Annotated in this window: 56 protein-coding genes (1 of these 56 only partly in view); 40 read left to right on the forward strand and 16 right to left on the reverse strand. The window is 69.1% G+C overall.

Features of this window, described 5'->3' with window-relative positions; genetic code table 11:
- Positions 1–159 precede the first annotated feature (159 nt).
- Positions 160–1017, forward strand: a complete 858-nt coding sequence (locus QZV84_RS08505; RefSeq protein WP_292828249.1) for an NAD(P)H-binding protein — start codon at positions 160–162, stop codon at positions 1015–1017.
- A gap of 98 nt (positions 1018–1115) precedes the next feature.
- Here QZV84_RS08505 and QZV84_RS08510 read toward each other — a convergent pair whose 3' ends face one another.
- Entirely contained in the window at positions 1116–1583 is a 468-nt protein-coding gene (locus QZV84_RS08510) for a DUF3515 family protein (RefSeq protein ID WP_292828252.1), read from the reverse strand.
- Between the two features lie 50 nt (positions 1584–1633).
- Between QZV84_RS08510 and thiL the strand changes: the two genes are divergently transcribed.
- Entirely contained in the window at positions 1634–2623 is a 990-nt protein-coding gene (gene thiL / locus QZV84_RS08515) for a thiamine-phosphate kinase (protein ID WP_292828507.1), read from the forward strand.
- A gap of 9 nt (positions 2624–2632) precedes the next feature.
- On the opposite strand, the gene rsmD is transcribed toward thiL, so the two are convergent.
- Positions 2633–3196 carry a 16S rRNA (guanine(966)-N(2))-methyltransferase RsmD gene (gene rsmD, locus QZV84_RS08520; RefSeq protein ID WP_292828254.1) on the reverse strand — a complete coding sequence of 188 codons (564 nt, stop codon included), beginning with the start codon at positions 3194–3196 and terminating at the stop codon, positions 2633–2635.
- Between the two features lie 50 nt (positions 3197–3246).
- Between rsmD and QZV84_RS08525 the strand changes: the two genes are divergently transcribed.
- From QZV84_RS08525 to mutM, 7 genes are all read left to right on the forward strand, one after another.
- On the forward strand, positions 3247–3843 hold the full coding sequence (locus QZV84_RS08525) for a hypothetical protein (RefSeq protein ID WP_292828256.1): 597 nt from the start codon (positions 3247–3249) through the stop codon (positions 3841–3843).
- Between the two features lie 46 nt (positions 3844–3889).
- Positions 3890–6052: an ATP-dependent DNA helicase RecG gene (locus QZV84_RS08530; RefSeq protein WP_292828258.1), complete on the forward strand. Its 2163-nt coding sequence runs from the start codon at positions 3890–3892 to the stop codon at positions 6050–6052.
- An 18-nt stretch (positions 6053–6070) separates the two neighbouring features.
- A complete protein-coding gene (coaD, locus tag QZV84_RS08535) occupies positions 6071–6568 on the forward strand; it encodes a pantetheine-phosphate adenylyltransferase (protein WP_292828260.1) in 498 nt (165 codons plus the stop codon).
- A 119-nt stretch (positions 6569–6687) separates the two neighbouring features.
- A complete protein-coding gene (locus tag QZV84_RS08540; RefSeq protein WP_292828510.1) occupies positions 6688–7173 on the forward strand; it encodes a DUF177 domain-containing protein in 486 nt (161 codons plus the stop codon).
- A gap of 28 nt (positions 7174–7201) precedes the next feature.
- Complete coding sequence (gene rpmF, locus QZV84_RS08545) at positions 7202–7411, forward strand: 50S ribosomal protein L32 (RefSeq protein WP_091706827.1); 210 nt, start codon at positions 7202–7204, stop codon at positions 7409–7411.
- Between the two features lie 18 nt (positions 7412–7429).
- The gene (gene rnc / locus QZV84_RS08550; RefSeq protein ID WP_292828267.1) at positions 7430–8122 is read left to right on the forward strand and encodes a ribonuclease III; all 693 of its coding nucleotides are present in this window, start codon (positions 7430–7432) and stop codon (positions 8120–8122) included.
- Positions 8123–8130: 8 nt separating this feature from the next.
- Positions 8131–9045, forward strand: a complete 915-nt coding sequence (gene mutM / locus QZV84_RS08555) for a bifunctional DNA-formamidopyrimidine glycosylase/DNA-(apurinic or apyrimidinic site) lyase (protein WP_292828270.1) — start codon at positions 8131–8133, stop codon at positions 9043–9045.
- Between the two features lie 31 nt (positions 9046–9076).
- On the opposite strand, the gene QZV84_RS08560 is transcribed toward mutM, so the two are convergent.
- Positions 9077–10162, reverse strand: coding sequence for a GNAT family N-acetyltransferase (locus QZV84_RS08560; RefSeq protein WP_292828273.1), 1086 nt, complete (start codon positions 10160–10162; stop codon positions 9077–9079).
- Between the two features lie 477 nt (positions 10163–10639).
- Between QZV84_RS08560 and smc the strand changes: the two genes are divergently transcribed.
- From smc to QZV84_RS08575, 3 genes are all read left to right on the forward strand, one after another.
- Positions 10640–14152, forward strand: a complete 3513-nt coding sequence (gene smc / locus QZV84_RS08565) for a chromosome segregation protein SMC (protein ID WP_292828275.1) — start codon at positions 10640–10642, stop codon at positions 14150–14152.
- A 48-nt stretch (positions 14153–14200) separates the two neighbouring features.
- Complete coding sequence (ftsY, locus tag QZV84_RS08570; RefSeq protein ID WP_292828278.1) at positions 14201–15070, forward strand: signal recognition particle-docking protein FtsY; 870 nt, start codon at positions 14201–14203, stop codon at positions 15068–15070.
- 77 nt (positions 15071–15147) lie between these two features.
- Positions 15148–15648, forward strand: a complete 501-nt coding sequence (locus QZV84_RS08575) for a DUF2004 domain-containing protein (protein WP_292828281.1) — start codon at positions 15148–15150, stop codon at positions 15646–15648.
- Between the two features lie 90 nt (positions 15649–15738).
- Here the strand turns inward: QZV84_RS08575 and lipA are convergent, their stop codons facing one another.
- Positions 15739–16776, reverse strand: coding sequence for a lipoyl synthase (gene lipA, locus QZV84_RS08580; protein ID WP_292828284.1), 1038 nt, complete (start codon positions 16774–16776; stop codon positions 15739–15741).
- A complete protein-coding gene (gene lipB / locus QZV84_RS08585; RefSeq protein WP_292828287.1) occupies positions 16773–17411 on the reverse strand; it encodes a lipoyl(octanoyl) transferase LipB in 639 nt (212 codons plus the stop codon). Before lipB ends, lipA begins: the two co-directional genes overlap by 4 nt.
- Positions 17412–17426: 15 nt before the next feature.
- Here lipB and QZV84_RS08590 point away from each other — a divergent pair, with 15 nt between their 5' ends.
- The 10 genes from QZV84_RS08590 (at position 17427) to treZ (ending at position 28471) form a co-directional block, all read left to right on the forward strand.
- Positions 17427–17684 carry a hypothetical protein gene (locus QZV84_RS08590; protein ID WP_292828290.1) on the forward strand — a complete coding sequence of 86 codons (258 nt, stop codon included), beginning with the start codon at positions 17427–17429 and terminating at the stop codon, positions 17682–17684.
- Between the two features lie 37 nt (positions 17685–17721).
- Entirely contained in the window at positions 17722–19296 is a 1575-nt protein-coding gene (ffh, locus tag QZV84_RS08595) for a signal recognition particle protein (RefSeq protein WP_292828293.1), read from the forward strand.
- 129 nt (positions 19297–19425) lie between these two features.
- Positions 19426–19830: a DUF559 domain-containing protein gene (locus QZV84_RS08600; RefSeq protein WP_292828296.1), complete on the forward strand. Its 405-nt coding sequence runs from the start codon at positions 19426–19428 to the stop codon at positions 19828–19830.
- A gap of 255 nt (positions 19831–20085) precedes the next feature.
- Positions 20086–20508 carry a 30S ribosomal protein S16 gene (gene rpsP, locus QZV84_RS08605; protein ID WP_292828299.1) on the forward strand — a complete coding sequence of 141 codons (423 nt, stop codon included), beginning with the start codon at positions 20086–20088 and terminating at the stop codon, positions 20506–20508.
- A gap of 5 nt (positions 20509–20513) precedes the next feature.
- A complete protein-coding gene (locus QZV84_RS08610; RefSeq protein ID WP_292828302.1) occupies positions 20514–20744 on the forward strand; it encodes an RNA-binding protein in 231 nt (76 codons plus the stop codon).
- Between the two features lie 73 nt (positions 20745–20817).
- Complete coding sequence (gene rimM, locus QZV84_RS08615; protein ID WP_292828513.1) at positions 20818–21408, forward strand: ribosome maturation factor RimM; 591 nt, start codon at positions 20818–20820, stop codon at positions 21406–21408.
- A gap of 1 nt (position 21409) precedes the next feature.
- Positions 21410–22108 carry a tRNA (guanosine(37)-N1)-methyltransferase TrmD gene (gene trmD, locus QZV84_RS08620; protein WP_292828516.1) on the forward strand — a complete coding sequence of 233 codons (699 nt, stop codon included), beginning with the start codon at positions 21410–21412 and terminating at the stop codon, positions 22106–22108.
- 23 nt (positions 22109–22131) lie between these two features.
- Positions 22132–24336, forward strand: a complete 2205-nt coding sequence (gene glgX / locus QZV84_RS08625; RefSeq protein ID WP_292828304.1) for a glycogen debranching protein GlgX — start codon at positions 22132–22134, stop codon at positions 24334–24336.
- 2 nt (positions 24337–24338) lie between these two features.
- Positions 24339–26753 (forward strand): malto-oligosyltrehalose synthase, encoded by a 2415-nt coding sequence (treY, locus tag QZV84_RS08630; RefSeq protein WP_292828308.1) that lies wholly within the window; start codon positions 24339–24341, stop codon positions 26751–26753.
- The gene (gene treZ, locus QZV84_RS08635) at positions 26750–28471 is read left to right on the forward strand and encodes a malto-oligosyltrehalose trehalohydrolase (protein ID WP_292828311.1); all 1722 of its coding nucleotides are present in this window, start codon (positions 26750–26752) and stop codon (positions 28469–28471) included. Before treY ends, treZ begins: the two co-directional genes overlap by 4 nt.
- A gap of 14 nt (positions 28472–28485) precedes the next feature.
- Here treZ and QZV84_RS08640 read toward each other — a convergent pair whose 3' ends face one another.
- From QZV84_RS08640 to map, 8 genes are all read right to left on the reverse strand, one after another.
- Positions 28486–29658 (reverse strand): uroporphyrinogen-III synthase, encoded by a 1173-nt coding sequence (locus QZV84_RS08640; protein ID WP_292828314.1) that lies wholly within the window; start codon positions 29656–29658, stop codon positions 28486–28488.
- The gene (cobA, locus tag QZV84_RS08645) at positions 29655–30893 is read right to left on the reverse strand and encodes a uroporphyrinogen-III C-methyltransferase (RefSeq protein ID WP_292828317.1); all 1239 of its coding nucleotides are present in this window, start codon (positions 30891–30893) and stop codon (positions 29655–29657) included. The genes QZV84_RS08640 and cobA overlap by 4 nt, the downstream gene beginning before the upstream one ends.
- A complete protein-coding gene (gene nirD / locus QZV84_RS08650) occupies positions 30893–31237 on the reverse strand; it encodes a nitrite reductase small subunit NirD (protein WP_363331897.1) in 345 nt (114 codons plus the stop codon). Before nirD ends, cobA begins: the two co-directional genes overlap by 1 nt.
- 71 nt (positions 31238–31308) lie before the next feature.
- Positions 31309–33921, reverse strand: a complete 2613-nt coding sequence (gene nirB / locus QZV84_RS08655; protein ID WP_292828323.1) for a nitrite reductase large subunit NirB — start codon at positions 33919–33921, stop codon at positions 31309–31311.
- Positions 33922–34096: 175 nt separating this feature from the next.
- Entirely contained in the window at positions 34097–35650 is a 1554-nt protein-coding gene (locus tag QZV84_RS08660) for an FAD-dependent oxidoreductase (protein WP_292828326.1), read from the reverse strand.
- On the reverse strand, positions 35647–37776 hold the full coding sequence (locus QZV84_RS08665) for a molybdopterin oxidoreductase family protein (protein WP_292828328.1): 2130 nt from the start codon (positions 37774–37776) through the stop codon (positions 35647–35649). Before QZV84_RS08665 ends, QZV84_RS08660 begins: the two co-directional genes overlap by 4 nt.
- A gap of 5 nt (positions 37777–37781) precedes the next feature.
- Entirely contained in the window at positions 37782–39206 is a 1425-nt protein-coding gene (locus QZV84_RS08670) for an MFS transporter (RefSeq protein WP_292828331.1), read from the reverse strand.
- Between the two features lie 180 nt (positions 39207–39386).
- Entirely contained in the window at positions 39387–40169 is a 783-nt protein-coding gene (gene map / locus QZV84_RS08675; RefSeq protein ID WP_292828334.1) for a type I methionyl aminopeptidase, read from the reverse strand.
- A 109-nt stretch (positions 40170–40278) separates the two neighbouring features.
- On the opposite strand from map, the gene QZV84_RS08680 reads away from it, so the two are divergent.
- From QZV84_RS08680 to QZV84_RS08695, 4 genes are all read left to right on the forward strand, one after another.
- Positions 40279–40767, forward strand: a complete 489-nt coding sequence (locus tag QZV84_RS08680) for an MFS transporter permease (protein WP_292828337.1) — start codon at positions 40279–40281, stop codon at positions 40765–40767.
- Positions 40768–40937: 170 nt separating this feature from the next.
- Positions 40938–41285 carry a 50S ribosomal protein L19 gene (rplS, locus tag QZV84_RS08685; RefSeq protein WP_292828340.1) on the forward strand — a complete coding sequence of 116 codons (348 nt, stop codon included), beginning with the start codon at positions 40938–40940 and terminating at the stop codon, positions 41283–41285.
- Positions 41286–41406: 121 nt separating this feature from the next.
- A complete protein-coding gene (lepB, locus tag QZV84_RS08690; protein ID WP_292828343.1) occupies positions 41407–42186 on the forward strand; it encodes a signal peptidase I in 780 nt (259 codons plus the stop codon).
- A complete protein-coding gene (locus tag QZV84_RS08695; protein WP_292828346.1) occupies positions 42183–42842 on the forward strand; it encodes a ribonuclease HII in 660 nt (219 codons plus the stop codon). The genes lepB and QZV84_RS08695 overlap by 4 nt, the downstream gene beginning before the upstream one ends.
- A 17-nt stretch (positions 42843–42859) precedes the next feature.
- On the opposite strand, the gene QZV84_RS08700 is transcribed toward QZV84_RS08695, so the two are convergent.
- Positions 42860–43183: a DUF2469 family protein gene (locus QZV84_RS08700; RefSeq protein ID WP_292828348.1), complete on the reverse strand. Its 324-nt coding sequence runs from the start codon at positions 43181–43183 to the stop codon at positions 42860–42862.
- Positions 43184–43313: 130 nt separating this feature from the next.
- Here QZV84_RS08700 and QZV84_RS08705 point away from each other — a divergent pair, with 130 nt between their 5' ends.
- From QZV84_RS08705 to QZV84_RS08720, 4 genes are read left to right on the forward strand one after another with little or no spacing between them, the layout of a single operon-like run.
- Complete coding sequence (locus QZV84_RS08705; RefSeq protein ID WP_292828351.1) at positions 43314–43676, forward strand: YraN family protein; 363 nt, start codon at positions 43314–43316, stop codon at positions 43674–43676.
- The gene (locus QZV84_RS08710) at positions 43673–45202 is read left to right on the forward strand and encodes a YifB family Mg chelatase-like AAA ATPase (RefSeq protein WP_292828354.1); all 1530 of its coding nucleotides are present in this window, start codon (positions 43673–43675) and stop codon (positions 45200–45202) included. Before QZV84_RS08705 ends, QZV84_RS08710 begins: the two co-directional genes overlap by 4 nt.
- Complete coding sequence (gene dprA / locus QZV84_RS08715) at positions 45199–46425, forward strand: DNA-processing protein DprA (RefSeq protein ID WP_292828357.1); 1227 nt, start codon at positions 45199–45201, stop codon at positions 46423–46425. Before QZV84_RS08710 ends, dprA begins: the two co-directional genes overlap by 4 nt.
- A 51-nt stretch (positions 46426–46476) precedes the next feature.
- Positions 46477–47385 carry a tyrosine recombinase XerC gene (locus QZV84_RS08720; protein WP_292828360.1) on the forward strand — a complete coding sequence of 303 codons (909 nt, stop codon included), beginning with the start codon at positions 46477–46479 and terminating at the stop codon, positions 47383–47385.
- A 6-nt stretch (positions 47386–47391) separates the two neighbouring features.
- Here the strand turns inward: QZV84_RS08720 and QZV84_RS08725 are convergent, their stop codons facing one another.
- Positions 47392–47955, reverse strand: coding sequence for a M23 family metallopeptidase (locus tag QZV84_RS08725; protein WP_292828363.1), 564 nt, complete (start codon positions 47953–47955; stop codon positions 47392–47394).
- Positions 47956–48271: 316 nt separating this feature from the next.
- Between QZV84_RS08725 and rpsB the strand changes: the two genes are divergently transcribed.
- The 9 genes from rpsB to QZV84_RS08770 all read left to right on the forward strand — a co-directional run bounded on the left by rpsB (position 48272) and on the right by QZV84_RS08770 (position 55188).
- Positions 48272–49261 (forward strand): 30S ribosomal protein S2, encoded by a 990-nt coding sequence (gene rpsB, locus QZV84_RS08730; protein WP_292828365.1) that lies wholly within the window; start codon positions 48272–48274, stop codon positions 49259–49261.
- 93 nt (positions 49262–49354) lie between these two features.
- Positions 49355–50182 carry a translation elongation factor Ts gene (gene tsf, locus QZV84_RS08735; protein WP_292828368.1) on the forward strand — a complete coding sequence of 276 codons (828 nt, stop codon included), beginning with the start codon at positions 49355–49357 and terminating at the stop codon, positions 50180–50182.
- Positions 50183–50280: 98 nt separating this feature from the next.
- On the forward strand, positions 50281–51000 hold the full coding sequence (gene pyrH, locus QZV84_RS08740; protein WP_292828371.1) for a UMP kinase: 720 nt from the start codon (positions 50281–50283) through the stop codon (positions 50998–51000).
- A gap of 74 nt (positions 51001–51074) precedes the next feature.
- The gene (gene frr / locus QZV84_RS08745) at positions 51075–51629 is read left to right on the forward strand and encodes a ribosome recycling factor (RefSeq protein WP_292828519.1); all 555 of its coding nucleotides are present in this window, start codon (positions 51075–51077) and stop codon (positions 51627–51629) included.
- A gap of 9 nt (positions 51630–51638) precedes the next feature.
- Complete coding sequence (locus tag QZV84_RS08750; RefSeq protein ID WP_292828374.1) at positions 51639–52682, forward strand: phosphatidate cytidylyltransferase; 1044 nt, start codon at positions 51639–51641, stop codon at positions 52680–52682.
- On the forward strand, positions 52682–53242 hold the full coding sequence (locus QZV84_RS08755) for a DivIVA domain-containing protein (RefSeq protein WP_292828522.1): 561 nt from the start codon (positions 52682–52684) through the stop codon (positions 53240–53242). Before QZV84_RS08750 ends, QZV84_RS08755 begins: the two co-directional genes overlap by 1 nt.
- A 228-nt stretch (positions 53243–53470) precedes the next feature.
- Positions 53471–54064 carry a lytic transglycosylase domain-containing protein gene (locus tag QZV84_RS08760; RefSeq protein WP_292828377.1) on the forward strand — a complete coding sequence of 198 codons (594 nt, stop codon included), beginning with the start codon at positions 53471–53473 and terminating at the stop codon, positions 54062–54064.
- 4 nt (positions 54065–54068) lie between these two features.
- On the forward strand, positions 54069–54353 hold the full coding sequence (locus tag QZV84_RS08765) for a hypothetical protein (RefSeq protein WP_292828380.1): 285 nt from the start codon (positions 54069–54071) through the stop codon (positions 54351–54353).
- 1 nt (position 54354) lies between these two features.
- Positions 54355–55188, forward strand: coding sequence for an alpha/beta fold hydrolase (locus QZV84_RS08770; RefSeq protein WP_292828383.1), 834 nt, complete (start codon positions 54355–54357; stop codon positions 55186–55188).
- On the opposite strand, the gene QZV84_RS08775 is transcribed toward QZV84_RS08770, so the two are convergent.
- Positions 55090–56136: an AI-2E family transporter gene (locus tag QZV84_RS08775; protein ID WP_292828525.1), complete on the reverse strand. Its 1047-nt coding sequence runs from the start codon at positions 56134–56136 to the stop codon at positions 55090–55092. The genes QZV84_RS08770 and QZV84_RS08775 overlap by 99 nt on opposite strands.
- Positions 56137–56311: 175 nt before the next feature.
- Between QZV84_RS08775 and QZV84_RS08780 the strand changes: the two genes are divergently transcribed.
- On the forward strand, positions 56312–57086 hold the 5' end (the start) of the coding sequence (locus QZV84_RS08780) for a glycosyl transferase (protein ID WP_292828386.1). It continues 1034 nt past the right edge of the window; only the first 775 of its 1809 coding nucleotides appear in the window; its start codon is at positions 56312–56314; its stop codon lies beyond the right edge, outside the window.

Raw genomic sequence — 57086 nt, forward strand, 5'->3', positions numbered from 1 at the left:
TATGCCGAGCTGATCTCCGAGCTGATCGAGACCGCCATGGAGCGTGCGGCGAACTAGCCACCGCGTTCGCAACTTACCTCAAAATCGGTATGCGCGATGCGGAAGGTTAGGGGGAATGCCTCGGTTGTCGTTACTGTCCACCGACGAAAGGCACCTGTTATGGCAACACTCATCACCGCGGCGTCCGGCCACCTGGGCCGACTTGCGATCGACGCCCTCCTGGCCCGCGGCACCGACCCCGCGGACATCGTGGCGACCGCGCGCGACGTGTCAAAGATCGCCGACCTCGCCGGACGAGGCATCCGGGTCGCCCCGCTCGACTACGCACGCCCCGAGACCATCGCACCGGCATTGCACGACGTGGAGTCCGTGCTGTTGATCTCCGCCTCCGCCGGCGACCGCATCACCCTTCATCGCGACACCGTGAACGCCATCGCCGAGGTCGGCGTTGAAAAGCTCGTCTACACCAGCGCACCTCGCGCCACCACCAGCACGCTGCTGCTCGCCCCCGACCACAAGGCCACTGAGGAGGCGATCGCCGCCTCCGGGCTCCCCGCAGTGATCCTGCGCAACAACTGGTACACGGAGAACTACGCCCTCGACCTCGCGCGCGCCGCCGAAACCGGAGTCCTGGTGGCCTCGGTCGGCGCGGGGCACGTCGCCAGCGCCAGCCGCGCCGACTTCGCCGAGGCCGCCGCCGCCGTGCTTCGGGAGGACGGGCATCTTGGCGCGATCTACGAGCTCGCCGGAGACGTGTCCTGGGACTACCACGACCTCGCCGCTGCCATGGCCGACGTCGTCGGACGGGAGGTCGTCTATCAGTCGCTCACCGAGGCCGAGCACCGTGCTGCGCTCGAGGCGGCTGGGCTCGACGCCCACACGATCGCGTTCATCACGTCGATCGACAGCGGCATCCGCGACGGAATGCTCGGCGAGACCGACGGCACCCTCTCCCGCCTCATCGGACGCCCCACCACCCCGCTCGTGGAGGGGCTCCGCGGCGTCTTCCAGGGCTGAGCCGGCGAGCCCGTTCCACGTTGACTCGGCACTGCCGCCGACACGATCATCGGAGCGGGCCGGTGACTTCTCCGACGGCGAACGACCGGCGCAGGACTCTAGCCGGACTCTGTGCAGACCTGGCCGTTCTGGGGCAGCACGCTCACGACCTGCGACAGCGTCTCGAGCACTTGCGCGCTCGAGACGACGTCGTTGTCGAGGTACACCTCCACCGCGGGGGTGCGGTCGAACGTGGTCACGCGATATCGCGGGGCATCCGATTCGTCGATCACCCAGTCCACGCCGTTGACACTGTGGCAGGGGAGCGTCGTGGGTCCGAGTTCGGGCACGCCGCACGTGATGATGACGGATGCCGGATCGCCCCACGCGCCGGTCGCCTGCGCGTCGGTCCAGCGCCGAGGCTGCCCGTCGACCGTGTCGGGCAGTCGCACGGTGACATCGGCGCACGCGGGCGCGTTCGCATTCTCGGCCGGCTGCAGCGACACGGTCGAGGTGCAGCCGGCCAGCAGCGCGCCGACCAGCAGAATCGTCGCCGCGACGGGGAGGGCGTCGGTTCGGCGGGGCACCCCTCCAGGCTACCCGCGCCGCAGGGCACCGATACCGTTGAGGAGTGAGCATCCCCGACGAAGACCCGACCCTGGGAGAGCTGTCGGAGGGCGAGATTCTGCGGCGGCTCCTCGTTCGGCTCGGTCCCTCGCTGGCTCTGGTCGGCCCGGGCGACGATGCGGCGGTGCTCGCCGCGCCCGACGGGCGCGTCGTCGCGACGACCGACACGCTGGTGCATGGCCCGGACTTCCGCCTCGCTTGGTCGAGCGGGTACGACCTGGGGTGGAAGGCGGCCGCGGTCAACCTTGCCGACATCGCCGCGATGGGGGCGCGCCCGACCGCGCTGCTGGTCGCGCTGGCCGTGCCGAACAGCACCCGGATGTCGTTCGTCGAACACCTCGCAGAAGGTCTGCGTGCGGCGTGCGACGCACTTGCCCCCGGCTGTGCGGTCGAAGGTGGGGATCTCACCGTCTCCGACACGCTCACGATCGCCGTCACCGCACTGGGTTCGCTCGACGGCCGTGCCCCGGTGCTGCGCGGCGGGGCCCGCAGCGGCGATGTCGTGGCCGTGGCCGGACCGCTCGGCCGCGCCGGTCGAGGTCTCGCAATCCTGTTCGGGCGATTCGGGGGTTCCGCAGGTGCGCCTGCCGCTGTCGACCTCGAGGCGCTGACCCCCGAAGAGTCGGCTGCGCTGACGGCGCAGCTGCGCCCTGACCCTCCGATCCGGCTGGGTCCTGTCGCGGCCGACGCGGGCGCGACGGCGATGATGGACGTGTCGGACGGGCTCGTGCTCGACGCTTCGCGTTTGGCCGCGGCATCCGGCGTCACCGTCGAGATCGACTCGTCGACGCTCGGCGCTGATGCCGTCGTCGCGCTGACCGGCGGCGAGGACCACGCGCTCCTGGCGACGTTCCCGATGTCTCTGGCATTGCCGGATGGATTCCGCCCGATCGGACGGGTCGTGCCGCAGGCGGCGTATCCGGTGCTGGTCGACGGTCGTCCCCACGACGGCCGCGGGGGCTGGGACCCCTATCGCGATTGGGATGCCCACGGCGGCTGAGAGGCTGGACTATCGCGAGAGCCGCACCCACCACAGCATGGTGTCACCGTACTTCCGGTCGCGAGAATGCGCGAGGGCGTCGGGCAGCACCGGCTTCGGCGATCGCGCCGCCCGCTCGACGAGGACCGTCGCACCGGGTGCGAGGGAAGGCGCGAGCAGGGCGAGCGCATGCGTGAGCTCGTGCTCGTCGAGGTCGTATGGGGGGTCGAGGAACACGAGGTCATACGGTCCTCGGGGTCCGCCCAGGAACACCGACACCGGCGTGCGGTGGACGCGGATCTCGGCATCCGATCCGACGGATCTCGTGACCTTTGCGGCGTTGCGCTGCACGATCGCGGCGGCGCGCGGAGACTTCTCCACCAGATCTGCCGATGTCGCCCCGCGGCTGACCGCCTCGAGGCCGAGCGCCCCTGAGCCGGCGTAGAGATCGAGCACCGCGGCACCTCGCAGGGCGTCTGCCGATTCCAGGGCACCGAACAGCGACTCGCGGACGCGATCGCTTGTGGGACGCGTCCCCGCGTCGGGAACGTCGAGTGTGATGGATCCGGCGCGTCCTGAGATGATCCGAGTCACACGATCACCCTATGCTCAGGGCAGGGACCTTCGAGAGAATCGGAATCGGAATGATCCGCACGCGGACGCGCACTGTGACCACGATCGTCTTCGCCGCAGTTCTGGCCGCCGCGCTGGCCGGCTGCGGAGGATCTGGTACTGCGACGCCATCGCCGTCGACGCCGTCTCCGACGAAGAGCGCGACGCCGACTCCCACCCCGACCCCCGCGCTGGTCCCGACCGACACGGCAGCCCCGGCGAACCTGCCCACCGACTGCAACACGCTCGCGACTCCCGAGGTTCGGCAGGCGGCCATCGGCGACCTGACACTGCAGAGCGACGGTGTCGGCTTCATCCGCCCGGTGCCGGCGAACGCGACGCTCGTGCTCGGCTGCGACTGGATCGTCGGTGATTCCACCGGCATGCTGCTGCTGATCAGCACCGCTGCGCCCGCGGACGTCGCCGCCGCCGTGACGACGCTTCCCGGCCTCGGCTACGAGTGCGGGGTGTCGGACGATTTCGGCGCGGACTTCTGCCAGCTGGCGGGCGGCGGGCCCGACACCGAGGAGATGATCGTGGCGCGCGACGGCGTGTGGATCTACCTGTCGACCTCGAACCGCAACGGTCGCGCGTTCCTCTCCGACATCGCCAGCGGGATCTGGGGGTAGCCACGGCCGGCGCGCTCGCGTCCGCCCTCCTGCCTAAAATCGGAGCATGCCTGCCTTCGCCCTCGAGTCGCGCCTCGACGGCGCCGTGGGAGGCAAGACCGCTACCGCGCTCGAGCGGGCCTTCGGGATGCGCACCGTCGGCGACCTGCTCGCCCACTACCCGCGCCGGTACGCCAAGCGCGGCGAGCTGACCCCGATCTCGTCACTGCCGCTCGGCGAGCCCGTCACGATCGTGGCCGAGGTGCGCTGGGCACGCGAACGGCGGATGCAGAACCGCAAGGGCTCGCTGCTCGAGGTCGTCATCAGCGACGGCGAGGGCGAGCTGTCGCTCACGTTCTTCAATCAGTCGTGGCGACTGAAGGACCTGCAGCCCGGTCGCCGCGGGGTCTTCGCGGGCAAAGTGGGCGAATACCGCGGGGCGAAGCAGCTGGCCCACCCCGATTACGAGCTGTTCGACGACGAAGAGACCGCGCGGCTGACCGCCGAGGCGAACGCCAACCTGCCGATCCCGATCTACCCGGCCACGAGCACGATCGCCAGCTGGAAGATGCGCAAGATCATCGACCTGGTGCTCGATGGTCTCGGGCCGGTCGCCGACCCGTTGCCCGACGAACTTCGTCGCGCGGACGGTCTGCTCGATGCCCGCACCGCGATCGAGCGCATTCACCGTCCCGATTTCGAAGGCCAGATCGACAGGGCGCGCGCCACGCTGCGCATGCACGAGGCTTTCGTGCTCCAGGTCGCACTCCTGCAGCAGCGTCAGTTCGTCCGGGCGCTGTCGGCGACGCGTCGCGAGCCCGGCGCGCTGCTCGCGGTCTTCGACGACACGCTGCCTTTCCCGCGCACGCCGGACCAGATCTCTGTGGGTGACCAGATCGCCCGCGATCTGCAGGGCGAGTGGCCGATGAACCGGCTCGTGCAGGGCGAGGTCGGCTCGGGCAAGACTCTCGTGGCGCTGCGCGCGATGCTGCAGGTGGCCGAAAGCGGCGGTCAGTCGGCGCTCATCGCGCCGACCGAGGTTCTCGCCGGTCAGCACCTGCGCTCGATCGCGCGGATGCTGGGGCCGCGGCTCGCCCCGGAGCTCATGCCGACTCTCCTGACCGGTCAGATGCCCGCCGCCGAGCGACGCAAGGCGGCTCTGCGGACCGCATCGGGGCAGGCGCGGATCGTGATCGGAACGCATGCGCTGCTGAGCGACACGACGACGTTCGCCGACCTCGGGCTGGTCGTGGTGGACGAGCAGCACCGGTTCGGCGTCGAGCAGCGCGAGTCGCTGCGCGCGAAGGGCGCCGCCCCGCACGCCCTCGTCCTGACCGCCACCCCCATTCCCCGGACAGTCGCGATGACCGTGTTCGGCGACCTCGACGTCTCGACCATCCGCACGATGCCCGAGGGCCGCGCGGGGATCCAGACCTTCGTGGCGCCGCTCGCCGAGAAGCCGGCGTGGTTCTCGCGCGTCTGGGACCGCGTCGCCGAGGAGGTCGGCAAGGGCCACCAGGCGTTCGTGGTGTGCGCAGCAATCGATGCCGAGGCTTCGGTCAAGGACGACGCCGCCGACGAGCCCGTCGCCCTCGTCGAGGGCGAGGCGCCCCGAACCCGCTGGGGCGTGGCGCAGGTTCTGGACGTGCTGTCGCGGCATCCCGCGTTCGCCGACCTGCGCATCTCGCCGCTGCACGGCAAGATGCCTTCGGATCAGAAGGACACGATCATGCAGTCCTTCGCACGCGGCGACATCGATGTGCTGATCGCCACAACGGTCGTCGAGGTCGGGGTCGACGTGCCGAACGCCTCGACGATGGTGATCCTCGAAGCCGACCGCTTCGGAGTGTCGCAGCTGCACCAGCTGCGCGGCCGCGTCGGCCGCGGCAGCGTGCCTGGTCTGTGCCTGCTCGTCACCGAGGCCAACCGGGGCACCCCCGCGCGCGAGCGGGTGGATGCGGTCGCCGGCACGCTCGACGGATTCGTCCTTGCCGAGATCGACCTCGAGCTGCGCGGGGAGGGCGACGTTCTGGGCGATGTCCAGTCCGGCGCGCGCTCGTCGCTGCGACTGCTGCGGGTGGCGGCGGATGCCGATCTCATCGCCCAGGCACGTATCGCGGCCGAGCAGGTGCTCGAGGTCGACCCCGCGCTGGAGCGCCACCCCGGGTTGGCCGCCGCGCTGGAGCGGCGCCTCGGCATGGAGGAGCGCGCGGCGCTGGCCAAGAACTAGCATCGGTAGGCTTCAGTCATGAGCAGCCGGATCGCAGTCGTTCCTGGATCATTCGACCCGCCGACCCTGGGTCATCTTGATGTCATCCGACGGGCGGCTGCCCTGTACGACGAACTCCACGTGCTCGTGGTGCACAACCCCGGCAAAGAGGCGATGCTCCCGATCGCGCAGCGGCTCACGCTCCTGGAGCAGTCGATCGATGAGGGCGACGTCGAGGGCAACGTCATCGTGGCCTCGTGGAGCATGGGGCTGCTCGTGGACTATGCGACCGACGTCGGGGCCGGGGTGCTCGTCAAGGGCATCCGCTCGCAGATCGATGTGGCGTACGAGTCGCCGATGGCGCTCGTGAACCGCCACCTCGCGCATGTCGAAACGCTCTTCGTGCTGCCCGATCCGGCGCACGCGCTCGTCTCGAGTTCCCTGGTGCGCCAGGTCTCGGCGCTGGGCGGAGATGTGTCGCCGTTCGTGCCGCCCGCGGTGGCACGGTACCTCGACACCGGTGCCCGCGGCGTCTGACCGCCCGCGGCGCACAGCCGTCGCTCATCAGCGTCCGGGTAGCATTGACGACCGTGAGAAAGCATCCTCCCGGCCCTTTCGCGCTTCACGTGCGCGACATCATCCACCACCCCGGCGAAATGCGCGAATTCACGATCGACGTGCCCGCCCCGCAGAAGTGGGGCGAGGGTCTGGTCAGCGTCGCCGAAGGCGACTCGGTGCTGGTCGAGGTGCGTCTCGAGTCGGTCCACGAGGGTATTCTGGCGACCGGCCGCATCGAGACCGAGTACGTCGGGGTCTGCGGTCGCTGCCTGATCGACATCGCCGAGCCTGTCGAAGTCGAGTTTCAAGAGCTTTTCGCGTATTCTGAAGAAGAAGCATCTGACTTCGAGGTTCAAGACGACCACGTGGATCTTGAAACTCTGGTCAGGGACGCGACCGTATTGGCGCTTCCGTTTCAGCCGGTGTGTCAGCCGGATTGCCCCGGCCTCGATCCGGCCACGGGCGAGCGGTTGGCCGTCAGCACCGGATCAGAGCAGCCCATGCCCCTTGATTCACGCTGGGCCGCGCTCCAGCACTACACACCAGACCACGACGACGAAGGTCCGCGCGCAGCGCGAGTCTGATCGTCGAGAACACAGAAGAGAGCAAGCCATGGCAGGTAACCCGCCGAAGCGGAAGGTCTCCCGCTCGAACACGCGTTCGCGTCGTGCCCAGTGGAAGGCGGCGCCCATCACGCTGACCAGCACGGTCGAGAACGGCAAGGTCGTCTACAGCCGTCCGCACCAGGCGAAGGTCGTCACCGACTCGCAGGGCACGGAACTGTTCCTCGAATACAAGGGCCGCAAGGTCGCAGACGTCTGATCCCGCTTCCCGCGGATCGTGGCTGAAGTCGCACCGGAGCGTGCTGCGCTCACCGACAAGCTCGGAGTCGTCATAGACCCCGAGCTTTTGTCGCTTGCACTGACCCATCGGTCGTGGGCGTACGAGCACGGTCAGGGGCCGCACAACGAGCGCCTCGAATTCCTCGGTGACTCCGTGCTCGGGCAGGCGGTCACCGTGCGCCTTTTCACAGCGAACCCGACACTGGACGAGGGAGCGCTGGCCAAGCGCCGCGCGAGCGTCGTGTCGACGGTCGCGCTGGCGCAGGTGGCACGTGGCATCGGCCTGGGCGAGCACGTCATGCTCGGCCGTGGCGAGGAGCAGACCGGCGGCCGCGACAAGGATTCGATCCTCGCCGACACCATGGAAGCGGTCATCGGGGCGACGTACCTCTCGGTCGGACCGGACGCGGCCACGGGGCTCGTCCTGCGGCTGATCGACCCGCTCCTGGACGACCCCGACCGCTACGACGCCGCGATCGACCCGAAGACGACGCTGCAGGAGCTCGCCTCGCGCACCGGTGCGACACCGCCTGTCTACGCTGTGACCTCCACCGGACCCGACCACAGTCGCGCCTTCACCGCGACGGTGACCGTGGCGGATTTCTCGGCCGAAGGCACCGGGTCGAGCAAGAAGCAGGCGGAGATGGCCGCGGCCCTGCTCGCCTGGCGCGAACTCAGCGGCCGTGCCTGAGATCTTCCGTGCCCGAGCTTCCTGAAGTCGAGGTCGTCCGCGCGGGACTCGACCCCGCGGTCACGGGCGCAACCGTTCTCGGTGTGACAGTCCTCGACGAGCGTGCGCTGACGCGGTACGCCGGGTCGGGGTCACAGTTCGAGGCGGCCTTGACCGGGCGCGTCCTCGTCGGCGCGGCTCGTCGCGGCAAGTTCCTGTGGATCCCGCTTCAGCCGGTGGACCCGCAGGAGGCCGGCGCCGGCGAAGCGCTCGTCGCGCATCTGGGCATGAGTGGCCAGCTGCTGCTCCGATCGCCGGGTGCGGGGACGGAACGCCATGAGCGCATCCGGTTCGAGATCCAGCATCCTGGGCACGGCGACCTCGCGATCGTGTTCGCCGACCAGCGAACCTTCGGCTCGCTCACACTGGACCCTCTCGTGCCGACGCCGGATGCCGCTCCCGGCGGCTGCGGGACGCGGGATGCGTCCGTGCCCGGTCAGGTCGCCCACATCGCACGCGATCCGCTGGATCCCGCATTCAGCGACCGTCGTTTTCGAGACGCGGTCGGCCGCAAGGGCTCCGCCATCAAACGCGTGCTGCTCGACCAGACCACGATCAGCGGCGTCGGCAACATCTACGCCGACGAGGCCCTCTGGCGCGCCCGCATCCATCCCGAGATTCCCTCCCGCACCCTGTCGACTCGTGCGGTGAACCGTCTGCTCGCCGATGTGCGCGGTGTTCTCGATCAGGCCCTGGCCGAAGGCGGCACGAGCTTCGACGCGCAATACGTGAACGTGAACGGTCAGGCGGGCTACTTCGCGCACTCGCTGAACGCCTACGGTCGCACCGGCGAGCCGTGCCCTCGGTGCGCGCGCCCGATCGTGCGAGTATCGTTCATGAACCGGTCGAGCCACTATTGCCCGCACTGTCAGGCGCCGCGTTGAGTCGGCAGGACCGGCGGTCTGCCGGTCGATGTCAGTCATCGAGCACCTTCTTCCACGCGCCCTCGTAAGCGATCGGGACGAAGCCGATCGCCTCGTTGATGTCGAGCATGGGGCGATTCTCCTCGGCGTTGTAGGTGATCACGCGCGGCGACTCCGGCGCGAAGTCCCGCCACGTCAGCAGGCCGGCGCACTTCACCAGCGTCCCGAGCTTGTGGCCGCGGTGATCCTTGAGTACGAGCGTGTCCTCCTGGTGGGTCGCCTCGGTGCGGTCCTTGCCGATCACGAGCTCGTTGAAGGCGCAGAGCTCTCCGGTGGCGATGTGCTGCGCCGCCGTCACCAGCAGCGGCCGTCCCGCGTCGGTGTACATCGCGTCGTGCCGGGCGACGCGCGCGGCATCCCAGGTCTCTTCGTCGAACTCGAGACTTGCGGCCGGCGCATCCGTCACCATGCGGGACTTCATCCACGCGTAGCCGGCGACGAACTCGGCCGGCGTCGGCGCGAACCACTGCACCACCCGGTAGCCCTCAGATGCTGCGGTCGCTCCGCTCAGAAGCCGCTTCACCTCTTCGAACGGGCCGCGCAGGTCGAACGCGCTGTTGCGCTCGATCTGCTCAAGCGTGTATCCGTGCCGCACATAGAACCGTGCGGCGTGGTCATCGGGAATCGTGCCGAAGCCGGTCGGCGCGGCCAGGCGCGGCCCCGGAGCATCGGGGTGCTCGGCCCACGACTGCAGCACGGTGCGACCGTTCTCGCGGGCGGTCCGCTCGACGAGCTCGTACGCGGTCGAACCGACCCCGCGACCCCAGACGTCGCGCACGAGTTCGATGAGCCAGAACGCGACCTTCGAGTCGCCCTCCAGCGGAAGGTCCACCCCCACGCGGCCGACCATCTCGCCGTCGACGCTGACGGTCCACACGAGCCGACGCTCGAGCTCGTCCGGCTGGTAGATCGGCAGCAGCTCGTCCGCGGCGATCCGATGGTCGTCGTGGCCCGAGATCTCGGCGTAGATGCGGTTTCGCACCCGCACCATCTCGATGAAGTCGGCGGCATCCGGGGAATCGATGGATGCCGGAATGGCCAGAGGTCGCAGCTCGATGCGGACAGGGGCGGTGATCATGAGAAGACCCGTTCAGGTGAAGGTGGTGCGGACGCGCGACGCGGGGTGCTCGACGGAGGCGGCGCAGGGACCACGAAGACGCGGTCTGCCGGTGCTTGCCCGTGCATGTGCGGACGAGATCGTCCGCCGGGCAGAGTCCGCCCGGGCGGCGGTCAGCCGGCGGTGGGAGCAGGGGCGCCGAACGACGAGGTCACCGGAGCGATTCCGCAGAACCGAGAACAGAGAACGTTCTCAAAGCCTGGGTTTGTCATGTGCATCATCGGTGACCTCCTTTCGTGGGTATGGACGCGAAGAGAGACACTAGCGCGCCACGGATACGCGCGTCAAGCGAATTCGCAGATTCGATGTACGACGGGCGTGTCGCGGCCTCGGACCGCCCGACGTTCTCCTGCACCGTGCTCCGGCTCGCCTGCGCGGCGCGCGCCGAGTCCTCGGGTAGCGTGAGTCGGTGAATCGACCGGGGTGGAAGGCGACTGCATGCACCTGAAGAGCGTCACGCTCAAAGGGTTCAAGTCGTTCGCGCAGCCGACGACTTTCGCTTTCGAAACCGGCGTGACGTGCATCGTCGGTCCGAACGGCTCGGGCAAGTCGAACGTCGTGGACGCCCTGGCCTGGGTGATGGGCGAACAGGGCGCCAAGACGCTGCGCGGCGGCAAGATGGACGACGTCATCTTCGCCGGCACCGCGACGCGCGGACCGCTGGGCCGCGCGGAGGTGCAGCTCACGATCGACAACGCCGACGGATCACTGCCGATCGAGTACTCCGAGGTGACGATCAGCCGCACACTTTTCCGCAACGGCGCGAGCGAGTACGCGATCAACGGCGAGGTGTGCCGCCTGCTCGACGTCCAGGAGCTGCTGAGCGACTCGGGTCTCGGCCGGGAGATGCACGTGATCGTCGGCCAGGGCCGACTGGACAGCGTTCTGCAGGCGTCCCCCGAAGAGCGCCGCGGTTTCATCGAGGAAGCGGCCGGCATCCTCAAGCACCGTCGCCGCAAGGAGAAGACCCTGCGCAAACTCGAGGCGATGGAGGCGAACCTGACGCGGCTCAGCGACCTCGCGGGGGAGCTGCGACGACAGCTCAAGCCGCTGGGGCGCCAGGCCGAGATCGCGCGAGAGGCGGCGACGATCGCCGCCGTGGTGCGCGATGCGAAGGCTCGACTGCTCGCCGACGAACTGGCCGGGCTCCGCGCCGATATCGCCGGACACGCCCGCAGCGAGCAGGAGCGCCACACCGAGAGACTCGTGCTGCAGGATCAGGCTGAGAACCTCCGGACCCGCATCGCGGCGCTCGAAGAGCAGCAGCGTTCCGAAGGCGTCGACCAGGCGCGAGGCGTGCTGTTCGGTCTCGAGCGGGTGCAGGAGCGTCTCCGCAGCCTGTTCACCCTCACCGGCCAGCGGCTCGCGCTCCTCGGCGAGAACGCCGCCGACGTCGGAATCGAGCCCGCCACCGTCTCGCAGGGCATGATCGACGACGTTCGCCGGGAGATCGACGAGATCGCCGCCGGGCTCGGCGATGCGCAAAATGCTGCCGCCGAAGCGTCACGGGACGTGATCCGCGCCCGGGCCGAACTCGACGCGCTTGATGTCGACATCGCCGCGCAGAGCGCCCTCGTCTCGGAGCATGACATGCGGATCACTGCGCTGCGCGGATCGGCCGAGGCGGCGGGATCCGCCCTCACGGCGGTGCGTGCCGGGGTCGAACGGCAGCGGCTGGCGCTGGAGGCGGCCCTGACCCGTCGCGCCGAAGCGGAAGCGGAGCTCGCGGGCGTCGGTCCGGAACTCGTTCCCGAGGGGTCGGCCGCGCAATACGCCGCCGCGTACGACCGTGCCCAGAGTGAGGCCATGGCGGCTGAAGCCGCGGTGGGCCGCGAGCGCGAACGGCTGCATGCGGCCGAACGGGAGCGCGAATCGCTCACCGCCCAGACCGTGGCTCTGGGCCGCGCCCTGGACGTGCGCAACGCCGCCGCAGAACTCGTCGCGCGTGGCGGCGCCGGCATCCGCGGACTCCTCAGCGACGCGGTGAAGGTCACTCCGGGCTACGAGGCGGCGATCGCGGCGGCGCTCGGCCCGCTCGCCGAAGGCGTGCTCGTCGAGACCCGCGATGACGCGTTCACCGTCGCGCGCGCCGTTCGAGAAGGAGATCTCGGTGTCGTCGACATCGCGATCGCCGCGTCGAGTGCCCTGACGCCGGTCCTGCCCGAGCTGACGGATATCACGCCTGCCCGCGATGTCGTGACCGCCCCGGCAGGTGTGCTCGGAATCCTGTCTCACGTCGTCGTCGCGGACGATCTCAAGGCGGCCGAGGCGGCCGGCGCGGTGTTGGCCGATGCCGGCCTGGATGCACCGGTGATGATCGTCACACGCGCGGGAGAGGTCTACACCGCGCACACGCTGCGGTCGGGTTCGGGCCAGGGGCAATCACGTCTGGAGCTCGCGGCAGAACGGGATGCCGCTGCGCAACGGCGCGACGAGCTCGTGGACGCCGCCGACTCGCTGCGCGAGGCCCTCACCGAGGCGACGCAGTCGCTGGAGTCGTCGCGTCAGCGCACGAAGGCCGCACTCGCGACTCTGCGCGCACACGACGCGGCACTCGCGGCTCACACAGAGAAGGTGAACCGCGCGAGCGTCCGCCACGAGGCGGCCATCGCGGACTGCGACCGTCTCGCGGTGGCACTCTCGCAGGCATCCGCCGCCGTCCAGGAGGCCGAAACCGCCGCTCGCCGCGCGGATGACCGACTGAGGTCGGCGCTCGAGGCGCCGAGGCCGATCCTGGACGCGTCGGCGCGGGAGGGCATGCTCGCCGAGCTCGAGACCGCGCGTGACGGGGAGATGCGTGCCCTTCTCGACGTCGAGACACTCAAGGAGCGCATGCGCGCCACCGAAGCGCGGGTGGTCGAGCTTGAGCGTCAGAGAGAGCGAGAGCGCGTTGCAGCCGCCGAAAGCGCCCGGCGCGCGGTGCTCCGGCGCGCGCAGCATGAGGTCGCCGCGCGGGTCGCCGCTCAGCTGCCGGCCGTGCTCGACTCGGTGGACCGCTCGGTGAGCCAGGCCCGTGTGGAACTTGCCGCGGCGGAAACCGCGCGAACCGCTGTCACCGTCGAGCTGGGTGAGCTCAGGCAACGGGAGGGCGTCCTGCGCGACCGCTTGGCCGGGGTGACCGAGAGCGTGCACGGGCTCGAGCTGCAGATCCACGAGAAGCGTCTGCACGTGTCGAGCACGCTTGAGCGCGTCGCCTCCGAGCTGGGCCTCGATGAAGACATTCTAATTTCAGAATATGGTCCCGACCAGGAGGTTCCGGGCGAAGGGGACGCGCCGTCCGTGCCGTTCGATCGTGCGCAGCAGCGACGCCGTCTGCAGGAGGCGGAGCGCATTCTCGGACAGCTGGGTCGGGTGAATCCGCTCGCGCTCGAGGAGTTCGCCGCGCTGGAGCAGCGTCACAGGTTCCTGGTGGAGCAGCTCGCGGACCTGACGCAGACCCGCAAGGACCTTCTCACGATCATCGAAGAGCTCGACGAGCGGATGCTGACGATCTTCCTCGCCGCGTTCGAGGACACGAAGGCTGCGTTCGGGGAGGTGTTCCCGGTGCTGTTCCCGGGCGGCACCGGCAGCATCTCGCTGACGAATCCAGATGATCCGCTCACGACGGGCATCGAAGTGTCCGTCCGCCCGGCGGGCAAGAAGATCGAGCGACTCTCGCTTCTGTCGGGCGGAGAGCGTTCGCTGGCCGCGGTGGCGCTGCTGGTGGCGATCTTCATGGCCCGCCCGAGCCCGTTCTACATCCTCGACGAGGTCGAAGCGGCCCTCGACGACGCGAACCTCGGTCGGCTGCTCGGTGTCTTCGAGCGACTCCGTGAGAGCAGCCAGCTCATCGTGATCACACACCAGAAGCGCACCATGGAGATCGCCGACGCCCTGTACGGCGTCTCCATGCGACAGGACGGCGTCTCCGCCGTCGTCGGCCAGCGCGTGGGTGAGCGCGCGTCGGTGTGAACGCCGTGCGCTGAGAGGCGCAGCACCTTCGCCCCGTAGGCTGGATGCATGGCTGAGAAGTGGTCCCTGGGTGGCGCCCTGCGCGGTCTGTTCGTGCGCCCGATGATCGATGAGACCACCTGGGACGACCTCGAGACAGCGCTCATCACCGCCGATTTCGGACCCGACATCAGCGAGCGGATCATCGACGAGCTGCACGTGAAGGTCGAGCGCTTCCGCACGACTGATCCTCGGGACCTGCAGCGCATGCTCAAAGAGACGCTCGAGGAGCATTTCGCGAAGTTCGACACCACGCTTCGGCTGACCGAGCGCCCGGCCGTGGTGCTCGTGGTCGGAGTCAACGGCGTCGGCAAGACCACCACGATCGGCAAGTTCGCGAAGTTCCTGCAGCGCTATGGTCGCAGTGTCGTCGTCGGAGCGGCGGACACGTTCCGCGCGGCGGCCGTCGACCAGCTCGCGACCTGGGCCGAGCGCGGGGGAGCGGCGATCGTGCGTCCTCAGCACGAGGGTCAGGATCCGGCATCCGTCGCCTTCCAGACCATCGAATACGCCAAGCGCACCGGCACCGAGATCGTGCTGGTCGACACGGCCGGCCGTTTGCACACCAAGGGTGGACTGATGGATGAGCTCGGCAAGATCCGCCGGGTGATCGAGAAGCAGGCTCCGATCAGCGAGGTGCTGCTCGTGCTCGACGCGACGACCGGCCAGAACGGCGTCCTGCAGGCGCAGGCGTTTCTCGAGCACGCGGGAGTCACCGGACTCGTGCTGACCAAGCTCGACGGTTCTGCGAAGGGCGGATTCGTGCTCGCGGTGCAGGAACGCACCGGCATCCCGGTGAAGCTCCTCGGCCAGGGCGAGGGCATCGGCGACCTCACCGGCTTCACGCCGCACGTGTTCGCGGCATCGCTCGTGGACTGAGCCCGACTTCAACTCTTAACATGGCGGCGCGCCGTCACGGGATAGCGCCGATGCTCCGGTGCTGGTTTCATGGGAATATGGCGATCGAGCACGACTTCTTCGGACTGCTGGAGTCCGGCCCGGACGGGTCGATCTTCTGGTCTGAGAACGTGGACCTCGGCGATCAGACCGTCACCGTCGATCTGACCGCACCGGATCAGGACGACGTGTCGGAGGCGGCCCTGGATGTTGCGGCCAGCCTGATCTCCTCTATCGAATCGATCGACCGCACCGCCCGCAACGCCATGGTTTCCGAACTCGATGACCGCACCAGCGAAGTCATCGAGTACATCCTCCAGCAGCAGGATCACCTCGGCGACGAGCTCGAAGAGATGCTGGTCGACAACTCCGGCGACGTGCAGGTCGACGTCATCCGCTCGCTGCAGCTGATGAGCATGACCATCCTGGCCGACGAGCACGGCGGCGCCGATCCGTTCGCGGTGCTCGAATACGCGCTCGACCCTGACGCGACCGACGACGTCATCCTCGTCAACCTGGACTCTGACGGCGATGTGCTGTCCGTCACCAGCGCGGACTGAGCGGGTCGCGGTTCTTCGCTCAGACAGCCTGAGCGTGTTTCGACACGCGGCCTTCGTCCGCTCATCGACGACCGTGACCGCGCACGCGGTTCACACCGCCTGCGCGAACTCCTTCGCCTCCTGGGCGATTTCCTGCGCGAGGTGCGCAAGGTCGTCGGGGATGTCGCGGCCCTTGGCGATCATCGACTGCGCCCAAAGGCGCCCGGCGCGGTACGACGAGCGCACCAGCGGGCCGGCGAGCACGCCGAGGAACCCGATCCGCTCGGCCTCTTCCTTGAACTCGAGGAACTCCTCGGGCTTGACCCACCTGTCGACCGGAAGGTGCCGGGGCGAGGGACGCAGGTATTGGGTGATCGTGATGATGTCGGTTCCCGCGTCGTGCAGGTCCTGCAGCGCCTGAACCACTTCGGCCGGCTCCTCGCCCATGCCGAGGATCAGATTCGACTTCGTGATGAGGCCGTACTCCCGTGCCTGAGCGATCACATCGAGCGAGCGCTCATACCGGAACGCCGGACGGATGCGCTTGAAGATGCGGGGGACGGTCTCGACGTTGTGCGCGAAGACCTCGGGGCGAGACTCGAACACCTCGCGCAACAGGGTGGGGTTGCCCGAGAAGTCGGTCGCGAGGATCTCGACGCCGGTTCCCGGGTTCTCGGCGTGGATGCGCCGCACCGTCTCGGCGTGCAGCCAGGCGCCCTCGTCGGGCAGGTCGTCGCGAGCGACACCGGTGACCGTCGCGTATCGCAGCCGCATCTTCATGACACTCTCGGCGACACGGCGCGGCTCATCCTGGTCGTAGTCGGCCGGCTTGCCGGTGTCGATCTGGCAGAAGTCGCAGCGCCGCGTGCACTGCGAGCCGCCGATCAGGAACGTCGCCTCGCGATCTTCCCAGCATTCGTAGATGTTGGGGCAGCCGGCCTCCTGGCACACCGTGTGCAGCCCCTCGTCCTTCACGAGCGAGTGGAGGGCGGTGTACTCCGGCCCCATCTTCGCGCGTGTCTTGATCCATTCGGGCTTGCGCTCGATCGGGGTCTGCGCGTTGCGCACCTCGAGGCGGAGGAGCTTGCGCCCGCCCGGGGCGGATGCCGGTGTCGACGCCGCGGCGGAGCCGGTCGCGCAACCGCTCACGTGAGGACTGCCGAGTACTCGGCCTCGAAGGCGGACACGATCGAGTCGACGATGTCGGCCGGTCCCACGTCCCGGCCCACCACCTCGCTGACCGTGGTGACACCGGCATCCGTGATCCCGCACGGGATGATCCCGTTGAAGCCCGCGAGCGTGTTGTCGCAGTTGACTGCGAACCCGTGCATCGTCACGCCCTTCTCGACGCGAACGCCGATCGCGGCGATCTTGTCCTCGGACAGCGGTCTGCGCACCCACACTCCGCTGCGGCCCTCGACGCGGTAGCCGTCGACGCCGTGTTCACCGAGCGCGCCGATCAGCAGCCGTTCCAAGCGGCGCACGTGGGCGACCACGTCGACGGGCTCGGGCAGACGGACGATCGGGTAGCCGACGAGCTGACCGGGGCCGTGCCAGGTGATCTTGCCGCCGCGATCGACGTCGATCACGGGCGTGCCGTCGGCCGGCCGTTCCTGAGGCTCTGTGCGCTTGCCTGCCGTGTACACGGCCTCGTGCTCGAGAAGAATCAGCGTGTCGGGTCGCTGACCCGAAACCACCTCGGCGTGCACGCGCCGCTGCAGCGCCCAGCCGTCGTGATAGGGCACGAAATGCGGTGCGAGTCCGGCGTTCACGATCTCGAGCATCGTCTACCTCCGCTTGTGGCTTGTGAGACTTTCTGGATCGCGTCCAAGATTACCCCCGCGGGGCGTTCCGAGCTTCTTCAACTACGTCGCCTCGAAATCCGACATCCTCCGGCTGGCCCGGACGAGCGGATCGAGGCATTCGAGGAGCATCTCGAGACTCTCGACGGACCGGATGCCGCCGCCGAGGTCCGCGGCGCAACGATCGCCCCCGCCGAGGACTTCGCCCCGGACGACCTGCAGGTGACGCTGTTCCAGGAGCTCGGACCGGTCTGACTGGGGCTGCCACCGCCTCGCGTAAACTTGGGGGACTATGGCAACCTTCGGCACGCTCTCCGATCGTCTCACCGACACCTTCCGCAATCTCCGCACCAAGGGCAAGCTCACGCCCGCGGATGTGGACGGAACCGTCCGCGAGATCCGTCGCGCCCTGCTGGACGCCGATGTCGCCCTGCCCGTCGTCAAGGAGTTCACCGCGAAGGTGCGCGAGCGCGCCCTCGGCGACGAGGTCAACAAGGCGCTCAATCCCGCGCAGCAGGTCGTGCAGATCGTCAACGAGGAGCTCGTGGCGATCCTGGGCGGCCAGCAGCGCCGCCTGCAATTCGCCAAGAACCCGCCGACGATCATCATGCTCGCAGGGCTCCAGGGCTCAGGAAAGACGACATTCGCCGGCAAGCTCGCGAAGCTGCTCGAGAAGGAGGGCCACACTCCGCTGCTGATCGCCGCCGACCTTCAGCGCCCGAACGCCGTCAACCAGCTGCAGGTCGTCGCCGGCCAGGCGGGAGCGGCGATCTACGCCCCGCAGCCGGGCAACGGGGTCGGCGACCCGGTCCGAGTCGCCCGCGACGGTGTCGAGGTCGCGCGCCGCCAGCAGCACGACGTCGTCATCATCGACACCGCCGGACGCCTGGGCGTGGACGCGGAGATGATGAAGCAGGCGGCCGACATCCGCGCGGCGACGGATCCGGACGAGGTCCTGTTCGTCATCGACGCGATGATCGGTCAGGACGCGGTGAACACCGCGAAGGCATTTCAGGAGGGCGTCGACTTCACCGGTGTCGTGCTGTCCAAGCTCGACGGCGACGCCCGCGGCGGCGCTGCGCTCTCGGTCGCCTCCGTCACCGGACGCCCGATCATCTACGCCTCCACGGGTGAGGGACTCGACGACCTCGAGCCGTTCCACCCCGACCGCATGGCGTCGCGCATCCTCGACCTCGGCGACATCCTGACCCTCATCGAGCAGGCCCAGTCGGCGTTCGACGAGGCCGAAGCCGTGAAGATGGCCGAGAAGCTGGCCACCGACTCCTTCACGCTCGAAGACTTCCTCGATCAGATGCAGCAGCTCAAGAAGATGGGCTCGATGAAGAAGATGCTCGGCATGCTGCCGGGGATGGGCCAGATGAAGCAGCAGCTGGAGGACTTCGACGAGAAGGAACTCGACCGCACCGAGGCGATCATCCGTTCGATGACACCGATCGAGCGCCGCAATCCGAAGGTGCTCAACGGCTCGCGGCGACTGCGCATCGCCCGCGGCTCGGGCATGACCGTCACCGATGTGAACGGGCTGGTGAACCGATTCGAGCAGGCCGCCAAGATGATGAAGACCGTCGCCCGCGGCGGGACACCGAACATCCCCGGCATGGGTCCGATCCCGGGCTCACGACCGGGAGCGTCCGCGAAGCGCGGCAAGCAGCAGAAGGTGAAGGGATCGCGCTCGGGCAATCCCGCCAAGCGCGCTGCCGAGAACGCCGGGATCGCAGCATCCACCCCCGCTCCGCCCACCGGTTCGGGCTTCGGCCTCGGCGCCGGTGCGGGAACGTCTGCCGCTAAGGGCGCGCCGAGTGAGGCCGACCTGGCTCAGCTGCAGAAGCTCCTCGGCAAGGGCTGAGCGCTCAGGCGCGGCGGTCGACAGAGGCCGGCCGTAGGAGTTCGGACGAAGGTAGGCGATGTCGGTGAACGGCGTCCGGCGCCCGGCCCGCGTCCTTCCGCGACACGGTGACCTCTCTGGGAGTCCGCCGTGCGTTGCGGACTCGTTCAGACAGAAGTGCTCACGCGGAGCTCACGCGCGAGCGAGGTCGCAGACGCCTGCTCAGCGCTGATCGACTCGGGCCTCGAGTCGATCTTCCTCGCTCGAATCAGCGACCTCGGTGTCGGGATTCGTCAGCAGGTGTGGATCGATGGGCACCCCGTCGACTTTCTGATCGGCGACCGGCTCGTCGTTCAGATCGACGGCTTCGAGTATCACAGCTCGCCCTCTGCTCGCCGTCGCGACCTGGATGCCGACGCCCGGCTGGTCCTGCTCGGATACACGGTGCTGCGATTCGGCTATCGGCAGGTCATGTTCGAGTGGGAGCGGGTCGAAGCGGTGATCGTCACTGCGGTGGCCCAGCGCATTCATCTTGCGGGACATGAACGAGCGTAGGAGTCAGGACGAAGGTCGGAGGGCACAGGACCGCTTCTCCTACGCTTGTCCGGTTTCCGGCGCCCGGCGGCGGTCCGACGGACGAGCTGGGGGCGGGGTGTTCGCGGGGGCGCCTGCGATCTGGCAGAATAGAGGGTCGGACGTGATGCTCGACCCTCTATCCAGCATCCTCGTCCTCCTTTTGAGCTTCCGCCGGGTGTGCACCCCACTCTCCAGGCGATCAGTTCGTCTCACTTCACGCAATTCAGGAGAATCGTGGCTGTCAAGATCCGTCTCAAGCGCCTGGGCAAGATCCGTGCGCCGTACTACCGCATCGTCGTCGCCGACTCGCGCACCAAGCGCGACGGCCGCGTGATCGAGGAGATCGGCAAGTACCACCCCACCGAGGAGCCCTCGTTCATCGAGGTCGACTCCGAACGTGCGCAGTACTGGCTGAGCGTCGGCGCGCAGCCGACCGAACAGGTCGCGGCGCTGCTGAAGCTCACCGGCGACTGGGGCAGGTTCAAGGGCGATAAGAACGCCGTCTCGACCGTCAAGGTCAAGGAGCCCAAGGCCCCGTTCGAGATCGACTCGAGCAAGAAGGTCGTCATCAGGCCCAAGGCTGAGAAGAAGGCCGACGCGCCGTCAGCCGCGGCCCCGGCCGAGGCTGACGCCGACGCCGCGACCGACGCAGAGTAATCGTGGTGCTCGCGGCCGCGCTGGAGCATGTCGTCAGGGGGATCGTCGATCACCCGGATGACGTGTCCATCCGCTCTTCGGCGTCCCCGCGCGGTGACCTCCTGGAGGTTCACGTTCACCCGGACGACCGGGGTCGCGTGATCGGGCGCGGCGGACGCACGGCGAAGGCCCTGCGCACGCTGATCGCCGCACTCGCGGACGGCCGGCGCGTTCGCGTCGACGTCGCGGACGACTGACGTGACGTCACCGGATGAGGCGAAGCCCGAAGAGTCATCGCCGGATCGGCCGCAGCGCGCCGTCAAGAACCAGCTGCGCGTCGGCCGTCTCGTCAAAGCGCACGGTCTCAAGGGCGCACTGAAGCTCGAGTTGTACACGGACGACCCGGAAGGGAGATTCACGCCCGGCGCGTCCTTCACCCTGCAGGTGCCCGAATCCTCACCCTGGCACGGCAAGCGTCTGACCGTTCGCGAGTTCCGCTGGATGAACAGCCACCCCGTGGCGTTCTTCGACGGCGTCGATGACCGCTCGGGCGCCGAGGAACTGGTCCGCGCGATCCTGTGGATCGACCAGGACGAAGAGGACATCTCCGCCGAAGACGACGCGTGGTACGACCACCAGCTCGTCGGACTCGACGTGGTGCGCGACGGCGACGTCGTCGGCCGCGTCGTCCGCGTCGATCACTTCCCCGCACAGGATCTGCTCATCGTGCGGCTCCCCGGTGACCGCGAGGTGCTGGTGCCTTTCGTGAAGGCGATCGTGCCCGAAGTCGACGTCCCCGGCGGCCGCATCCTCGTCACACCGCCGGCCGGACTGTTCGAGGATCTGCCGGCCGAAGACGGCGCGGGCGCGGAGGCCGAGGCCGCGGCATCCGCTGACGAGGATGATCCCGAAGAGGCCTGACGTGCGCATCGACGTCGTCACGATCTTCCCGTCGTTCTTCGACGTCCTCGAGGTCTCGCTGCTGGGCAAGGCCCGTGGTGCCGGACTGCTCGATGTGCGCGTGCATGATCTGCGCGACTCGACGCACGACCGTCACCGCACCGTCGATGACACACCCTACGGCGGCGGGGCCGGAATGGTGATGAAGCCCGAACCGTGGGGCGAGGCGCTCGACGCGATCGCCGCGGATGCCGGGCCGGAACGACCCGTGTTCATCTTCCCGTCGCCGGCCGGCGAGGTGTTCACCCAGGCGACCGCGCGGGAGTTCGCCGAGCGCGGGCACCTGGTGTTCGGCTGCGGTCGCTACGAGGGCATCGATGAGCGTGTGTTCGCGCACGCCGCCTCGCTCGGCGAGGTGCGGCTCGTGAGCCTCGGCGATTACGTGCTCAACGGGGGAGAGGTCGCCGCGATGGCGATGATCGAGGCCGTGGGCCGGCTCATTCCGGGCGTCGTCGGCAATCCCGCGAGCCTGGTCGAGGAGTCGCACGAGGGCGGAATGCTCGAATATCCCTCGTACACCAAGCCCGCCGCGTGGCGCGGGCTCGAGGTTCCGCCGGTCCTTCTGAGCGGCAATCATGGCGCGATCGCCGCCTGGCGACGCGAGCAGCAGGTCGATCGGACGCGCCGGCGACGGCCCGATCTGCTCGATGGGGAAGACTAGTGACCTACGACTTCGGAGGCGTTGTGCAGACTTGGCCCGGCTCGAGCTACCCGCTCGGCGCGACGTTCGATGGATACGGAACCAACTTCGCGCTGTTCAGCGAGGGCGCCGAGCGTGTCCAGCTGTGCCTGTTCGACGACCGCGGCAAGGAGACGCCCGTCGACATGGTCGAGGTGGACGCCTACGTCTGGCACGCCTACCTGCCACAGGTGCGGCCCGGTCAGCGCTATGGCTACCGGGTGCATGGCACCAACGACCCGGAGTCCGGCGCGCGCTTCAACCCCAGCAAGCTGCTGCTCGACCCCTACGCGAAGGCGGTCGACGGCCAGATCGAGTGGGGTCAGGCGGTGTTCGGCTACGACTTCGGCGACCCCGATTCCGTGAACGACGACGACTCCGCGTCATCCATGATGAAAGCCGTCGTCGTCAACCCTTACTTCGACTGGGCCGGCGACCGGCTGCCCAAGACGCCGTACTCCGAGTCGTTCATCTACGAGGCCCACGTCAAGGGGCTCACCGCGCGGCATCCCGGTATCCCCGAGGAGATCCGCGGGACATACAGCGCGATCGCGCACCCCGCGATCATCGAACATCTGAAAAGGCTCGGCGTGACGGCGATCGAACTGATGCCGGTGCACCAGTTCGTCGACGACTCCACTCTGCAGGAGAAGGGCCTCTCGAACTACTGGGGCTACAACACCATCTCGTTCTTCGCCCCGCAGAACACCTACTCGTCCAAGGGTGACCGCGGTCAGCAGGTCGAGGAGTTCAAGGGCATGGTGCGAACGCTGCATGCCGCGGGCATCGAGGTCATCCTCGACGTGGTGTACAACCACACCGCCGAAGGCAACCACATGGGGCCGACCCTGTCGATGCGCGGTATCGACAACGCCGCGTATTACCGGCTCGACGACGATGACAAGCGGTACTACACCGACTACACCGGCACCGGCAACAGCCTGAACGCGGGCAACCCGCACGCACTGCAGCTGATCATGGACTCGCTGCGGTACTGGGTGCTCGAGATGCACGTGGACGGGTTCCGCTTCGACCTCGCCGCCACGCTCGCACGCGAGTTCTACGACGTGGATCGTCTGTCGACCTTCTTCGAACTCGTGCAGCAGGATCCGGTGGTCTCGCAGGTGAAGCTGATCGCCGAGCCCTGGGATCTGGGCCCCGGCGGCTACCAGGTCGGCAACTTTCCCCCGCAGTGGACGGAGTGGAACGGCAAGTACCGCGACACGGTGCGCGACTTCTGGCGCGGCGAGCCGCAGGCGCTGGGCGAATTCGCCTCTCGCCTGACCGGTTCGGCGGACCTGTACGAGCACTCCGGCAGGCGACCGGTCGCATCGGTGAACTTCGTCACCGCGCACGACGGCTTCACGCTGCGCGACCTCGTCACCTACAACGACAAGCACAACGAGGCCAACGGCGAAGACGGCAAGGACGGCGCCGACGACAACCGTTCGATGAACTTCGGCGTCGAGGGACCGACTGATGATCTCGCGATCAACACGATTCGCGCGCGGCAGCAGCGAAACTTCATCGCGACGCTCCTGCTCTCGCAGGGTGTGCCGATGATGCTGCACGGTGACGAGCTGGGCCGCACGCAGCGGGGCAACAACAACGGCTATGCGCAGGACAACGAGCTCACCTGGATCGACTGGGAGAACGTGGACCATCCACTGATCGAGTTCACTGCCGCTCTTGCCCGTCTGCGTCGCGATCACCCGACTTTCCGCCGGCGCCGGTTCTTCGACGGACGTCCGGTGCGCATGGTTGCGGGTCAAGGCCTGCCCGACATCGCCTGGCTGCGCCCCGACGGCACGCTCATGCAGCCCGAGGACTGGGAATCGGGCTTCGGACGCGCGGTGGGCGTCTTCCTCAACGGGCGCGGCATCCGCGAGCGCGACTACCGCGGCGAGCCGATCACCGACAAGCACTTCATCGTGCTGTTCAACGCGGGCGATGACATCATCGAATTCCATATCCCGGCGGTCGCATACAGCCCGAAGTGGGACGTGCTGGTCGACACCGCCGGCGAGCAGGCCGATACCGAGCCCGTCAATCCCGGATCCACCGTGCGGCTGCCGGCGAAGTCGCTCATCGTGCTCTCGGAGCACGGACTGCCGGAGCCCGCGATCGACCACTCGGTCGCCGCGTCGCTGGCCGCCCTGACCGATTCCACGATGCCGGGGCACTCGCCCAAATCGGAGCTCGAGCACTGACCGTGGTCGCCATTCCGAGGTCGACTTACCGTCTGCAGATCCGGGCGGCCTTCGATCTGGATGCCGCCGCCGATGTCACCGGATACCTGCGCGATCTCGGGGTCTCGTGGGCGTATCTCTCGCCCCTGCTGAGGGCCACGGACGGCTCCGACCACGGCTACGACGTGGTCGATCCATCGCAGGTCGACCCGGCCAGGGGCGGTGCGGGCGGACTGGACCGGTTCGTGACCGCGGCGCGCAGCGAAGGGCTCGGCATCCTGATCGACACCGTCCCGAACCACATGGGCATCTCGCAGCCTGCGCAGAACCCGTGGTGGTGGGACGTGCTCACCCACGGACGCAGCTCGCGCTATGCCGAGGCTTTCGACATCGACTGGGATTTCGGCGTCGGCAAGGTGCGCGTTCCGATCCTCGGTGCGAGCCTGGACGAGGTCATCGCCGACGGGCAGGTGCGCATCGACCCGGAGGCGACCGATCTCGCGCCGCATGGGGTGGTCCGAATCCACGACGAGCATGTCCTCCCGCTGGCCGCCGGCTCGATCGCTGAGCCGGCCGGAGGCGCGGGCGGTTCCTCGCTGGATGACCCGCGCGTGATCGCCGAGGTCCTCGCGCAGCAGCACTGGGAGGCGATCTACTGGCGACGCGAAGCCGCGGAGCTGAACTACCGCCGCTTCTTCGCCGTGACCACTCTCGCCGGCGTGCGGGTGGAGATCCCGTGGGTCTTCGACGAGAGCCACGCCGAGGTGCTGCGCTGGGTGCGCGAGGGGCTCGCCGACGGCCTTCGCGTCGACCATCCCGATGGCCTCGTCGATCCGGGCGGATACCTTGAGCGACTGGCGGCGGCCACCAGCGGGGCGTACGTCCTGGTCGAGAAGATCCTGGAGCACGGCGAGGACCTGCCCGCCTGGTGGGAGACCGACGGCACCACCGGCTACGACGCCCTCGGCGAGATCGACCGGGTGCTGATCGATCCGTCCGGCGAGGCGGTCCTCTCGGCGCTTGATGCGCAACTGGGCGACGGCGACCCGCGGGAGTATGCCGAGCTCATCCATGACACGAAGCGCATGATCGCCGACACGATCCAAGCCGCCGAGATCGCTCGGCTGGTGCGCGAACTGCCCGATCTCGGCACGGTCGCGCCATCGCAGGCTCACGACGCCCTCGCCGAACTGCTCGCGTGCTTTCCGGTCTACCGGTCGTACCTGCCGGCCGGGCGCGCGCAGCTGGATCGCGCCGCCGACGAGGCGTCTGCTCATCGGCCCGACCTGGCGGAGACGATCGCTGTGCTGTTGCCGGTGCTGGCCGACCCCGCCCTCGCGGTCGCGCTGCGGTTCCAGCAGACCACCGGGCCGGTGATGGCCAAGGGCGTCGAGGACACCGCGTTCTACCGCTACACCCGGCTCGGCTCCCTCACTGAAGTCGGTGGCGACCCGTCTGTCTTCGCCCTCTCGGTCGAGGGGTTCCATCGCGCGCAGGCGCTGCGGCAAGCCTCGTGGCCGCACTCCATGACGACCTTGTCCACCCACGACACCAAGCGCGGCGAGGACGTCCGGGCCCGCCTGGGCGTGCTGTCGGAGGTTCCCGAGCGGTGGGCGGCCCTGCTCATACAGCTGCGTGCCCACGCGTCGACCGGTCACGGTGCCTTCGACAACCTCCTCTACCAGTCCGTGGTCGGGTCTTGGCCGGCATCCCGTGACCGCCTGCACGCCTATGCCGAGAAGGCCTCGCGCGAGGCCGCGGAGGCGACCGGGTGGTGGGATCCGAATGCCGAGTTCGAGCAGCGCATGCATGCAACGGTGGATGCCGTCTTCGACGATGCCACGGTGGCGGCGCTCTTGTCGGAGTTCGTGGCCGAGATCGCTCCGGCCGGCTGGTCGAACAGCCTGGCCGCGAAGATCCTGCAGCTCACCGGGCCGGGAGTCCCCGACCTCTACCAGGGCTCCGAGCTGTGGGAGACCTCCCTCGTCGACCCCGATAACCGGCGCGTGGTCGACTTCGACGAGCGCCGACGGATGCTGACGGCACTGGATTCCGGATTCGTCCAGGGCGAGCTGCCGCGCGTGGATTCCACGGCGGCGGCGAAGCTGCTCGTCACCTCCCGCGCCCTGCGACTGCGCCGCGACCACCCCGAGCTGTTCACACGGTACACGCCGATGACGACAGTGGGGGCGGCATCCGGCCATGCGATCGCGTTCGATCGCGGCGGCGCACTCACCGTCGCGACGCGGCTGCCCGTCGGACTTGCCGCGAGCGGCGGCTGGGGCGACACCGTGCTGCTGCGCCACTCCGGATCGACGACGGATGCCCTCACCGGGCGCACCTTCGAGGGATCCACGATTCGACTCGACGAGCTGCTGCGGACCTACCCGGTCGCTCTGCTCGTCACCCCGTCCGTCGTCGGGGAGGGCCGCGCATGATCGAGGTGTGGGCGCCACGACGTGAAAGGGTGCAGCTGCACCGCCCGGGTCTCGGGCTCGTTGCGCTCGAGCCGCGCGGCGGCGGCTGGTTCGCAGCATCCGTCGCCCTGAACGACGGCGACGAGTACGGCTTCGTGCTCGATGACGCCCCGGCGGTGCTCCCCGATCCGCGCTCGCGCCGCCAGCCGCGCGGCGTGCACGACCTGAGTGCCTGGTTCGATCCCGAGGCGCACGACTGGCAGGACTCGGCCTGGACCGGCCGACAACTGGCCGGATCCGTGATCTACGAGCTGCACATCGGCACGTTCACGTCCGACGGCACGCTCGATTCCGCGATAGAGCGGCTTGACCACCTCGTCGAGCTCGGCATCGGGTTCGTCGAGCTGCTGCCGGTGAACGCCTTCAACGGCACCCACAACTGGGGATACGACGGCGTGCTCTGGTACGCGGTGCACGAAGGCTACGGCGGTCCGGCCGCCTACCAGCGGTTCGTCGACGCCTGCCACCGGCGCGGCCTCGGCGTGATCCAGGACGTCGTGCACAATCACCTCGGGCCGAGCGGCAACCACCTGCCCGAATTCGGACCGTACCTGCGCGCCGCCGAGCGGAACACCTGGGGCTCGTCGATCGATCTCGACGAGCCCGAAGTGCGCCGGTACATCGTCGAGAACGCGCTCATGTGGATGCGGGATCACCACGTCGACGGCCTGCGGCTGGATGCGGTGCACGCGCTGAAGGACTCCTCTGCGCGACACATCCTGCAGGAGCTCGCCGAGGCGACCGACGCACTGAGCGCGCACGTGGGCCGCCCGTTGACGCTCATCGCCGAGTCCGACCTCAACGACGCGACGCTGATCGCGGCGCGCGAGGCCGGTGGATACGGACTGAAGGCCCAGTGGAGCGACGACTACCACCACGCCCTGCACGTCGCGGTCTCGGGCGAGACGACCGGCTACTACGCCGACTTCGAGCCCCTGTCGGCGCTCGTCAAGGTGGCGACCCGGGGCTTCTTCCACGATGGGAGCTGGTCGAGCTTCCGCAGGCGTTCGCACGGGCATCCGATCGACCCACGCATCCCGACGTCGCGGTTGGTGACCTTCGGCCAAGACCACGACCAGATCGGCAACCGCGCCGCGGGCGACCGGCTCTCGCAGTCGCTCGATGAGGGCGGGCTCGCGATCGCGGCGGTGCTCACCGTGCTCTCGCCGTTCACGCCGATGCTGTTCATGGGCGAGGAGTGGGCGGCTGCGACACCCTGGCAGTTCTTCACCTCGCATCCGGAGCCCGAGCTCGGCCGCGCGACGGCCGAAGGCCGGATCGCCGAGTTCGCCGCGATGGGCTGGGACCGTTCGGCGGTCCCCGATCCGCAGGACCCGGAGACGTTCGCTCGCTCGAAGCTGAACTGGGATGAGCGCGAGGCGGGCGTGCACGCGCGCATGCTTGCGCTCTACCGGGCCCTGATCGCGCTGCGGCGCGGCATCCCAGATCTGACCGATCCCGCGTTCGGCTCGATTTCGGCGGAGGCCGACGAGGCGGGGCGCTTGTTCCGCCTCCGTAGGGGGGCGACGCAGGTGCTGGCGAACTTCTCCACGGAGGCGAGCCGGATGCCGGTGCCCACCTCCGCGGCGGTGCTGCTCGCCACGCACGGCGGGTTCACCATCGATGGCGAAGACGCCGCTCTGCCGGCCCGCTCGGCGGCAGTAATCCGCGTCGGCTGACGCGAGAGCAGGTTCTACTGCGCGTCGTCGACGACGTTCAGCCGGTAGCCCCGCTTGACGACCGTCTTGATCAGATCGGGTGCGCCGATCGTCTCGCGAACCCGCGCCACCGCGACCTCGACCGCATGCGTGTTGGCCACCGAGCGGGGAAGTGCGCCCTGCAGCTCCTCGCGCGAGAGCGTTCCGCCGTTCGCGTCGGCGAGAGCGCCGAGGATGTCCAGACCCACCCGCGAGAGCGGGATGTGCCGCCCATCCAGCACGATCCCGGCGCTGCGCAGCTCGAGGCGTCCAGAGGTCGTATCGATGCCGGGTGCTTGGCCGCCGCCGAAATGCGTCACCACCGCCCGCACGAGCGATCCCAGGCGTCCCCGGTCGGGGATGAGCGGTTCGAAGCCGGCCGCGCGCAGCGGGCCGGCCGTGATCGGTCCGACTGCCGCCATCAGCAGACGCCCGGCATCGGCATGGGCGCGCATCGCCGGAAGCACCTGCAGGATCTCGGCCGACCCCAGCCACTCCTGGGCGCCCGGCGCCGACGTGAACAGGATCGCGTCGTATTCGCCGGCGGATGCCGCGACCACGGATCTGCGGACGACCGCGATATCAGGCGGCGGGCCCCAGCGGTAGATCGTGAGGCTGACGACATCGGCGCCGGCCGCCTCGAAGGCTTCGTCGAGACCGTCTGCCCCTGAGCCGTGGTGCTGCACGGCGACACGCCTGCCCTTGACCCCTTCGGCGATCAGGAACTTCTCGAGCTCCGCGGCCGTCTCGGATTCGGCCACCCAGTCGGCGGCCAGACCGGCCTGCTGGATCGCGCCCCGTGCCTTCGGCCCGCGGGCGACGATCTGCGCCGGGCGGATGGCATCGAGGAAGTCCTCGAGCAGTCCCGCCTCGTCGACAGCCTCGATCCACCCGCGGAATCCGACCCCGGTGGTGACGACCACGACGTCCGGGGGCTCGGCGATCAGCGTCCGTGAGCGCGCGATGAGCTCCTCGTCGTCAATGTGCGGCACGATGGTCAGGGCGGGGGCAAGTCGCACCGCCGCGCCATGGCGTTCCAGTGCCGCAGTCAGTTCGCCGGAGCGGCGGTCGACGGGCAGAAGAATCGTGCAACCCGCCAAGGCGGCCGAGATCACGGGTGCGGACGGTTCTGCACCCGTTTCGGGACCGGTGGACCTGGCGATGCTCACAGAGTAGTGCGCCCCGCCGCATCTCGGGCGAGCGCGGGCAGCAGAAGGTCTGCGGCGGCGACACGGCCGAACACCATGACGGCGGGGTTGCGCACTCCGGCGGCCGATGCCGCAGCCACAACGGTGGCCAGCGTCGCGTGCGTCGTGCGCTGCGCGTCGGTGTGGCCGCTCTCGATGATCGCGACCGGCAGGTCGGGGCCGGCTCCCGCTTCGGCGGCTGCGGCGGCGAAGCCGGCCAGCGCGCTGACGCCCATGAGCACGACGGTCGTCGTCTGTGGGTCACGCAGTGCCGCCAGGGTGGCCGGGGTGGGGGCATCCTGCCCGTTGACGACGTGCAGGGCCGCGGCGGTGCCGCGGTGGGTGACGGGGATGCCGGCCGCCTGCGGCACCGAGACGATGCTGGAAAGGCCCGGCACGACGTCCACGGGCACGCCCGCGGCCAGGCACGCGGCGACTTCTTCGCCGCCGCGCCCGTAGACGAACGGGTCGCCGCCCTTGAGCCGCACGACGCGAAGGCCGCGGCGGGCGCGATCGATCAGGATCTCGTTGATCGCGTGCTGGGGAACCGGATGATGCTGGGGACGCTTGCCGACGTCGATGATCTCGACATCGGGCGACAGCTCGTCGACAATGCCGGTCGCGCCCAACCGGTCGATGACCACGACGTCTGCTTCGGCGAGCAGGCGGCGCCCGCGCACCGTGATCAGATCCACCGGGCCCGGCCCGCCCCCGACCAGGTGCACGTGGCCGACGGTCGTCGGCCGCCGCCGCCGCAGCGGCAGGCTGCCTTCGCGGAGCTTCTCGGCGATCGCTTCGCGCAACTGCAGCGTGCGGCCGGGATCGACCCCCGAATCCGAGACGACACCCACGATGCTGTCGCCCGAGCGGGTCTCGGCCGCGAGACGCGCCGACCCATGACTGCCGTCGCCGGCGTTCACGCAGAGGACACGGCGGGCCTCGCAGACAGCTGCGACGTCGGCGTCCACGCGGGCATCGCCGGTCGCGGTGTGGACGAGCCAGGCGTCGTCCATGTCGCCAGGCACCACGACGCGATCCCGCCACTCCAGGGCATGCTCCCGCACCAGCAAAGAGGTGGCTTCGCCCAGTTCAGGTGCCACGACGCGGATCACGGCGCCATCGAGCAGGAATCGGCGGATGCGGCGGGCCGCCACCTCGCCGCCTCCCACCATGACGACCTGACGTCCGCTGAGGGAGATTCCGATCATGGTGGTCATCAGGTCGCCTTCCACTCGATGAACACGTCGCCGTTCGCGTCCACGGCGATCGGCCAGACCTGCAGCCCGCGTGCGTCTTCGCCCTGCGCGTCCAGGCACGAGCCGGTGCGCAGATCGAAGACCTGCTTGTACATCGGCGACGCGACGGTGGGAGCGTCGCCCTTCGTGCCGACGATGCCCCGCGACATGACATGGGCGCCGCTGTACGGGTCGAGCTGCTGGACGGCGTGGATGCGATCGTCGTGCGTGCGGAACAGCGCGACCTGCTCATGGTCGATCAGCGCCGCGAGCCCACGCTCGCGCTCGAGGTCGGTCATTGCGCACAGCCGAACCCAGAGGGTCAGCGGGCGGCGGAGGGGATCGGTCGGCGATTGCCGGGGGCGCGCTGCGGTCGCGGTGAGATTCTGCAGGGCGGTCATCGCCGCACCGCCAGAGTCGTTCCGGCGATCAGCACCCGCGGGTTCTCGCGCTCCTGTGCTGTGGCCGGGCGAGCCTGGCCGCGTTCGGACGTGTAGGCCAGAGACGGGTCGGCTGTGGTGGGCGCGTTCACGAACGAGGCGAAGCGGCGCAGCTTCTCGGGGTCTGCCAGAGTCGCCTTCCACTCGTCCTCATAGGCGTCGACGTGCTGCGCCATGGCCGCGTCGAGGTCTTCGACGATGCCCAGGCTGTCGTCGAAGACGACGGCGCGCAGCGCCTCGACACCACCTCCCATGTCCTCGAGCCACGGCGCGGTCCGCTGCAGGCGGTCGGCGGTGCGGATGTAGTACATCAGGACCCGGTCGATCGCCTGCAGCAGCCCGGCGTCATCGAGGCCCTCAGCGAAGAGCACCGCGTGCCGGGGCGTGAAGCCGCCGTTGCCCCCGACGTACATGTTCCAGCCGGCCTCGGTGGCGATGACCCCGACGTCTTTGCCTCGTGCTTCGGCGCACTCGCGGGCGCAGCCGGAGACGCCGAGCTTGATCTTGTGGGGCGAGCGCAGGCCGCGGTAGCGCAGCTCGAGCTGCACGGCCATGCCGACCGAATCCTGCACGCCATACCGGCACCACGTCGAGCCGACGCACGACTTCACCGTGCGCAGCGATTTGCCGTACGCGTGCCCCGACTCGAACCCGGCGTCGACGAGGCGCTTCCAGATCTCGGGCAGCTGCTCGAGCCGCGCACCGAACATGTCGATGCGCTGCCCGCCGGTGATCTTCGTGTAGAGGCCGAAGTCCTTGGCGACCTGTCCGATCACCAGGAGCCCCTCCGGGGTGATCTCGCCTCCGGCGATCCGCGGGACGACCGAATAGCTGCCGTCCTTCTGGATGTTCGCCATCACGTGGTCGTTCGTGTCCTGCAGGGTCGCGTTCTCGCCGTCGAGCACGTGGCCGTGACCGAGCGAGGAGAGGATGCTGGCGAGCACCGGCTTGCAGATGTCGCAGCCGCGACCGGTGCCGAAACGGTCGATGATCGCGCTGAACGTGCCGAGACCCGAGACTCGCACGGCATCGAACAGCTGGGCGCGGGAGTGGGTGAAGTGCTCGCACAGCGCGGTGCTGAGGGTCGCTCCGCTGCGGGCAAGCTCGGTTCCGACGAGCTTCTTGACGAGCGGGAGGCACGAGCCGCACGCGGCGCCGGCGCGGGTGCACGCCTTCACTCCTGCGACGTCCGTGCAGCCTTCGTCGGTCACCGCGCAGCGGATCGTTCCGGCCGTGACGCTGTTGCACGAGCAGACCAGCGCCTCGTCGGGCAGCTCGGCGTTCGCCAGGGCGTCGCCGGTGACCTCAGGCATGAGGTAGGCGGCCGGGTCGGCGCCGAGGGGTCCCCCGAGCAGCGGGCGCAGCATCCCGTAGGCGCTCGCATCGCCGACCAGGATGCCGCCGAGCAGGGTCTTCGCATCATCAGAGAGCACGAGCTTCTTGTAGACGCCCGCCACCGGGTCGGCGTAGACCACGTCGAGGGCACCCGGGGTCTGCGCGAACGCGTCGCCGAAGCTGGCGACGTCCACGCCGTTGAGCTTGAGTTTGGTGGAGTCGTCGTAACCGGGAAAGGTCGCCTCGGATCCGAGCAGCCGTGTGGCGGCGACTTCGGCCATGGCGTAACCCGGTGCGACCAGGCCCACGGCACGCCCGTCGAAGTTGGCGACTTCGCCGATCGCGAGGATGCGTGGGTCGGAGGTCGTGCAGCCGGCATCGATGATGACGCCCCCGCGGGGGTGCACGTCCACCCCGGCGGCACGCGCGAGCTGGTCTCGGGGCCGCACGCCGACTGTGAAGACCACGACGTCGGTGTCGGCGTAGTCGCCCTCCCGGAACTCGAGTCCGCGCACATTGCCGCGCACATCGGGGTCGAGCCTGGTGGTCACGCTGCCGGTGCGCACCGCGATGCCGCGCGACTCGATCAGCCGCCGCAGCGAGTCCGCACCGCGGGTGTCGAGCTGCGCCGACATCAGCTTGTCGGAGGACTGCACCACGGTGCACCGGACATCCAAGCCCTGCAGGGCGCCGGCGGCCTCGAGACCGAGCAGCCCGCCGCCGATCACGGTGCCTCGGAGCGGGCGACCCAGTTCGACGGAACGCCGGTCGACGAACGTGCGCAGGGCCTCGACATCGTCGAGGGTGCGATACACGAAGCAGCCGGTGAGGTCGAAGCCGTCGACGGTGAGTTTGGCCGCGTACGAGCCGGTCGCCAGCACCAGCGTGTCGTACGCCGTGCTGACGCCGCTCTCGGTGGTGACCCGTCGCGCCTCCCTGTCGATGCGGGCGACCGCGTCGCCGCGGATGAACCGCACCCGGTCATCTTCATCGAGGATCGAGCGCTGCAGGGCCAGGTCGTCGGCACTCGCTCCGGCGAAGTAGGAGGTGAGGCTGACGCGGTCGTAAGGATGCCGATCCTCCTCACCGATCACGGTGACCCGCCACCGGCCCTCGGGGTCGCGACTGCGCAGGCTCTCGACGAAGCGGTGAGCGACCATACCGGCGCCGACGACGACGACGTGGGCATCGGACACGGATGCCGCGGCATCCGTTCTCTTCGAGGTGCGAGGCACGGAATCTCCTGTCGTCGCGGGCGGAGGGAGCAGGTGTTGAGGGGGGAAGCGCTGATCGGGCGGCGGGGCGGGTACTGGTCTCGACGCTACGCAGGCGACGTTTCGCCGGCGGGGCGAGGGTCGTTTCGTCCGCGCAACGTTTCTCTCACGGTTCGGCCACAGCCATTGTGAGATTTCACGCGGACCCCACCGCATGGGCGGCGAGCATGTCGGAGATGCGCGTACGGCAACCGCCGCAGCCGGTGCCGGCCCGGGTGTCGCGACCGACGCACTCGACGGTGGCACTGCCCGCCGTGATCGACTCGTCGATCTGCGCGACGCTGACGCCGTTGCACCAGCACACCGTTGCCTCCGGGGCGATCGCCGCCGATGCGGCGTTCGGATCGAAGTCCGGACCGTCGAAGCGCAGCAGCAGTGAGCGGTCGGCCGGAAGCTCGTCACCTCGTTCGTACAGCAGGGTCAGTTCAGCCGCGGTGCGGGGCATGCCGACGCAGACGAACCCGCTGAGGACGCCGTCTGCCGAGACCATCTTCACGTAGCGCCCGTGCTCGGGGTCGGCCCACTGGGCGACCTGGCGGCCGTGCGGCTCCTCGTCCCACGGATCGGCTGACACGTCGCCCGCGGCGACGACCTCGACGTGTTCCGCCTTGAGCATCACGAGCGGTTCGCGCTCCGCGGGAAGCGCCGCGCCGCCGGAGCATTCGAATCCGTCGAGGAAGCGCGCAGCGAGCCAGTCCGCCTGCCGCCAGCCCGGTCCGATGAGGCCGCTCGGAGCTCCCGCCGGGTGTCCGCCCGCAGGGAACATTGCGGGATCGGCGACGTGTGCGCAGTCGCCGATGGCGAACACCTGGGGATCGGTCCAGCTGCGCAGGCCCGTGTCGACGACGACGCCGAAGGACGCGTGCAGCCCCGCCGCAGCGGCCAGCTCGGCCCGCGGTGAGACGCCGCAGGAGAGCACGAGGAGATCCCCGGCGATGTCCTTGCCGTCGGCGGTGACGAGCCGGTCGAAGTACTGATGGCCGTGCTCGTCCGTGTGGAACAGGACGGTCTCGGCCCGGCTGTGGGCGAAGACGGTGACTCCAGTTCTGCGGATCGCGCGACGCAGCACCGACCCCGCGCCGCGGTCGAGATTGCGCGGCATCGGGTGCGGTCCGTGGTGGACGACGGCGACCCGCGCACCGGCGTGTGCGGCGGCGAGCGCGAATTCGAGCCCCAGCACACCGGCGCCGAGCACCACGATCCGCTGGCCCGTGACGATGGCATCCCGGATGCGTGCGCCGTCGTCGAGATCGCGCAGCGCGGTCACGCCGCGCGGCAGCAGGTCATCGGCGCCGCCGACACGGTGGCTTGAGCGGGGAACGCCGGCGAGCGTCGGGATGTTCGCGCGGGATCCGGTGGCGAGCACGACCCGGTCGTACCCGATCCGCCGGCCGTCGCTCAGCACGGCGGCGCGCGCCGTTCTGTCGATCTCCGTGACCGCGACTCCGGTGATGACGCACCCTCCCGCGGACTCGACGGCAGCACGATCGGCGATCGTGAGCGCGTCGCGAGACATCCTGCCGACGGCGTACTCGGCGACGAGCACGCGGTTGTAGGCATCGCTCTGCTCGGCGCCGACCACGCTGAGGGCGATGTCGCCAGACCGGACAGCGGGCAGGAGGTTCTCGGCGAATCGGGCGCCGACCGGTCCGTACCCGATCACCAGAACCCGCAGCGGCGGAGTGCTCATGCGATGATCGCCTCCTCGATGCGGCGCACCCGCACGGCGCCGGTCTTGAACTCGGGCATCGCCGAGACAGGATCCACCGCGTCGGAGGTCAGCAGGTTGGCCGTGCCGTCGCCGGCGAAGTGGAACGGGACGAAGACGTCGCCCGGGCGCACGTCCCGCGAGAGCAGCGCCTTCGCGTGAACCACACCGCGTTCGTTGGACAGCTCCACGGTGTCGCCCTCGGCGATGCCGTAGCGCTCCGCGGCCGCCGGATGGAGGGTGACGCGCACTTCGGGCTGTGCGGAGGACAGCTCCGGCACCCGTCGGGTCTGCGCACCGCTCTGGTAGTGCTCCAGAAGCCTCCCGGTGATGAGCGTGAGCTCGCCGGTGCCCGGAATGCGCGAGTCGTGGGTCGCCGGCGTGACCACCACGATGTGGGCGCGCCCGTCATCGTGGCCGAAGCGATCGGCGAACAGACGGGGTGTGCCGAGCGAGCCGACGGGGCACGGCCAGTGCACCGGGGCTCCGGCATCCAGCATCGCGTCGTCGATGCCCGAGTAGTCGGCGATTCCGCCGGCCGACGCCCGGCGCAGCTCGTCGAAGACCTCGCCCGCGTCCACCGAATACGTGCCGGGCGCGTCGAGCCGGCGGGCGAGCTCCGCCATGATCCACAGCTCGTCGCGCACTCCGGCCGGGGGCGTCAGCGCGCGACGGCGACGGATGACGCGACCTTCGAGGTTGGTCATCGTGCCCTCCTCTTCGGCCCACTGCAGCACCGGGAGGATGACGTCGGCGAGCGCCGCGGTCTCGGAGAGGAAGAAGTCCGACACGACGAGAAGGTCGAGCCGTTCCAGCCCTGCGCGGACAGTCGACGCGTTCGGGGCCGACACGACGACGTTCGCGCCGTGCACGAGCAGCGCCTTCGGCCCGTCCGCGGTGCCCAGCGCCTGCAGCAGCTCCACCGCCGGGATGCCGGGCCCGGGGATCATGGACGCATCGACGCCCCAGACCGCCGCGACGTGCGCGCGTGCGGCCGGGTCGGTGATTCTGCGATAGCCCGGCAGCTGATCGCACTTCTGTCCGTGCTCGCGGCCGCCCTGGCCGTTGCCCTGCCCGGTGAGCGTGCCGTAGCCCGAATCCGGGCGCCCGGGCAGTCCGAGAGCGAGCGCCAGGTTGATCGCTGCGGTTGCGGTGTCGGTTCCGTCGACGTGCTGTTCGACGCCGCGTCCGGTCAGGATGTAGACGCCGCCACCGGCCGCCAGACGGCGCGCGACCGAGCGGATCATACCTGCCGGCACCCCGGTCACCGACTGGACCCGCTCCGGCCACCAGCCGGCGACGCTGCGGCGCAGCTGTGCGAAGCCCTCGGTTCGCGCGGTGAGGTAGCCGTCATCCGCGAGCCCTTCGGCGAGCACGACATGGGTCAGGCCGAGAAGGAGCGCGAGATCGGTGCCGGGGGTGGGCTGCAGATGAATGCCGCGCCCCTCGTCGGTGAGCCGCACCGTCGCGGTGCGTCGGGGATCGACGACGATCAGCCCGCCGGCGTCCTGAGCGCCGCTCAGGTGCCCGATGAACGGGGGCATCGTGGCGGCGACGTTCGTCCCCAGCAGGAGCACGGTGGATGCCGCGTCCAGGTCGCTCAAGGGAAACGGCATCCCGCGGTCGATGCCGAACGCGCGATTTCCGGCGGCCGCCGCGGAGGACATGCAGAACCGGCCGTTGTAGTCGATGCGGCTCGTGCCGAGCGCGAGACGCGCGAACTTGCCCAGCTGGTATGCCTTCTCGTTCGTGAGCCCGCCCCCGCCGAACACGGCGACGGCATCCGCGCCGTGCTCCTCGCGGATCGCACGCAGGCGCTCCGCGATCAGGTCGAGCGCGGCATGCCACTCCGTCTCGTGCAGCAGTCCGTCATCGCCGCGCACGAGCGGGGCGGTGAGGCGATCGGGGGAGCGGAGCAGCTCAGCCGAAGTCCAGCCCTTCTTGCACAGGCCCCCGCGGTTGGTCGGGAACTCCCGTCCGGACACGACCACCGGGGCAGCGCCCGCCACCGTTCCCTCTGCCCGCGTCAGCGTCATCGCGCACTGGAGCGCGCAATACGGGCAGTGGGTGTCGGTGGATGCCGCGACCCCGGCGATCTCGGAGGTCATCGGCGTCAGATCCGGAATCCGTCGCTGCGGGTGCGGCCGTACACCAGTGCGGTGAGGACCAGCAGTGCGACATACGCGAGGACGAAGACGAAGAAGGCACCTGTGTAGCTGCCCGTGCCGAGCTTCGACAGGTTCAGCGCCTGGGGGATCAGGAACCCGCCGTACGCGCCGATCGCCGAGATGAGTCCGAGCGCGGCGGCGGCCTTGCGCTTGGACGATACGTCGCCGCCGGTGGCGGCATCGCCGTCGCCGCGCAGAGCGAAGACGACCGGGACCATCCGGTACGTCGAGCCGTTGCCTGCGCCCGCGGCGGCGAACAGCAGCAGGAAGCAGCCGAGGAAGAGCCAGAACTGGCCGGTCGGGATGACGAGCATGACCGCGAGGGTCATCATCGCCATCGCGGCGAACACCCCGATCGTGACGCGCGCGCCGCCGAAGCGATCTGCCAGGCGGCCGCCGAAGGGCCGGGCCAGCGAACCGACCAGAGCACCGAGGAAGGCGAGTGAGACGGACGCCGACCCCACTCCGATGCTCGAGAAGGAGGGAAACTGGTCGGCGATCAGTTTGGGGAAAACGCTCGCGAAGCCGATGAACGAGCCGAAAGTGCCGATGTAGAGCAGCGCCAGAACCCAGAGGTGCGGCTCTCGCAGCGCCGCCGCCGACCCGGAGAAGTCCGCCTTCGCGGCGGAGAGGTTGTTCATGCGCAGTGCGGCGCCGATCATCGCGATCACGATCAGCGGTACCCAGATCCAGCCGGCGAGCGGCAGATTGACCGCGACACCGGCGCCGACGGTGACGACGATCGGTACGACGAACTGGGCGACCGACGCGCCGAGATTTCCCCCGGCGGCGTTGAGCCCGAGAGCCCAGCCCTTCTCGCGCTGGGGGTAGAAGTAGGTGATGTTCGACATCGAGCTCGCGAAGTTTCCGCCGCCGAAACCGGCGAGGGCCGCCACGAGCAGCAGCACGGGGAAGGGCGTCTCGGGGTTGCCGACGCAGATCGCCATCGCGATCGCCGGGATCAGGAGCAGGGCGGCCGAGATGATCGTCCAATTGCGCCCGCCGAAGATCGGCACGAGGAACGAGTACGGGATGCGCAGCGTCGCTCCGACGAGGCTGGGGATCGAGATGAGCCAGAAGATCTGGCTGCTGTCGAGGGTGAAGCCGGCGGTGGGCAGGAGAACCGCGACGATGCTCCAGAGCTGCCAGATCACGAAGCCGAGGAACTCGGCGAAGACCGACCACACCAGGTTTCGCTTGGCGATCGCGCGCCCTGTCCTCTCCCACTGGTCCGGATCCTCTGGATCCCAGCCGTCGATCCAGCGCCCGCGGCGATGGACCAGTCCGGTTTCGGCGGGGGCCGGGATCGTGCCGACGGCCGCGTCGGGGGTGTGGCCGGCCGGCGGTGCCGTGAGTGTCGCTTCGGTCATAGAGATCTCCTGGGAAGTCACATGTGAAGTGGAGCCTGTGACTCACAAGCTACGGAGAGCGCGTTTCCCCACGTCGTGTCCCATGTGAACTCTGCGTCTCCTGGAGTTCACCCTCAGGTGATGCGCGTTGTGAGAACCCGGATCGGTTCGGGTCGTGCGTGCCTGACGGCCCCGGCGGTGCTAGCTCGCGCCGAGCCAGGAACGGTCGGTGAGCACGATCGGACCGTCGTCGGTGACAGCGACGGTGTGCTCCACATGGGCCCCGCGCGATCCGTCGGCGCTGCGCAGCGTCCAGCCGTCCGGGTCTGTGATCAGCTCATCCGTGGTCTCGAGGAACCACGGCTCCAGAGCGATCACCAGGCCCGGCCGCAGCGGATAGCCGCGGCCGGGCTTTCCGTCGTTGGGCACGTGCGGGTCTGCGTGCATGATGCGACCGACGCCGTGCCCCCCGAAATCGGTGTTGATCTCGTAGCCGTCGGCGTGCGCGACCTCGGCGATCGCATGCGAGATGTCGCCGATCCGCCGTCCCACGACGGCGGCCGAGATCGCGGCAGCCAGCGCCCGTTCGGCGGTGTCGATGATCGCCAGATCCTCGTCACGCGGCGTCCCGACGATGAACGAGACCGCGGAGTCGGCGACCCAGCCGTCGACCGACGCCGCGAGATCGAGCGAGACCAGATCGCCGTCCTTGAGCGCGTAGTCGAATGGGAGCCCGTGCAGCACGGCGTCGTTGACCGAGGTGCAGATGACCTTGCCGAAGGGGCGCGCGCCGAAGGAGGGGTGGTAGTCGATGTAGCACGATTCCGCGCCGGCGCGGCGGATCATCTCGTGTGCCCGCCGGTCGATCGCCAGCAGGTTCGTGCCGACCCGGGTCTCGTCGCGCAGCGTCGTGAGCGTTTCCGCCACGAACCGCCCCGCCGGGCGCATCGCATCGATCTCGGCGGGAGTGCGCAACTCGATCATCCGGTTCCTTTCGTTCTCACCATTGTCTCTGATGGGGAGCCTGAGAAGATGCTCCGTCCTGCCGGAGAGCATCGTCCGAACGGGCCGGCACCGGCGTAACATCGAGGTTATGTGGGTGCGTCGCGCGTTCTTCGGATGGTTGATTCCGGCCGCGTTCCTGCTTCCTCTGTGGCTGCTGATCGGATGGGGCGTGTTCAACGCCGGCGGCTGGGCGTTCCTCTGGGTTCTTTTCCTGGCGATCCCGTCCGTGTTCATCGGCCAGCTGATCCTGACGCTCCTCGTGCGCGCGCGTGGCACCGTGCGCGCGGAGCGCGCCGTGTCGTGGTGGGACGTGCTGGGTTTCACCGTCTGGCACGGCCTCACGATCTCGCTCGGCTTCTACGACCAGGCGTGGTGGGCGCCGGTCATGGTTCTGACGATCATCGTCGGTCTCGCGCTGTTCTGGCTCGAACTCGCCCAGCTGTGGCGCGAGGCGAAGCCCTCCGCCATCCTGATGCGCACGACCGAGGGGATCGGCTACATCCCCGCGCAGGCTGCTCGGCCCACCCAGACCGAAGGCGACGTCATCGTCATCACCGAACGGCCTCCCGTGGTCTGAGACCGTTTTGGCGGTCCGCCGCATTCGTGGCACACTGGATCTTTGTGTCCTGACCAGGTTCTGCCTCAGGGGAGCCGGCTCTCAGACGTACGGTCGATGGCCTCGGACACGCACCTTCCTTTCCCACCAGTACCGCGGTCGACCTGTGGCGGCCGCAGAGAGCAATGATCATGCAGATCCTCGACTCCGTCGACGCAGCCTCGCTCCGTTCCGACATTCCCGCCTTCGGCGCCGGCGACACCGTCAAGGTGCACGTCAACATCACCGAGGGCAACCGCTCCCGCATCCAGGTCTTCCAGGGCGTCGTCATCCGCCGCTCCGGCGACGGTGTGCGCGAGACCTTCACGGTCCGCAAGATCAGCTTCCAGGTCGGCGTGGAGCGCACGTTCCCCGTCCACAGCCCGGTGATCGACCACATCGAGGTCGTCACCCGCGGCGACGTGCGCCGCGCGAAGCTCTACTACCTGCGCAACCTCCGTGGCAAGAAGGCCAAGATCAAGGAGAAGCGCGACAACTGACGCTATTGCCCCGAAACCCCGGTGCCCTTCGGCCCGGGGTTTCGTCGTTTTCGCAGGTCCGGATGTGCGACCCTTGAGGCAGCGGTGCGCTCACGTGCGGCGAGCCCGCAGAAGGATCCGAATGTCGACCGAGCAGCAGGCGCCCGCGACGCCGGCGCCCTCGTCGCGAGCGAGGCTGAATTCCGGCCGAGACCGCCGGCACGGGTGGCTGTCGTTCCTGCGCGACGTGATCATCATCGTGCTGGTCGCTGTGCTGGTCTCGTTCCTGGTCAAGACGTTCCTGGTGCGCTCGTTCTACATCCCCTCCGGGTCGATGGAGAGCACGCTCATGGTCGACGACCGCATCCTGGTCGACGAGATCACGCCGCGCTTCGGCGGCTACGAGCGCGGCGACATCGTCGTCTTCCGCGACCCGGGCGGCTGGCTCCCGGTGCGCATCGATCCGCCCCGCTCGCCGCTGGTCGAAGGCGCGGAATGGATGCTGTCCCTCGTCGGACTGTCCGCGCCGGACAGTGACGACCACCTGGTCAAACGCATCATCGGGATGCCGGGAGATCATGTCGTGTGCTGCAACGCGATCGGTCAGATCACCGTCAACGACGTGCCGATCGACGAGAGCGACTACCTCAAGCTTCCGAATGCCGACAGTCCGGCATCCGCCGACGACTTCGACGTCGTGGTGCCGGCGGACCGGCTCTGGGTGCTCGGCGACAACCGGTACTCGTCGAAGGACTCCCGCTACAACACCGACCAGCCCGGCAAGGGGTTCGTGCCGGTGGAGAACATCGTCGGCCGCGCATTCCTGATCACCTGGCCCTTCAACCGGTTCGGGATCCTGGACTTCCACCACGAGGTGTTCGCCGGGGTTGCCGAGCCCACCTCCGAGCCAGTTTCGAAATGAAGGTCGCCGAGCCTCGCCTCACGCTCGAGCGGCGCCTGCTGCAGGACCACGCGGTCCTGATCGCGTGCGACGAGGTCGGGCGGGGCGCCCTCGCCGGTCCGGTGGCGGTCGGCGCGGTCGTGATCGACGCGCCGCGCGCACGCAAGCGCGTGCCCCAGGGCCTGCGCGACTCCAAGCTGGTGCCGGAGCCTCGGCGCGCCGAAGTGGCTGCCCGTGCGGCCTCATGGGTGTCGGCGAGCGCGGTCGGCTGGGCCAGTTCGGTCGAGATCGACGAGATCGGCATCATGCGCGCACTCGGCCTGGCGACGATGCGCGCCATGGCCGACCTGCGCGCGCACGGCATCGTGCCCGAAGAGGCCATCGTCGTGCTCGACGGCAACTACGACTACATCACCCCCGCGGGGGGCACCGGCCTCACGATCCGGCCCGTGATCAAGGCGGATCGCGACTGCGCGAGCGCGGCCGCGGCATCCGTCATCGCCAAGGTCGCCCGCGACGCGCTCATGACCGAGCTGCACGAAGAGGCGCCCGCGTACAACTGGGCGCGCAACAAGGGCTATGCCAGCCCCGACCACAGGGACGCGATCCTCGAGCACGGGATAAGCCGTCACCACCGGGCTTCCTGGTCGTTCATCGGCTCGCCGTCGCTGTTCTGACGCAGCGGCGGGGCCACTCAGGAATCGAGCGAGAGCTCCTCGGGAAGGTGGAAGTCGCGGCGGGAGAGCTCCTCGACGTTGACGTCCTTGAACGTGAGCACCCGCACGGACTTCACGAAGCGGTCGGCCCGGTAGATGTCCCAGACCCACACGTCGGTCATGGTGATCTCGAAGTAGAAGTCGTGCTCGGTGTCGCGCCGCACGACGTTGACCTCGTTGGCCAGGTAGAACCTGCGCTCGGTCTCGATCACATACTGGAACTGCGCGACGACGTCGCGGTACTCGCGGTAGAGGGCGAGCTCCAGTTCGCGGTCGTAGTCTTCGAAGACGTCGTCATCCATGGTCTTCCCATCCTAGAGTCGCGCGCTCGATCCCGCTCCCGACTCCTCCCCAGGCGGCGACGACGGCCACTTGTTCAGCGGTCGGCGACAGCACCGCCCGCGGCCTCGCACCGAGCGGCACGATGCCTTCATGGCAGCGAAGGATGTGCTCGGGCGTGCGGGCGAAGAGCGTGCGGCGCGATACCTCGAGCAGTGCGGATACGCGGTGCTCGATCGCAACTGGCGCATCAGCGAAGGTGAGATCGACCTGGTCGTCGCCCGGCGCGGCGAACTGGTCATCGTCGAGGTCAAAACGCGCCGCGGCGAGGCGTACGGACACCCGTTCGAGGCGATCGACGGGCGCAAGCGATCGCGGCTGTGGCGGCTGGCCGTAGCCTGGATCGCGGCGCACCCGGGCGAGGCGCAGGGGCGGCGATTGCGACTGGACGCGATCGCGATCATCGGTCCCGACCCCGCCACCGGCGCGCTCGAGCATCTCGAGGACCTGCGATGACGACGGCGCGGACCTGGGCGATCGCGCTCACCGGACTGGACGGCGCACTCGTCGAGGTCGAGGCCGACCTGTCCAACCAGCAGCCCGAATTCCGCATCATCGGACTCGCCGACAAGGCGCTCGGCGAAGCCGTGCAGCGCGTGCACAACGCGAGCGCGAACTGCGGCCTCGCTCTGCCTCGCCGCCGGCTCACCGTCAATCTGTCGCCGGCCAGCCTGCCCAAACACGGCTCTTCCTTCGATGTGGCGATCGCGATCGCCGCGCTCGCGACAGAAGGAAGTATGGATGCCGTCTCCATCGCCGAGACCGTCCACATCGGCGAGCTCGGGCTCGACGGCCGCCTGCGGCCCGTGCCGGGGGTGCTCCCCGCGGTGATGGCGGCGGCGAGAGAGGGCAAGCGCCGCGTGATCGTGCCGCTCGCCAACGAGGCCGAGGCATCGCTGGTCGAGGGGATCGAGGTGATCGGGGCCGTCTCGCTCGGCGATGTGGCTCGCCGGCACGGCGCAGACGTCGAAGAGCGGCCCCTCGACCCGGTTCCGGCACCGTCTGTCCAGACGGCCGACAACGGCGTAGCCGAGCTCGGCGAGGTCATCGGCCAGCGCGATGCCGTGGACGCCCTCATCGCGGCCGCAGCGGGCGGCCATCACATGCTGATGAGCGGGCCGCCCGGTGCGGGCAAGACGATGCTCGCGAGCAGGCTGCCCGGCATCCTTCCGGAACTGGACGACGCCGAGGCACTCGAAGTCGCTTCGATCCGGTCGCTGTGCGGGCAGGCGGTCGGCACACTCGTGCGTCGTCCTCCGTTCGAGGCGCCGCACCACAGTGCGAGCATCGCGGCGCTCGTCGGCGGCGGCTCCCGCGTGCTGCGTCCGGGCGCGATCGCGCGCGCCACGCATGGGGTGCTCTTTCTCGACGAGGTCGGCGAGTTCAACCCGAGCGTGCTGGATGCCCTGCGCCAGCCGCTGGAGAAGGGCGAGATCACGATCCATCGGGCCGGTGTCACGGCATCCTTTCCCGCCTCGTTCCAGCTGATCCTGGCCACGAACCCGTGCCCGTGCGGCAACTATGGCGTGCGGGGCGGCAGCTGCGTCTGCCCACCGATCGCGATCCGGCGCTACCTCGGGCGCCTGTCCGGACCGCTGCTGGACCGCGTCGACATCGAGCTCGGGCTCTCGCGCGTCTCGGTCGCCCACGCGGCCGACCTTGCTGCCGGGATCGTCACCACCGCTGACGCGGCGGCGCGTGTCGCCGAGGCTCGCGACCGGGCGGCCCACCGCCTGCGGGCGACACCGTGGCGCCTCAACGCGCGCGTCTCGGGGCCGTGGCTGCGCGACGGACCGCTCGCCCTCGCCCCCGTCGTTCGCCGGCCCCTCGACGCGGCCCTGCACCGCGGCTCGCTCACTCTGCGCGGCTATGACCGTGTCCTGCGGGTGGCGTGGACCTTGAGCGATCTGGCCGCACGAGCGAGCCCGACAGTCTCGGACATCGGCCGCGCACTTTTCATGAAGAAGGGCATCACGACATGAAGGACTTCCTTCCCCCGCCCGCGCACGCGCGGGATCTGCTCGCGCCGCTCGTTCGCGGCGACCTCGACGATGAGCAGGCGCGACGTCTGTACGCCGCGCACACATGGGGCTGTCTCGTCGAGCCGGGAGACGGCCTGGCCGGACGCCTGGTCGCGGCTATCGGGCCTGAGGCGGCGCTGGCCGAGGTGATCAGCGGGGGTCGAGACGGCGGGGCTCTGGATGCCGTGGAGATCACCGTGAAGGAGTGGGCCGAGGGGCTCGAGCGATGGCGGCCCCGGCTCCGGGCGGGAGCCGTGCGCGAAGCGCTCGAGGTCGCCCGACGCGTCGGTCTGTCGCTCCTGACTCCTGAGGATCCCGCCTGGCCGGCGTCGCTGGCCGATCTGGGCCCACACGCTCCGCTGGTGCTCTGGGTCCGCGGAGACGTCGGGGCACTCACGCGATCGTCACGCTCGGTCGCGCTGGTGGGTGCGCGCGCCGCGACCAGCTACGGCGAGCACATCGCGATCGAGTTGGCGGCCGACCTCGCCGGCCACGGCGTGTCGATCGTCTCCGGCGCCGCCTACGGAATCGACGGCGCAGCGCATCGCGCCGCGCTGACGGTGGGCGGGACGACGATCGCGCTGCTTGCCGGCGGCGGCGACCGCCCCTACCCCGCCGGTCACGGCCAGCTTCTCGAGCGGATCGCGACCACCGGAGCGGTTGTCAGCGAAGTGCCGTGCGGAACCCCGCCGACGAAGTGGCGCTTCCTTGCGCGAAACCGCCTGATCGCAGCAATGTCGGATGCAACTGTGGTGGTCGAAGCGGGGTGGCGCAGCGGCTCGCTCAATACCGCCGGGCATGCGGCGACGCTCGCCCGACCGCTCGGTGCCGTGCCCGGACCGGTCACCAGCGCGGCATCGGCCGGATGCCATCGACTTCTGCGGGAGTTCGATGCGCGCTGCGTCACGAACGCCGACGAGGTGCTCGAACTGCTCGGCGCGTCGCCGCAGACCCTCTTCGACATGCCGATCGACTCGACCGCCCAGGCGCGCACGGACGACACGACACGGGTGCTGGATGCGATGAGCTTCCGATCGTGGCGGCCGCCGACCGAGATCGCCCGCCGATCCGGCCTGGCGTCGACGGAGGTGACCGGAATTCTGGGACTGCTCGCGCTCGAAGGAGCCGTCATCCGCGGTGAGGACGGATGGCGCCGTGCCCGCGGGGGAGTGCCGGTGGACTGAACGCCCGTGCGCCGCCGCCCCGAGCGCGTCGCCTGCAGGCATGCTGGGGGAATGGACCTCGACCGGGCGGCCGGCGCGTACGCGGAGCACCTCGCACGCGTTCGGCGTCTCTCGCCGGCGACGGTGCGCGCATATCGGGCCGATCTGCGCGACCTGTCGGCCACCGTTCCGCAGGCGCAGCTGGCCGATATCGACCTCGAGGCGCTGCGCGAGTGGCTGTGGGGCGCGACCCAGCGCGGGGACGCACGCTCGACACTCGCCCGCCGCACGGCGGCCGCGCGAGGATTTTTTCGATGGGCCACGGAGGAGGGCCTGGTCGACACGGACCCGAGCCTGAGACTTGTCGCCCCCAAACGCGGCCGCACACTCCCCAGAGTCGCCACCGCGGAGGGGGTACGCGGCATGCTCGAGGACCTGGCCGAACGCGCCGCGCCGGGGGATCCGGTCCTGCTGCGCGACCACGCGATGCTCGAAGTCCTGTACGCCGCCGCGGTGCGCGCATCCGAGCTGACCGGTCTCGACCGAGACGACATCGACCTCGACCGGGCCACGCTGCGGGTGCTCGGAAAGGGGTCGAAGGAGCGCGTGGTCCCGTTCGGCGTGCCCGCGCGGCGCGCCGTCGAGGCCTACCTCTCGCGCGGCCGTCCGGCGCTGGTGGCGCGGGCCGCCGGGGCGCAGCCCGGACCGGCGCTGTTCCTCGGCATCCGCGGGGCGCGGATCGCGCCGCGCGCCGTGTACGACGTCGTCGCCCGGGAACTGGGAGCCGTGCTGGGCACTTCTGCCGTGGGCGCGCACGCCTTGCGTCACTCCGCGGCCACCCACCTTCTCGACGGAGGGGCCGACCTTCGCGCCGTCCAGGAGATGCTCGGCCATGCCAGCCTGGGCACCACGCAGATCTACACGCACGTCTCTTCCGAGCGACTGGCCGCAACCTACCAGCTCGCGCACCCGCGCGCCTGAGCCGCCTCAGGTGCAGCAGGGGAGCAGCACCGCCCGGGGAAGGCCACCCAGCAGCAGCATCGGGTTGATGTACGCGCCGTCCAGCCGCACGCCGAAGTGCAGCGTGCCGGGCACCGCGTGCCCGCCGACGCCGAGGGTGGCGACGTCCTCGCCCGCGGAAACGGGGGCTCCCGGCACCTGCGCGGTGATCACCGGCTCGAGAGTGGTCACCAGCCCGTCGCCGTGATCGATCGTCAGGATGCCGCGGCCGGCGACGCTGCCTGCGAAGGCGACGACCCCGTCTGCCGGCGCGCGCACGACGGAAGCGCCCAGAAGGTCCAGATCGATCCCGCGGTGACCCGGGCCATACTCATGGGCCGGGGAGACGTAGGCGCGCGCGAGGCGGAACCGCTCGACGGGCCACACCCACCCCCGCCCTGTGAGGTCCACGCCGGACTGCGTGCCGGACGTCGAACCGGTCGCGGAGACAGCTGCGGCCGGCGGCGCCGTGAGGCACAGCAGCACCGCGAGTCCGACCCCTGCCGCTGTGCGACGGAACCGGGCCGAAAGGCGAACGACGGAGGACGGCATCCGTTCAGCATCTCGCGGGCGTCTCCTCGGCGGCGGTGACCGAGACGCGCGGGGGAGAACGCGCCTTCGCCGATCGCTGGGGAGGAGAGTCGGCTGGTACACTGGAGGAACACCTCGCTCGTCGGGGTGAATACGCGTGCCCAGAGTGCGTCCGAGAGCCCCCGGCTCATGGACGCGCGGCATCCACCCCCACCGGTCTCACGGAGCGAATCGCTCAGGAGCGGGAGTGCGCCGGGCGCCAGGCCCGCCGACCGAACGGTCAGGCGAAACACAACCGCAAGCGGCGCTTCCGGGCGTCGAGAACAGGAGAACGGCCATGGCCGTCGTCACCATTCGCCAGCTGCTGGACAGCGGCGTTCACTTCGGACACCAGACGCGCCGGTGGAACCCGAAGGTCAAGCGCTTCATCCTCACCGAGCGAAGCGGCATCCACATCATCGACCTGCAGCAGTCGCTGAGCTACATCGACAAGGCGTACGAGTTCGTCAAGGAGACGGTCGCCCACGGCGGCACGGTCCTGTTCGTCGGCACGAAGAAGCAGGCCCAGGAGATCATCGCCGAGCAGGCGACCCGCGTCGGCCAGCCCTACGTCAACCAGCGCTGGCTCGGTGGCCTCCTCACGAACTTCCAGACGGTCTCCAAGCGCCTCGCCCGCATGAAGGAGCTTGAGGAGCTCGACTACGAGAACCCTGCCGACAGCGGGTTCACCAAGAAGGAGCTGCTGCTCAAGAAGCGCGAGCTCGACAAGCTGCACAAGTCACTCGGCGGCATCCGGAACATGTCGAAGACGCCCTCCGCGATCTGGGTCGTCGACGCCAAGCGCGAGCACCTCGCGGTCAATGAGGCCACCAAGCTCGGCATCCCGATCATCGGCATCCTCGACACGAACGCCGACCCCGACGAATTCCAGTACCCGATCCCCGGCAACGATGACGCGATCCGCTCGGTGGGCCTGCTCACCCGGATCATCGCCGACGCCGCCGCCGAGGGCCTCATCCAGCGCCACAACCCGACCGACGAGTCGGCCGAGGCCGCCGAGCCGCTGGCCGACTGGGAGCGCGAACTGCTCGAGCAGGGCGCCGCCGAAGACGTCGCCGAGGCTGTTGCCGAAGCGGTCGTCGAGGCCGAAGCCGCCGAGGGCGCGGAGGTTATCGAGGTCGACGTCGTCGAGATCGTCACCGAGACCGAGACGGCCGATGGCGTCGAGGTCGATGTCGAGGTCGTCGAGGTGGATGTCGTCACCGAGACCGCGGACGGCGTCGAGATCGATGTCATCGAGGTCGCCGACGAAGATTCCGCCAAGTAACAGACCCGACTGAAGGCACGCTCGGCGGGGTCGTTCTGCACGACCCCGCCGAGCCATTCCCCTGAACTCATCACAATCAAGGAGCCGCCGAACATGGCAAACTTCACGATCGCCGACATCAAGGCGCTGCGCGAGCAGCTCGGAACCGGCATGGTCGACACCAAGAAGGCACTCGAAGAGGCCGACGGCGACGTCGAGAAGGCCGTCGAGATCCTGCGCCTGAAGGGCGCTAAGGGCAATGCCAAGCGCGCTGACCGCTCCACCAGCGAGGGACTCGTGGTCGCACGAGAGGTGGGTGGCACGGTGACGCTGGTCGAGCTCGCGTGCGAGACCGACTTCGTCGCAAAGAACGACCGGTTCATCGCGCTGGCGGACAAGGTCGCGGATGCCGCAGCCGCAGCCTCGGCCGACTCGGTCGAGGTCGCCCTCGCCGCACCCGCCGGTGCCGGCACCGTCGAGACGCTGATCTCGGATGAAGCGGCCATCATCGGCGAGAAGGTCGAGCTGCGCCGCGTGCGCACGCTGTCCGGTGACAAGTTCGAGGTGTACCTGCACAAGACCAGCAAGGATCTGCCCCCGCAGGTCGGCGTGGTCCTGGCCTATACGGGCGATGACGCGGAGACCGCTCGCAGCATCGCGCAGCACATCTCCTTCGCCAACCCGACTTATCTTTCCCGCGACGAGGTCCCCGAGGCCGACGTCGAGAAGGAGCGCGAGATCGTCACTGAGATCTCCCGCCAGGAGGGCAAGCCCGAGGCCGCCCTTCCGAAGATCGTCGAGGGCCGCGTCGGCGCCTACTTCAAGCAGGTCTCGCTGCTGGACCAGGACTACGCGAAGGACAACAAGCAGTCCGTCGCGCAGGTCGCGAAGGCCGCCGGTCTGACCCTGACGGGTTTTGCCCGCTTCAAGGTCGGCGCGTAACACGGTGGAAGGGCCCGCATCATCACGATGCGGGCCCTTTCTGCTGTGCAGTTCCGGCCGCGCGCTCGGATAGTTTGTACTCGATGAGAGGATGACACGTGATCGATGAGGCGACCCGAACCCGGCGAGTCCTGCTGAAGCTCTCCGGAGAGGCGTTCGGCGGGGGGCAGCTGGGGGTCAACCCCGACGTCGTCAGTCAGATCGCCCGTGAGATCGCAGCCGCGGTCGACCGCGTCGAGATCGCCGTCGTCGTCGGCGGAGGCAACTTCTTCCGCGGTGCCGAGCTCAGTCAGCGCGGCATGGACCGCGGGCGGGCCGACTACATGGGCATGCTCGGAACCGTCATGAACGCGCTTGCGCTGCAGGACTTCCTCGAGCAGGCCGGCGCGGCGACCCGGGTTCAGTCCGCCATCTCGATGACGCAGGTCGCCGAGCCCTACATCCCGCGGCGCGCCGAACGCCACCTGGAGAAGGGCCGCGTCGTCATCTTCGGCGCCGGCGCAGGCCTTCCCTACTTCTCCACCGATACGGTCGCCGCCCAGCGGGCGCTGGAGATCGGCGCGTCCGAAGTGCTGGTCGCCAAGAACGGCGTGGACGGCGTGTACACAGCCGACCCGCACAAGGATCCGACCGCGACGCTGATCGATCGCATCACCTACCTCGATGCGCTGCAGCGCGGGCTCAAGGTCGTCGACTCGACCGCGTTCAGTCTCTGCATGGACAACCGGATGGACATGCGCGTGTTCGGCATGGAGCCGGCGGGCAACGTCACGCGTGCTCTGCTCGGCGAACGGATCGGCACGCTCGTCACCGCCTGACACCGCTGCATCACCGGTTCGCGCGGGTCATGGCCGTTAGACTGAAGGCTCTGGATCTACCGATGGGAGTCACTGTGATCGCGGACGTCTTGGCCGAGGCCGGATCGCGCATGGACCGTGCGGTGGAGGGCGCCAAAGACGACTTCGCCACCGTGCGCACGGGACGCGCGAACCCGCAGCTCTTCCAGAAGATCTTGGTCGATTACTACGGCACCCCGACGCCGTTGGCCCAGCTGGCCTCGCTGAACAACCCCGAGGCCCGCACGCTGGTTGTCACGCCGTACGACAAGTCCGCGCTCAAGGCGATCGAGCAGGCGATCCGCGACACGCCGAATCTCGGCGCCAACCCCACCAACGACGGCAGTCTCGTGCGCGTGACGCTGCCCGAGCTGACCGAAGAGCGCCGCCGCGAGTTCGTCAAGATCGTCCGCGGCAAGGGCGAGGACGCGAAGGTGCACGTGCGTGGAATCCGTCGCAAGTCCAAGGACGACCTGGACAGCCTCAAGAACGACATCGGCGAAGACGAGCTGGCCCGTGCCGAGAAAGAACTCGATGCGCTGACGCGCGCCCACGTCGACGCGATCGACGAGGCGCTCAAGCGCAAAGAGGCCGAACTGCTCGAGGTCTGAGCCCCGCTGATGACCGATGCATCCGGCGATCTCCCGGACAACGAGCCGCCGCCCGAACCGCCGCCGCCGCCGCGGGATGCTGCGGGCGCCCGCAGAGGCGGGAGCACGCCCGACCACACCACGGACTTCCAGACCCACGTGCGCTCCGCGCGCAACGAGTTCGAGAGCCAGGTCGCGCAGGCACGGGCCGAGTTCGAGGAAGCCAATGAGCGCATCAAGCAGCGCACCGGGCGTGACCTCATCGTGGCGACCCTGATCGGGCTCGCGATCGGCGCGGTGCTCATCGCCTCGCTCATCTTCCTCAAGTGGGCGTTCGTGCTGTTCGCCCTCGGGGCGGCGATGCTCGGCATCTTCGAGTTCGGTCGTGCGCTCAAGGGCGCGGGCCGCAAGGTCGATCTGATCCCGCAGCTGGTCATCGGGGCGGGCCTGGTGCTCTCCGGCCTGACCGGACTCTGGCTGCACTGGGTGGCCGCCTTCGTCGCGGTCGCCCTGGTGATCGTGTGGCGCGTGATGGCGCAGATGTTCGCGAAGGACGGCAGGACATACAGCGCCGTGCTGGGCGATGTGCTCATCGCCGGGTTCATTCAGCTCTACGTGCCGTTTCTGGCCAGCCTGTGCCTGGTGCTGCTGCGACAGGAGGGCGGCGAATGGTGGGTGCTGGCGTTCATCATCATGGCCGTCGCGTCCGACACCGGCGCCTATGCGGCGGGGCTCTCGTTCGGCAAGCACCCGATGGCGCCGCGGATCAGCCCCAAGAAGACCTGGGAGGGCTTTGCCGGTGCGGCGCTGGCCGCCCTGATCGCCGGGGTGCTGCTCTCGCTGTTCATGCTCGGACTCCCCTGGTGGACGGGCCTGGTGATCGGCGCGGTGATCCTCGGAACAGCCACGGCAGGCGACCTCGGCGAGTCGATGATCAAGCGCGACCTCGGCATAAAGGACATGAGTTCATGGCTACCCGGACACGGGGGAGTGCTCGACCGGCTTGACTCGATCCTGCCCTCCGTCGTCGGCGCTCTCGCCCTGTTCTACCTGTTCTCCCCGCTGACGGCATGATGACGACCTCCGAGTCCCCGCCGATCACCTTCGCCGAGACCCGCGGCGCGGTGAAGGGCTATGACAAGCGCGCCGTCGACGCGTTCCTCGTGCGGGCCCGCGAGGCGTTCGAGACGGGTGCGGAGCCGATCACCGCGGCCGAGGTGCGGCAGGCGGCATTTCCGCTCGTGCGTCGCGGCTACGTGATCGCTGCGGTGGATGCGGCGCTCGGGCGTATCGAAGACGCCTTCGCAGCGCGCGAGCGCGAAGCGGCGGTCAGCAGTGAGGGGGCCCACGCGTGGGTCGGCCAGACTCGGGAGACGGCGCAGGTCGTCCTGGATCGGCTTTCGCGTCCGAAGGGCCGGCGGTTCACTCGCGTCGGGCCGCTTCGCTACGGTTACCGCATCGACGAAGTCGACCTCGTCGCCGACAAACTCGCGAAGTATCTCGAGACCGGCGACTCCGTGACCGTCGAACAGGTTCGGGCGGTCGCATTCCGGATGCAGCGCGGCGGATACCGCGAGGTGCAGGTGGATGCCGTGCTGGACGCGGTCATCGAGGTGATGCTGGCCGTCGCGTGAGGCAGGCCGCGGCCGCAGATGGCACCGTCGAGGACGGCCGGGTAGACTCGTGGAACTGTGACCTCCGGAAACGAGATGCTTCGCGCGCGACGGACGCCCCGTCAGGATGTGGCGAACCTTGGCGCGAGCGGCCTAGACGCGGGTGGCCCTGTCTCGAATCGCGGCGGTGGCCCATCTCGGCCGGCGGCACCCGCACAGCGCTGGTCACGCCGCCGCGGAGTGCTCGGGGTGTTCGCGGCCTTCGCAGCGATCGGATTCGTCGCAGCGTACATCGGTCCCACCGGCGTGGCCCTGTCTGAAGCCAACGCCGAGGAGCGCCCACCGATCACCCTCTACTCGAGCACGCTCGGCGACGCGCAGAACCTGCGGGTCGAACAAGCCGCCGCGGCCGCCGTCGACCTCGATCGCGGCGGATACACGGTGTACGTCACACCCAAGCCCACGCCGACGCCGGAGCCGGTGGCGATTGAGCCCTCGTCGTCGTCCTCGAGCTGGTCGCCGCCCTTCGTGACGCCCGACCCGGGCACGGCTCAGGCCATCGCCTATGACATGGTGCGCGCGCGCGGCTGGGGAGACGATCAGTTCGCGTGTCTCGTGGCGCTGTGGAACAAGGAGTCCGGTTGGAGGGTGAACGCCTACAACGCCGGCAGCGGTGCATACGGAATTCCGCAGGCGCTGCCCGGCAGCAAGATGGGCAGCGTGGCACCCGACTGGGAGACCAACGCGGCGACGCAGATCACCTGGGGCCTGAACTACATCGGTGGCCGCTACGGCGACCCCTGCGGCGCGTGGGGGCACTCCGAGTCGGCAGGCTGGTACTGATCCCATGCCGCGGTCGAACCGTCGACGCTCCGAGGAGCCCGGCGACGAGGCGCTCGATCGGCTCCTCACCGGGTGGAAGCGCACCGAGTCTCGTCGCGGTGTCACATGGGTGGTGCAGCCCGTATCGGCGGTGCAGGCGGTCAAGGCCTACGTATGCCCGGGTTGCGGACGTGCGGTGGCCCCCGGTGTCGCCCACCTCGTGGTGTGGCGCGCGGACGGCGTGCTGGGCGACCAGGCTGACCTATCGGGTCGGCGTCATTGGCATTCGCACTGCTGGAGGATCGCCTGACATGGACATCCGAGGAGCCGTGCTGCTTCCCGCCCGGCGTGAGGAGATCGAGCTGCGCACGATCGACGAGCTCACCCTCGTCGGCGAGCTCGCGCTGCCCCTGAACCGCGAGCCGGTCGCGACGCTCGTGACGCTGCATCCGCTGCCGACCGCCGGGGGATTCATGGACTCGCACATCCTGCGCAAGTCCGCGGCACGGCTGCCGGCCCTCGCCGACCTCGCGATCCTGCGGTTCAACACCCGCGGCACGACGTCGCCGCGGGGCACCAGCGAGGGCGCCTTCGACGCCGGGGGCGCCGAAGCGTTCGATCTGGCCGCGGCTATGGACTTCGTCCGTGAGCGGGGGCTGCCGCGTCCCTGGCTGGTGGGCTGGTCCTTCGGTACGGAGGTGGCGCTGAAGTACGGTCGCGACCACGACATCGAGGGCGTCATCCTGCTCTCGCCTCCGCTGCATCGCACGACACCGGACGAAGTGGCGGCGTGGGCGGACGGCTCGAGGAGGGTCGTCGTCGTCGTGCCGGAGTTCGACGATTACCTGCGCCCGGATGCCGCCGCAGAGCGCTTCGCCAGCGTTCCGGATGCCGTCATGATCGCGGTCGAGGGGGGCAGGCACCTGTGGGTCGGCGAGACCCAGACGCGCCGCGTGCTGACGGAGATCGTGGCGGCCGTCAATCCCGACGCACTGCCGCTGCCGACCGAATGGGACGGTCCGCTCGGCGAAGGGCCGCAGCCGGTCTCAGCGCTCGTTCTGCCGGGGGATGATGACCTGGCGGTAGATGATGAGGATGCTCGCGGCCACCGGGATCGCGATGAGCGCGCCGAGGAGCCCGAGTAGCGAGCCTCCGGCCAGAGCCGCGATGACCACGACCGCACCAGGCACCGACACCGCGCGGTTCATGACGCGCGGCGAGATGACGTACGCCTCGATCTGCATGTACACGAGGTAGTAGATCCCGGCGATGAGAGCGGTCGTCGGTGAGCCGAGTCCGAGGCAGGTGAGCACGATGATCGCCGATCCGGTCAGAGTGCCGACGAGCGGGATCAGAGAGAAGAAGAAGGCCACGACCGCAAGGACGGCGGGAAACGGTGCGCCGATGATCGACAGGAAGATCGCGCTGAGCACGCCGTTGATGACGCCCATCGTCACCTGCCCCATGACGAAGTAGCCGACGGACTTCGTGATCTGCTCGGCGATGTCGATGAAACGGGCGCGCTTGGATGCAGGCACCAGCTGGTAGATGGCGGCCTTGAGGTTGGGCGTGGAGGCCGTGAAGTAGATCGTGAGGATCAGGACGATGAACGCGCCGGCCAGGCCCGCGAGCACCGATGCGCCGACCGCCAGCACGCCCTGGCCGATGGACGCGTAGTCGAGGTTCGAGACCCAGTCCTCGACGAAGGCGAAAACGTCATTGACGTTCAGGTTCGGGAAGACGCCGCCCAGCCATGTCTTGAAGTCATCGAGCGTCGTGCCGCTCTCGATGGCCTTCGTGATGGCTTCGATGAGCTGGCTGATCTGACTCGCGATGATCGGCACCAGCATGAGCACGATGCCGGCGAACGCGGCGAGCACGCCGAGGATCGTGATGAGCACCGCGGCCCAGCGCGGCAGCTTGCGCCGCTCGAGGAACGAGATCGCCGGCTCCAGACCGAGGCTCAGGAACAACGCCGTGCCCACGTACAGCAGGATCGTGGAGAGTGTCTGAACGCTGCCGATCAGCAGCATCCCCACGCCGACGCCCAGGGTTGCGACGAGGGCGACGCGGAAGGGGTTGTGCACCTTCACGGTGACTCCTGACTGTGCTGACGGGACGGGCATTGCTGTCAGGTCAGGATATGCACAGGTCCCGCCCAGTGCCGGGATTGGCGCCTCCCGGGCGACGTTCAGGTCTCTTTCGCTAGTCTGAAATGTCGAGTCGACGGCCCGCCGCATCCCCTCGCGGGCCCAGGAGAGGTGTTTCGTGCGTTTCGTGTGGGCCGTGGCGGCATTCGTGCTCGCCGCCGTGATGATCGGCGCAGGCATCGCCCAGCGCACCGTCTTCCAGGGTCCGACGTCCGAGACGGTCGACCTCTCGGTGTCCGAAGAGGCCCCGTACCTGCTGATCGACGGTGCCGTTCTGAATCAGCTTCCCGGTGCGCAGACGCTGCGCGCTCAGGGCGAAGGCGAGCTCTTCGCCGCATACGGCCGCACGGCCGACCTCAAGGCGTGGCTGGCCGACACGACATACAGCGAAGTCTCGCTGAGCCGCTCCGGGAAGGTCGTCACAGATGCCGTCGCTCCGACGGCGGCGCCCGAACCCGCGGCGAGCGGCGCACCGGACGAGGAGGCTGCGCGGGCGCACAGCCCGATCGGCTCCGATCTGTGGCTCGACGAGTTCCAGCAGGAAGACCTCCTGATCGCGCAGCTGCAGCTGCCCGAGGAGATGAGCGTGCTCGTCGCGACTGACGGCAGCGCGGCGGCTCCCTCCGATGTCAGCGTTTCCTGGCCGACCGCTGGCGCGACGCCGTGGGCGGGTCCGCTCATCGTCGCCGGCGGCATCCTCATGGCGGTCGGGGTGTTCCTCTACATCCTCGGCATCCGCCATGCGCGTCGGTCCCGCGGCCCCCGTCGCAAGGGACTGCCGCTGCCGGTCACCGAGCCGATCGATCTTGCCGTCGAAGGCGCCGACAAGGGTGTCATCAGCTCCGGCACTCCGACCCGCCGCTCGGTCACCGCCGGTAAGCGCAGGTTCGTCG

Origin of the sequence: Microbacterium sp. (assembly GCF_011620715.1) — a bacterium.
GTDB lineage: Bacteria > Actinomycetota > Actinomycetes > Actinomycetales > Microbacteriaceae > Microbacterium.

Excerpts from the sequence above, each read along its gene's own strand:
- QZV84_RS08505 (WP_292828249.1), top strand. The coding sequence starts at position 160 with ATGGCAACACTCATCACCGCGGCGTCCGGCCACCTGGGCCGACTTGCG.
- QZV84_RS08525 (WP_292828256.1), top strand. The coding sequence starts at position 3,247 with ATGATCCGCACGCGGACGCGCACTGTGACCACGATCGTCTTCGCCGCA.
- QZV84_RS08530 (WP_292828258.1), top strand. The coding sequence starts at position 3,890 with ATGCCTGCCTTCGCCCTCGAGTCGCGCCTCGACGGCGCCGTGGGAGGC.
- coaD (WP_292828260.1), top strand. The coding sequence starts at position 6,071 with ATGAGCAGCCGGATCGCAGTCGTTCCTGGATCATTCGACCCGCCGACC.
- QZV84_RS08540 (WP_292828510.1), top strand. The coding sequence starts at position 6,688 with ATGCGCGAATTCACGATCGACGTGCCCGCCCCGCAGAAGTGGGGCGAG.
- rpmF (WP_091706827.1), top strand. The coding sequence starts at position 7,202 with ATGGCAGGTAACCCGCCGAAGCGGAAGGTCTCCCGCTCGAACACGCGT.
- QZV84_RS08560 (WP_292828273.1), bottom strand. The coding sequence starts at position 10,162 with ATGATCACCGCCCCTGTCCGCATCGAGCTGCGACCTCTGGCCATTCCG.
- smc (WP_292828275.1), top strand. The coding sequence starts at position 10,640 with ATGCACCTGAAGAGCGTCACGCTCAAAGGGTTCAAGTCGTTCGCGCAG.
- ftsY (WP_292828278.1), top strand. The coding sequence starts at position 14,201 with ATGGCTGAGAAGTGGTCCCTGGGTGGCGCCCTGCGCGGTCTGTTCGTG.
- QZV84_RS08575 (WP_292828281.1), top strand. The coding sequence starts at position 15,148 with ATGGCGATCGAGCACGACTTCTTCGGACTGCTGGAGTCCGGCCCGGAC.
- lipB (WP_292828287.1), bottom strand. The coding sequence starts at position 17,411 with ATGCTCGAGATCGTGAACGCCGGACTCGCACCGCATTTCGTGCCCTAT.
- ffh (WP_292828293.1), top strand. The coding sequence starts at position 17,722 with ATGGCAACCTTCGGCACGCTCTCCGATCGTCTCACCGACACCTTCCGC.
- treZ (WP_292828311.1), top strand. The coding sequence starts at position 26,750 with ATGATCGAGGTGTGGGCGCCACGACGTGAAAGGGTGCAGCTGCACCGC.
- cobA (WP_292828317.1), bottom strand. The coding sequence starts at position 30,893 with ATGACCACCATGATCGGAATCTCCCTCAGCGGACGTCAGGTCGTCATG.
- QZV84_RS08660 (WP_292828326.1), bottom strand. The coding sequence starts at position 35,650 with ATGAGCACTCCGCCGCTGCGGGTTCTGGTGATCGGGTACGGACCGGTC.
- QZV84_RS08665 (WP_292828328.1), bottom strand. The coding sequence starts at position 37,776 with ATGACCTCCGAGATCGCCGGGGTCGCGGCATCCACCGACACCCACTGC.
- QZV84_RS08670 (WP_292828331.1), bottom strand. The coding sequence starts at position 39,206 with ATGACCGAAGCGACACTCACGGCACCGCCGGCCGGCCACACCCCCGAC.
- map (WP_292828334.1), bottom strand. The coding sequence starts at position 40,169 with ATGATCGAGTTGCGCACTCCCGCCGAGATCGATGCGATGCGCCCGGCG.
- QZV84_RS08680 (WP_292828337.1), top strand. The coding sequence starts at position 40,279 with ATGTGGGTGCGTCGCGCGTTCTTCGGATGGTTGATTCCGGCCGCGTTC.
- rplS (WP_292828340.1), top strand. The coding sequence starts at position 40,938 with ATGCAGATCCTCGACTCCGTCGACGCAGCCTCGCTCCGTTCCGACATT.
- lepB (WP_292828343.1), top strand. The coding sequence starts at position 41,407 with ATGTCGACCGAGCAGCAGGCGCCCGCGACGCCGGCGCCCTCGTCGCGA.
- QZV84_RS08695 (WP_292828346.1), top strand. The coding sequence starts at position 42,183 with ATGAAGGTCGCCGAGCCTCGCCTCACGCTCGAGCGGCGCCTGCTGCAG.
- QZV84_RS08700 (WP_292828348.1), bottom strand. The coding sequence starts at position 43,183 with ATGGATGACGACGTCTTCGAAGACTACGACCGCGAACTGGAGCTCGCC.
- QZV84_RS08705 (WP_292828351.1), top strand. The coding sequence starts at position 43,314 with ATGGCAGCGAAGGATGTGCTCGGGCGTGCGGGCGAAGAGCGTGCGGCG.
- QZV84_RS08710 (WP_292828354.1), top strand. The coding sequence starts at position 43,673 with ATGACGACGGCGCGGACCTGGGCGATCGCGCTCACCGGACTGGACGGC.
- dprA (WP_292828357.1), top strand. The coding sequence starts at position 45,199 with ATGAAGGACTTCCTTCCCCCGCCCGCGCACGCGCGGGATCTGCTCGCG.
- QZV84_RS08720 (WP_292828360.1), top strand. The coding sequence starts at position 46,477 with ATGGACCTCGACCGGGCGGCCGGCGCGTACGCGGAGCACCTCGCACGC.
- QZV84_RS08725 (WP_292828363.1), bottom strand. The coding sequence starts at position 47,955 with ATGCCGTCCTCCGTCGTTCGCCTTTCGGCCCGGTTCCGTCGCACAGCG.
- rpsB (WP_292828365.1), top strand. The coding sequence starts at position 48,272 with ATGGCCGTCGTCACCATTCGCCAGCTGCTGGACAGCGGCGTTCACTTC.
- tsf (WP_292828368.1), top strand. The coding sequence starts at position 49,355 with ATGGCAAACTTCACGATCGCCGACATCAAGGCGCTGCGCGAGCAGCTC.
- QZV84_RS08750 (WP_292828374.1), top strand. The coding sequence starts at position 51,639 with ATGACCGATGCATCCGGCGATCTCCCGGACAACGAGCCGCCGCCCGAA.
- QZV84_RS08755 (WP_292828522.1), top strand. The coding sequence starts at position 52,682 with ATGACGACCTCCGAGTCCCCGCCGATCACCTTCGCCGAGACCCGCGGC.
- QZV84_RS08765 (WP_292828380.1), top strand. The coding sequence starts at position 54,069 with ATGCCGCGGTCGAACCGTCGACGCTCCGAGGAGCCCGGCGACGAGGCG.
- QZV84_RS08770 (WP_292828383.1), top strand. The coding sequence starts at position 54,355 with ATGGACATCCGAGGAGCCGTGCTGCTTCCCGCCCGGCGTGAGGAGATC.